At 64.3% G+C, this 57,671-nt stretch carries 45 protein-coding genes (1 of these 45 running past the window's edge); 13 read left to right on the top strand and 32 right to left on the bottom strand.

Annotated features, from left to right (window positions below):
- The 4 genes from nrfB to C4Q27_RS27700 form a co-directional block, all read left to right on the top strand.
- Positions 1–1,852, top strand: the 3' portion of a protein-coding gene (gene nrfB, locus C4Q27_RS27685; RefSeq protein ID WP_104887715.1) for a cyclic di-3',5'-guanylate-activated glycosyltransferase NrfB. The gene continues 323 nt to the left of window position 1, outside the view; 1,852 of the gene's 2,175 nt are visible here — the last part of the coding sequence; its start codon lies off the left edge, out of view; its stop codon occupies positions 1,850–1,852.
- Positions 1,849–4,854 (top strand): phage receptor, encoded by a 3,006-nt coding sequence (locus tag C4Q27_RS27690; protein WP_064493269.1) that lies wholly within the window; start codon positions 1,849–1,851, stop codon positions 4,852–4,854. The genes nrfB and C4Q27_RS27690 overlap by 4 nt, the downstream gene beginning before the upstream one ends.
- A complete protein-coding gene (locus C4Q27_RS27695; RefSeq protein ID WP_104887716.1) occupies positions 4,854–5,693 on the top strand; it encodes a DUF4434 family protein in 840 nt (279 codons plus the stop codon). The genes C4Q27_RS27690 and C4Q27_RS27695 overlap by 1 nt, the downstream gene beginning before the upstream one ends.
- Before the next feature lie 124 nt (positions 5,694–5,817).
- On the top strand, positions 5,818–6,909 hold the full coding sequence (locus C4Q27_RS27700; protein ID WP_020193450.1) for a diguanylate cyclase: 1,092 nt from the start codon (positions 5,818–5,820) through the stop codon (positions 6,907–6,909).
- A gap of 30 nt (positions 6,910–6,939) precedes the next feature.
- On the opposite strand, the gene C4Q27_RS27705 is transcribed toward C4Q27_RS27700, so the two are convergent.
- Positions 6,940–8,241 carry an ATP-binding protein gene (locus tag C4Q27_RS27705; protein WP_104887717.1) on the bottom strand — a complete coding sequence of 434 codons (1,302 nt, stop codon included), beginning with the start codon at positions 8,239–8,241 and terminating at the stop codon, positions 6,940–6,942.
- A gap of 6 nt (positions 8,242–8,247) precedes the next feature.
- A complete protein-coding gene (locus C4Q27_RS27710) occupies positions 8,248–8,949 on the bottom strand; it encodes a response regulator transcription factor (RefSeq protein WP_019437505.1) in 702 nt (233 codons plus the stop codon).
- A 245-nt stretch (positions 8,950–9,194) separates the two neighbouring features.
- Here C4Q27_RS27710 and C4Q27_RS27715 point away from each other — a divergent pair, with 245 nt between their 5' ends.
- The 3 genes from C4Q27_RS27715 to mobA all read left to right on the top strand — a co-directional run bounded on the left by C4Q27_RS27715 (position 9,195) and on the right by mobA (position 14,147).
- Positions 9,195–10,370, top strand: a complete 1,176-nt coding sequence (locus tag C4Q27_RS27715) for an efflux RND transporter periplasmic adaptor subunit (protein WP_064493265.1) — start codon at positions 9,195–9,197, stop codon at positions 10,368–10,370.
- 11 nt (positions 10,371–10,381) lie between these two features.
- Positions 10,382–13,510, top strand: coding sequence for an efflux RND transporter permease subunit (locus C4Q27_RS27720; RefSeq protein ID WP_104887718.1), 3,129 nt, complete (start codon positions 10,382–10,384; stop codon positions 13,508–13,510).
- Between the two features lie 61 nt (positions 13,511–13,571).
- Positions 13,572–14,147, top strand: coding sequence for a molybdenum cofactor guanylyltransferase MobA (mobA, locus tag C4Q27_RS27725; RefSeq protein ID WP_104887719.1), 576 nt, complete (start codon positions 13,572–13,574; stop codon positions 14,145–14,147).
- An 830-nt stretch (positions 14,148–14,977) separates the two neighbouring features.
- On the opposite strand, the gene C4Q27_RS27740 is transcribed toward mobA, so the two are convergent.
- The 5 genes from C4Q27_RS27740 to peaA form a co-directional block, all read right to left on the bottom strand.
- Complete coding sequence (locus C4Q27_RS27740; RefSeq protein WP_104887720.1) at positions 14,978–16,651, bottom strand: fatty acid CoA ligase family protein; 1,674 nt, start codon at positions 16,649–16,651, stop codon at positions 14,978–14,980.
- A gap of 140 nt (positions 16,652–16,791) precedes the next feature.
- Positions 16,792–17,913, bottom strand: coding sequence for a quinohemoprotein amine dehydrogenase subunit beta (gene peaD / locus C4Q27_RS27745; protein ID WP_014859935.1), 1,122 nt, complete (start codon positions 17,911–17,913; stop codon positions 16,792–16,794).
- A gap of 31 nt (positions 17,914–17,944) precedes the next feature.
- Positions 17,945–18,268 (bottom strand): quinohemoprotein amine dehydrogenase subunit gamma, encoded by a 324-nt coding sequence (gene qhpC, locus C4Q27_RS27750; RefSeq protein WP_004375838.1) that lies wholly within the window; start codon positions 18,266–18,268, stop codon positions 17,945–17,947.
- A 1-nt stretch (position 18,269) separates the two neighbouring features.
- A complete protein-coding gene (peaB, locus tag C4Q27_RS27755) occupies positions 18,270–19,700 on the bottom strand; it encodes a quinohemoprotein amine dehydrogenase maturation protein (protein WP_064492342.1) in 1,431 nt (476 codons plus the stop codon).
- A 48-nt stretch (positions 19,701–19,748) separates the two neighbouring features.
- Complete coding sequence (peaA, locus tag C4Q27_RS27760; protein ID WP_104887721.1) at positions 19,749–21,314, bottom strand: quinohemoprotein amine dehydrogenase subunit alpha; 1,566 nt, start codon at positions 21,312–21,314, stop codon at positions 19,749–19,751.
- A 403-nt stretch (positions 21,315–21,717) separates the two neighbouring features.
- Here peaA and C4Q27_RS27765 point away from each other — a divergent pair, with 403 nt between their 5' ends.
- From C4Q27_RS27765 to C4Q27_RS27775, 3 genes are all read left to right on the top strand, one after another.
- The gene (locus tag C4Q27_RS27765) at positions 21,718–23,211 is read left to right on the top strand and encodes an aldehyde dehydrogenase (RefSeq protein WP_020192690.1); all 1,494 of its coding nucleotides are present in this window, start codon (positions 21,718–21,720) and stop codon (positions 23,209–23,211) included.
- 139 nt (positions 23,212–23,350) lie between these two features.
- The gene (locus tag C4Q27_RS27770) at positions 23,351–24,664 is read left to right on the top strand and encodes a hypothetical protein (RefSeq protein ID WP_104887722.1); all 1,314 of its coding nucleotides are present in this window, start codon (positions 23,351–23,353) and stop codon (positions 24,662–24,664) included.
- 389 nt (positions 24,665–25,053) lie between these two features.
- A complete protein-coding gene (locus C4Q27_RS27775; RefSeq protein WP_054888986.1) occupies positions 25,054–26,010 on the top strand; it encodes an RHS repeat-associated core domain-containing protein in 957 nt (318 codons plus the stop codon).
- A 58-nt stretch (positions 26,011–26,068) separates the two neighbouring features.
- Here the strand turns inward: C4Q27_RS27775 and C4Q27_RS27780 are convergent, their stop codons facing one another.
- The 24 genes from C4Q27_RS27780 to mnxG all read right to left on the bottom strand — a co-directional run bounded on the left by C4Q27_RS27780 (position 26,069) and on the right by mnxG (position 53,667).
- Positions 26,069–27,382, bottom strand: coding sequence for an NAD(P)/FAD-dependent oxidoreductase (locus tag C4Q27_RS27780; RefSeq protein WP_104887723.1), 1,314 nt, complete (start codon positions 27,380–27,382; stop codon positions 26,069–26,071).
- Positions 27,375–28,052 (bottom strand): S8 family serine peptidase, encoded by a 678-nt coding sequence (locus C4Q27_RS27785; protein ID WP_064493399.1) that lies wholly within the window; start codon positions 28,050–28,052, stop codon positions 27,375–27,377. The genes C4Q27_RS27780 and C4Q27_RS27785 overlap by 8 nt, the downstream gene beginning before the upstream one ends.
- A complete protein-coding gene (locus C4Q27_RS27790) occupies positions 28,042–29,775 on the bottom strand; it encodes an ABC transporter ATP-binding protein (RefSeq protein WP_104887724.1) in 1,734 nt (577 codons plus the stop codon). The genes C4Q27_RS27785 and C4Q27_RS27790 overlap by 11 nt, the downstream gene beginning before the upstream one ends.
- A 1-nt stretch (position 29,776) precedes the next feature.
- A complete protein-coding gene (locus C4Q27_RS27795) occupies positions 29,777–31,687 on the bottom strand; it encodes a sigma-54-dependent Fis family transcriptional regulator (protein WP_104887725.1) in 1,911 nt (636 codons plus the stop codon).
- A gap of 277 nt (positions 31,688–31,964) precedes the next feature.
- A complete protein-coding gene (locus tag C4Q27_RS27800; RefSeq protein ID WP_104887726.1) occupies positions 31,965–32,201 on the bottom strand; it encodes a hypothetical protein in 237 nt (78 codons plus the stop codon).
- Positions 32,202–32,269: 68 nt separating this feature from the next.
- Entirely contained in the window at positions 32,270–33,118 is an 849-nt protein-coding gene (locus C4Q27_RS27805; protein ID WP_104887727.1) for a CsgG/HfaB family protein, read from the bottom strand.
- Positions 33,119–33,152: 34 nt separating this feature from the next.
- Positions 33,153–33,566, bottom strand: coding sequence for a curli assembly protein CsgF (locus C4Q27_RS27810; RefSeq protein WP_003247970.1), 414 nt, complete (start codon positions 33,564–33,566; stop codon positions 33,153–33,155).
- Entirely contained in the window at positions 33,563–33,964 is a 402-nt protein-coding gene (gene csgE, locus C4Q27_RS27815; protein WP_010954337.1) for a curli production assembly/transport protein CsgE, read from the bottom strand. Before csgE ends, C4Q27_RS27810 begins: the two co-directional genes overlap by 4 nt.
- The gene (locus tag C4Q27_RS27820; protein WP_064493394.1) at positions 33,961–34,488 is read right to left on the bottom strand and encodes a type II secretion system protein; all 528 of its coding nucleotides are present in this window, start codon (positions 34,486–34,488) and stop codon (positions 33,961–33,963) included. Before C4Q27_RS27820 ends, csgE begins: the two co-directional genes overlap by 4 nt.
- Positions 34,463–34,837 carry a type II secretion system protein gene (locus C4Q27_RS27825; RefSeq protein ID WP_003247965.1) on the bottom strand — a complete coding sequence of 125 codons (375 nt, stop codon included), beginning with the start codon at positions 34,835–34,837 and terminating at the stop codon, positions 34,463–34,465. Before C4Q27_RS27825 ends, C4Q27_RS27820 begins: the two co-directional genes overlap by 26 nt.
- 5 nt (positions 34,838–34,842) lie before the next feature.
- Positions 34,843–35,322 carry a type II secretion system protein gene (locus C4Q27_RS27830; RefSeq protein ID WP_014590786.1) on the bottom strand — a complete coding sequence of 160 codons (480 nt, stop codon included), beginning with the start codon at positions 35,320–35,322 and terminating at the stop codon, positions 34,843–34,845.
- Positions 35,319–37,184, bottom strand: a complete 1,866-nt coding sequence (locus tag C4Q27_RS27835) for a secretin N-terminal domain-containing protein (protein ID WP_010954341.1) — start codon at positions 37,182–37,184, stop codon at positions 35,319–35,321. The genes C4Q27_RS27830 and C4Q27_RS27835 overlap by 4 nt, the downstream gene beginning before the upstream one ends.
- The gene (locus C4Q27_RS27840) at positions 37,181–37,687 is read right to left on the bottom strand and encodes a hypothetical protein (protein ID WP_049587706.1); all 507 of its coding nucleotides are present in this window, start codon (positions 37,685–37,687) and stop codon (positions 37,181–37,183) included. The genes C4Q27_RS27835 and C4Q27_RS27840 overlap by 4 nt, the downstream gene beginning before the upstream one ends.
- Positions 37,687–38,250: a type 4a pilus biogenesis protein PilO gene (pilO, locus tag C4Q27_RS27845; protein WP_104887728.1), complete on the bottom strand. Its 564-nt coding sequence runs from the start codon at positions 38,248–38,250 to the stop codon at positions 37,687–37,689. Before pilO ends, C4Q27_RS27840 begins: the two co-directional genes overlap by 1 nt.
- Positions 38,237–38,779 carry a pilus assembly protein gene (locus C4Q27_RS27850; protein ID WP_104887729.1) on the bottom strand — a complete coding sequence of 181 codons (543 nt, stop codon included), beginning with the start codon at positions 38,777–38,779 and terminating at the stop codon, positions 38,237–38,239. Before C4Q27_RS27850 ends, pilO begins: the two co-directional genes overlap by 14 nt.
- A 1-nt stretch (position 38,780) precedes the next feature.
- Complete coding sequence (locus C4Q27_RS27855; protein ID WP_020190865.1) at positions 38,781–39,560, bottom strand: hypothetical protein; 780 nt, start codon at positions 39,558–39,560, stop codon at positions 38,781–38,783.
- Positions 39,544–41,217 (bottom strand): GspE/PulE family protein, encoded by a 1,674-nt coding sequence (locus tag C4Q27_RS27860; protein ID WP_104887730.1) that lies wholly within the window; start codon positions 41,215–41,217, stop codon positions 39,544–39,546. The genes C4Q27_RS27855 and C4Q27_RS27860 overlap by 17 nt, the downstream gene beginning before the upstream one ends.
- Before the next feature lie 183 nt (positions 41,218–41,400).
- Entirely contained in the window at positions 41,401–41,934 is a 534-nt protein-coding gene (locus C4Q27_RS27865) for a response regulator (RefSeq protein WP_019437656.1), read from the bottom strand.
- Positions 41,935–42,183: 249 nt separating this feature from the next.
- Positions 42,184–42,825: a SurA N-terminal domain-containing protein gene (locus C4Q27_RS27870; protein WP_104887731.1), complete on the bottom strand. Its 642-nt coding sequence runs from the start codon at positions 42,823–42,825 to the stop codon at positions 42,184–42,186.
- Positions 42,826–42,837: 12 nt separating this feature from the next.
- Positions 42,838–44,328, bottom strand: coding sequence for an ABC transporter substrate-binding protein (locus tag C4Q27_RS27875; RefSeq protein WP_198748244.1), 1,491 nt, complete (start codon positions 44,326–44,328; stop codon positions 42,838–42,840).
- 185 nt (positions 44,329–44,513) lie between these two features.
- Positions 44,514–45,179 carry an SCO family protein gene (locus C4Q27_RS27880; protein WP_012052145.1) on the bottom strand — a complete coding sequence of 222 codons (666 nt, stop codon included), beginning with the start codon at positions 45,177–45,179 and terminating at the stop codon, positions 44,514–44,516.
- A complete protein-coding gene (locus C4Q27_RS27885; protein ID WP_004577519.1) occupies positions 45,176–45,832 on the bottom strand; it encodes an SCO family protein in 657 nt (218 codons plus the stop codon). Before C4Q27_RS27885 ends, C4Q27_RS27880 begins: the two co-directional genes overlap by 4 nt.
- Positions 45,829–47,805, bottom strand: a complete 1,977-nt coding sequence (locus tag C4Q27_RS27890) for a cytochrome D1 domain-containing protein (RefSeq protein WP_104887733.1) — start codon at positions 47,803–47,805, stop codon at positions 45,829–45,831. Before C4Q27_RS27890 ends, C4Q27_RS27885 begins: the two co-directional genes overlap by 4 nt.
- An 18-nt stretch (positions 47,806–47,823) precedes the next feature.
- Positions 47,824–53,667 (bottom strand): manganese-oxidizing multicopper oxidase MnxG, encoded by a 5,844-nt coding sequence (gene mnxG / locus C4Q27_RS27895; RefSeq protein WP_104887734.1) that lies wholly within the window; start codon positions 53,665–53,667, stop codon positions 47,824–47,826.
- A gap of 328 nt (positions 53,668–53,995) precedes the next feature.
- Here mnxG and C4Q27_RS27900 point away from each other — a divergent pair, with 328 nt between their 5' ends.
- Together C4Q27_RS27900 and C4Q27_RS27905 are read left to right on the top strand one after the other, a co-directional pair.
- On the top strand, positions 53,996–55,069 hold the full coding sequence (locus tag C4Q27_RS27900) for an enoyl-CoA hydratase/isomerase family protein (protein WP_012052142.1): 1,074 nt from the start codon (positions 53,996–53,998) through the stop codon (positions 55,067–55,069).
- A 16-nt stretch (positions 55,070–55,085) separates the two neighbouring features.
- Positions 55,086–56,237 (top strand): acyl-CoA dehydrogenase family protein, encoded by a 1,152-nt coding sequence (locus tag C4Q27_RS27905; RefSeq protein ID WP_003247935.1) that lies wholly within the window; start codon positions 55,086–55,088, stop codon positions 56,235–56,237.
- Between the two features lie 116 nt (positions 56,238–56,353).
- Here C4Q27_RS27905 and C4Q27_RS27910 read toward each other — a convergent pair whose 3' ends face one another.
- The gene (locus tag C4Q27_RS27910; RefSeq protein WP_014590770.1) at positions 56,354–57,286 is read right to left on the bottom strand and encodes a LysR family transcriptional regulator; all 933 of its coding nucleotides are present in this window, start codon (positions 57,284–57,286) and stop codon (positions 56,354–56,356) included.
- 124 nt (positions 57,287–57,410) lie between these two features.
- Here C4Q27_RS27910 and C4Q27_RS27915 point away from each other — a divergent pair, with 124 nt between their 5' ends.
- Positions 57,411–57,671, top strand: coding sequence for a DUF2790 domain-containing protein (locus C4Q27_RS27915; RefSeq protein WP_003247932.1), 261 nt, complete (start codon positions 57,411–57,413; stop codon positions 57,669–57,671).

Genomic DNA, 57,671 nt, shown 5'->3' on the forward strand with positions numbered 1-57,671 from the left:
CCCCAACGACCCGCAAACCCAGGCTGACGTGGACGCGGTGTGCCTGCACTTCCCCAACGTGCACAAAGTGGTCTGCGCCCGCCCCGGTCCCACCAGCAAGGCCGACTGCCTGAACAACATCATCGACGCGCTGCTGCGCTTTCAGCAGGACGCCGGCATCGAGTTCGCCGGTTTCATCCTGCATGACGCCGAAGACGTGATCTCGCCGATGGAGCTGCGCCTGTTCAACTACCTGCTGCCGAGCAAGGACATGATCCAGATCCCGGTGTATCCCTACGCACCGGAGTGGAAGGGCTTCACGGCCGGCCACTATGTCGACGAGTTTGCCGAAAACCACGGCAAGGACGTGATCGTGCGCGAAGCGCTGACCGGCCAGGTGCCCAGTGCCGGCGTCGGCACCTGCTTCAGCCGCCGCGCCATCAGCGCACTGCTCGAGGACGGTGACGGCATTGCCTTTGACGTACAGAGCTTGACCGAAGACTACGACATCGGCTTTCGCCTGAAGCAAAAAGGCATGAAGTGCATTTTCGCCCGCTACTCCATCACCGACCCGGCACTGACCCTGAAGCAGGAATGGCGCCCAGGCATGAGCCGGGAATTCTCCCAGGTGATCTGCGTGCGCGAGCACTTCCCGCGTGACTGGCAGCATGCCATCCGGCAGAAGTCGCGCTGGATCGTCGGCATCGTGTTCCAGGGCACCAGCAACCTCGGCTGGAGCCGCAAGGGCGCGCTCAACTATTTCCTCTGGCGTGACCGCCGCGGGCTGTTCGCCTACCTGCTGAGCTTCCTGGTCAACCTGTTACTGCTGGTGTTGCTGGCCATGTGGCTAGTCACGGTGATTGCGCCGGAGTCGTGGCGCTTCATGTCGATCCTCAGCGACAGCTGGTTGCTGTCGACCCTACTGTGGCTGAACGGCCTGATGCTGCTCAACCGGCTGTTCCAGCGCGCCTGGTTCGTCACCCGCTTCTATGGCATCGGCGAGGGCCTGCTGTCGGCACCGCGGATGATGTGGAGCAACTTCGTCAACTTTTTCGCCAACCTGCGTGCACTGCGCCAGGTAATGGAAATGGGCGATTCGCGGCGCGTGGCCTGGGACAAGACCACCCACGAGTTCCCCGCCATCGCCACCCCGGCTCGCACACCACTGGGCCAGCGCCTGGTGGCCAAGGGCCTGATCACCGACGAACAGTTGCAGCAGGCCATCACCAGCCCGGTTCGTCGGCGCCTGGGCCGCGAGTTGCTGCTGCGTGGCTGGCTGAACAGTGAGCAGTTGGTGGCCACCCTGGCCGAACAACTGGACCTGCCCTGGGCACCGCTGAACCCGTTCAAGCTCAGCCCGCAACTGATCGCCAAACTACCGCGCAAGCTGGCCACCCATTACGGCGTACTGCCCGTGGACGAAGACGGCGACACCCTGATCCTGGCCAGTGAAAGCCCGGTCAGCCAGGTGTCGCTGGGTGTGATCAGCCGCCAGCTGAAACGCCCGGTCAAGGCACGCCTGGTCCCCCAGGGCCGGGTCACGCTGGGCCTTCGCTACCACTACCCAAGCCCCTGGCAGCATCAAGAAACCCGAGACATGCTGGCCGTGCTTGAACGCCACCAGGACGACGAAGCGCTGCTGGAGCGGGTCAGCCATCACCAAGTCATGCTAGGCGCGCTGCTGCAGGTGCGCGGCATGGTCCCTGTCACCCTGTTCAACCAGGCGTTGATCGACTTCGACCCCGAACACCAAAGCCTCGGCGAGCACCTGATTGCCCGCGGCATCATCACCAGGCAGGTGCTGGAACAGGCCCTGATCGAACAGGCCAGTGAACAGCAAGTGGCGATTGATCTGACCCGGGAGGTGGCATGAAGCCGCGTTTTTCCCTTGCTTTCACTGGCCTGCTGCTGTGCTCCGCCGCCCTGCCCGTTGCCGCTTCGGCGCCGATGACCGACTTCCAGCGGTTCACCAGCTTTCCGTTCATGGACCGCAGCTATCGCGAGGCCAGGAAAGACAACTGGGCTGAAGTCGAGCGCCTGACCCGCCATGTGCTGGGCCGGGTACCGAACAACGACGAAGCCCGCGCCCTGCTGGTCGAAGCCCTGGCCCACCAGCGCCGTTACAAGGAGGCCCAAGCGCTGGCTGAACAGCTAGGCGACAGCCCCGAATATGCCGACGCGCTGCTGGAGCTGCGCCTGACCTGGATCGAGCAGGACCCGCCACCGGCCAGCCAGGTGGACCAATGGCTGGCCGCCAGCGACGGCAACCACCGGGTACAGCTGTGGCAGGCCTACAGCCTGAGCCTGGCCAAGTTTGGTGGCGCTGCCAAAGCGCTGGACTGGCTCAACCAACTGCCGCCCGGTGGGGACGGCCAGGTCCTGCGCCTGGCCCGGGCCACCTTCGCCGAACAGCTGCGCAACTGGAAAGAAACCATCGAGCAACTGCAGCCGCTGGCCGACACAGGCCAGTTGCCTGCCCAGGACTGGCAACGCCTGGCCAATGCCTATATCCAGCAAGTCGACGAAAAGGGCCTGACTGCGCTGCTGACCCAAGCCCCCTCCCCCGCAGCAGCCAACCAGACGCGGCTGGCCATGGCCAACCGCGCCATTGCCGTCGGCCACCACCAGCAGGCCCAACGCTGGCTGCAGTCGCTACCGCCTGATCAACTGCAGCAACCCGAGCAGCGCCAGCAACTTTGGCAACTGGCCCGCGAAGGCGACGATGCAGCGCTGGTGCGGCGCCTGAGCAACGACCTGCAGCGCCCCTGCCTTGAAACGGTCGACTGGCTGTCACATCAAGACCCGGACCTGGCCCGGGAACAGTTCAAGGCCTGCTCCGCCAGCGCCGACCCTCGGGCCTATGCCGTGCTCAAGCAGCGCCTGTATGGCGCCCCGTCGCCGCCCCCGCAGCCGCGCACCGCCGCAGAATGGGAACAACGCTATCGGCAGACCGGCGACCTCGCCGCCCTGGAACAAACCACCTTCCTGTTGACCGAACAGGGCGACGGCGATCACGCACGGCACTTGCTGGAGCAAGCCTACGACCGCCGCCAGGGCCGCCTCGGCCCATCGCTGCTACAGCGTCTGGCCAACCTGTATGCCCGTGACGACGGGCCCCTGGACAGCCGACGCATGCTCGGCCTGATACCCCGGGTCAACGCCAACACCCGCGCCCAGTTGCTCGGGCGGCTGGCCGAGGCCGGCCAGTGCGATGCCGTGCGCCAGGCAGTGCCGGCCACCCCGAGCGAACCGGGCCAGTACCGCGCCCTCGGCCGTTGCGCCATGCCCGACCAACCGGGTGCGGCGGTGGTCTACTACCAGGCTGCCGAGCGTTTGGGCGACCCTGGCAACCGTCTACCGCTGGCCTACGCACTCGAAGCGGCCGGCGACTCCGAAACCGCCCAGCCGATCTGGCGCAGCCTGCCAGACAGCGCCTTTACCGATAATGCCCGCCTCACCGCTGCCCGCGGCGCGCTGAATGCAGGCGACGCCGATGCAGCACGCCGCTACTGGGACGCTGCCGCGCACCAGAGCGCTGATGACTGGGCGCTGGGCGCCGCCATCGCCCAGCGCCAAGGTGACCCGCAGGCCGCGCTGGGCTTCCAGCGCCAGGCTCTGGCGCACAGCCCGCGCCCCGACCACTACTACGCCGCATCCAGCACCGCACAACTGGCCGGCGACAGTGCGCAGAGCACCGCCTGGCTGGCCGAAGCCGTGCGCCTGGCCCCCGACCAGCCGCGCTATCGCGCCGATTACGGCATGCGCCTGGCTGGCTCGACGGACAAGGCTCAGCGCATGCAATCGATTCCCTACCTTGAACGCGCCACTCACGACTTCCCCGAGGACTACCGCCTTGGCGAAACACTCGCCTTGCGCTATGACGAACATGCCGACAGCGCTGCGGCACGCCGCGAACTGCGCCGCATTCTCGACGTAGAGCAGAACCTGGTCGACGGTGATGACGAATACGGCAGCCTGGAGGCCCGCAAGTACCGCCAGCGCCGCGCCCACGAGAGCCTGTCACGGCGCGACACCATTACCCTGGCCAGCACCTGGTCGCCGGCCGGCACCTCGACCAACGACAAGTTTCTCGACAATGGCCAGCGCAGCGGCAGCTCGCGCCGGGCGCAATCGCAGAACGTGCAGCTGGCCATGTGGGACCATGCCCTGGGCGAGGAGCCCAGCCGCAATGGCAGCACCCTGTCAGTGTATGGCCGGGTACTGTTCGGTGGCCAAAGCCGCACCGACTATGCCCAGAGCATGGGAACCGGTGTCGGCCTGCGCTACAAGCCGCTCGGCCAGTCCAACCTCAACCTGTATGCCGAGCTTTACCACCAGCGGCAGATCGACGAAGCACACTATCGCGGTCTCAGCCTTGGCCAGTTACTGAGCCCGGCCAAGGTCGGCGGCAACTGGGGCGATTTGCGCCACCACGCCGAATCGAGCAATGACCTGCTGCTGCGCGCCACCGCCTCGTTCCTCGACCAGGGAGGCTGGCGCAACGATTGGCGCATCGATGAGGACGACTGGAACGAACGATTCCTCTACCTCGATGCTGCCTGGTGGACCCGAGCCGGCGACCATGCCTGGCTGTCGCGCTACCAGCAGGGCCACGCCTGGAAGCTGCCGGGCAGCTCGCCGCAAACGCTCATGCCCTACGGCTTTGTCGAGTTCTCCAGCCAGGACCCCAGCAACGACTGGCGCCAGGACGCCCGCGCCGGGGTTGGCGTGCGCTGGCAATGGTGGTTCGACGACGACCGCTACAACGCCTACCGCGGCTCGCTGAAAGTGCGTGCCGAGTACCAGCAATCGCTGGGCGGTAACCTCTACGAGCGCGCCAACGGTGTGCTGGTCGGTGCGGAGATGACCTTCTGATGCGTACGCTCATCGCCTTCTGCCTGCTGGCCCTGTGCCTACCGGCCACCGCTGACCAGCGCCTGTTCTACCAACCCCTTAACCGCGATGCCAGCGTCACACCCGCCCAGTGGCAGCAACTGTGGCAAGCCACCGTGGCCAAGGGTGGCAAAACCCTGATCGTGCAATGGAGTGCCTATGGCGACAGCGATTTCGGCGGTGCCCAGGGCTGGCTGGCCAACAGCCTGCGCACCGCGCGTGCCGAGGGCTTGCAGCTGGTGCTTGGGCTGTACATGGACCCGGCCTACTACCAGCGACTCGACGAGCTGGATGGCGAGGGCCTGAACAGCTACTGGAAAGCGCAGCTGGGGCGCTCGCTCAGCCAGTACCAGCAACTGCGCCAGGCCTGGCAGTTGCCAGTGGACGGCTGGTACCTGCCCATGGAGCTGGACGACCAGCATCTACGCGTGACCGAACGGCGCGATGCGCTGTACAGCCAGTTGCAGGCCTTCAACCGCCAGTTGGACAAGCCGTTGCATATCAGCGCCTTCAGCACAGGCAAGCTGTCGCCGCGGGTCAATGCCCTCTGGCTGGATCAACTGGCCGGCTTGGGCTTGACTGTGTGGTGGCAGGATGGCGCCGGCACCGGGCGTTTGCCGGCGTTGGTGCGTCAGGGCTATGAGCAGGCCCTGCCGTGCCGGGTGGGTGTGGTGCGCGAGGCGTTCCGCCAGGTGAGCGCGCCGGAGCAGGCGTTTCGGGCGGAGCCCGCCGAGCCCCGGCTGGGTAGCGGGTGCCATGCCGAGGCAGTGTTTGCCTTGCGCTACCGGCCCTGGGCCCGAGGTATCTTGCCACAGCAATGAATTACCAGGGCCGGCCTCTTCGCGGATAAACCCACAGGGCCCCCACACCGTACGGTCCCTGTAGGAGCGGGTTTACCCGCGAAAGGTCCAGGCCTGAAAAAGTAGTAGCCTCAGGAGCCCACCGATGTTCAAGACCATCGAAGCCCACGTACGCCAGCAGGTCGCGCCCGCCGCCCTGCGCGCCGAGTTCCGCCAGCACGAATTCGAGTCCATGCGCTCGTTCTGCCTGCTGGTATTCTCGATCAGCGTCCTGATCTGGCTGGTCTTCGACCTGATCGTCAGCTTCCTCGGCGACCAAGGCTTCACCTGGCTGTCCTTCCTGTTCATCGCCCTGCTCGGCAGCCTGATCGTAGTGCTGCATTTCACCCGCCGCAGCCATCACTTCGACGTGCTCAACCTGCTGTTCATTACCGTCATCACCCTGGGCATGCGCCTGGTGATCGAAGGCATCCCGATAGCCCTGCGCCCGGTGTGGTTGGTGCTCGGGGTGTCCACCGTGCTGTATGCCATGTCGGTGCTACCGGTGCGGCGCTGGTCATTCTTCTGCGCCATGGTCATCACCTGGGTGATGCTTAATCCGTTCTACCACACCCGCATCGAGCCCCATGCGCTCGAAGGCGCCATGCTGATCAGCTATGCCGTGTTTCTAAGCGGCCTGGTCAGCTACAGCTACCTGCAGATCCGCAAGGCCAAGCTGCATAATTTCTACCTGTCCAAGGTGTTGCTGGAGCAGGCCTACGTCGATGCCCTGACCGACATTCCCAACCGCCGCTCGTTCATGGCCCAGGCCGACCGCCAGCTGCGGATGGCGACGTCCGGGCAGTACCTGGCCATGATCGATATCGACAATTTCAAGCGGGTCAATGACCGTTTCGGCCATGACGTGGGCGATGAAGTGCTCAAGCGCGTGGCCCTGCATATCAAGACAAGCATGGCCGATCAGGCGTTTGCCCGGCTGGGAGGTGAAGAGTTTGCGATCTTCTTTGAAGGGCTGGATCAGCAAGGGGCCGAGCAGCGAGTGGCCGCGCTGTGCCAGCGCGTGCGCGAGGACGCTGGCGAGCACCCGGTCACCATCAGCATTGGCCTGGCCAAGGTCGACCGGGGAGAGAGCCTGACCACCGCGCTGGTCCGCGCCGATCAGGCATTGTATGAAGCCAAGCACACTGGCAAGGACCGCTTTGTGTCGTGGTCCAGCGAGCTGGCAGAGCAGGATTAGCAGGCCCGTCTCTTCGCGGTTGCGGCGTCCCTATCCGCCGGCGGGTAAACGAATCCTGAACTGCGCCCCACCCAGCGCCGACTGCGCCAGGGTCAAGGTGCCACCCTGCCCCTCGATCGCCCGACGGCTGATGGCCAACCCCAGGCCAAAACCACCGGTGTTGCGATCGCGACTGCGGTCCAGACGGTAGAACGGCTGGAACACCCGCTCGCGCTCCTCCACAGGGACGCCAATCCCGTCATCCTCCACCGTCAGCAGGCAGGCGCCATCGGCTTCCAGGCGCAAGCGCAGCAACAGGCTTTCATCGCAATAGCGCATGGCATTGCGCACCAGGTTCTGCACCGCGCGCGCCGTCAGTCGCGGGTCCAGTACAAAGCGCGGCAACTCACCCTCGGCGCGCACTTCCCACTGGATACCCCGGCCATCGAGTTCCTCGGCAAAGCCCCCAAGCACACTGTCGACCAGCTCCAGCAGCGATACCTCCACCCGCTCCCGCGCCTGGTCGGCGTTGTACAACCGGCTATAGGACAGCAGCTCCAGCACCAGTTCATCCAGCTCGCGCACATGCCCGACCAGCTCCAGCAGGCGCTTGCGGCTGGCTGGCGGCACTTCGTCGAACAGCAGCACCAGGCCGAAGTCCAGCCGGGTCAGTGGCGTGCGTAACTCGTGCGATACCGCATTGAGCAGTTCACGCTGCTGGTTGACATGGCGTTCCAGGTCACTGGCCATGGTGTCGAATACCCCGGCCAGTTCACCAATGTTGGAGTGAGGCGAAATGTGCGTACGCTCGGCCATCTGCCCCTGGCCCAGGCGCCGAGCGGTCTCCTTGAGGCGCTCCAGATCACGCCAGTGCGGCCAGACCCACAGCAGCAGGCAACCCAGCATGGCTGCACCAATCAACACGGTCACGCCCCACGACAGCACGTTGATGTCCAGCGGGTCTGGCGGGGAATGCAGGCGTACCAGCCACTCCTTGTCCAGCGGCGCCAGCACCGTCTCGTAATAGCCCCACTCGGCAATGCGCACTGCGTACAGGCCATGCTCCAGGCGCGCCTGCTCCTCATCGCTCAAACCGGCCTGATCCCTGCGCAGCAGCTGCAGTTCCAGTGGCGCGAAATCACTGGCCAGTTCCTGCTCCACCGCTGGCCACTGCTCGCGCGGGGCCTGGCGGAACTGGCGCACGATCAACGCTTGTACACCCTTGGCCTGGTCCAGGTTGTAGGCCATGAACCGGTCGCGGAACAGGCCGACGATGGTGTCAGGGATGAACAGCAATGCACCGGCGTAGGCGACGATGATCACCAGGTACAACCGCACCAGGATCTTGAGCATGGCCGATCAGCACTCCCACTCGACACGGCTGAACAGGTAGCCCTTGCCCCACACGGTCTTGATCTTGCGCGCTTCGCCGGCGTTGTCGTCGAACTTGCGCCGCAGTTTGGAAATGGCCACGTCAACGGAGCGATCAGTGCCATTGAACTCGATGCCACGCAGCTGTTGCAGGATACGGTCGCGGTTCATCACCTCACCGGCATTGCGCGCCAGCACCACCAGCAGGTTGTACTCGCCGCTGGACAGCTCCACCTCCTCGCCGCGCCAACTCACCGTGCGCTCGGCCAGGTCGATACGCAGGCCACCAATCAGGATCAGGTCGTTGTCCAGGCGCGGTTCGTTGACACTGCTGCGGCGCAGCAGCGTGCGCACCCGGGCCAGCAGCACGCGTGGCTCACAGGGTTTGGTCACGTAGTCGTCGGCCCCCATTTCCAGGCCTAGCACCTGGTCATGGCTATCGTCGCGGGCCGTCAGCATGAGGATTGGCAGGGTCTGCGACTCCTGGCGCAGCAGCCGGCACAGCTGCAGGCCATCGATGCCCGGCAGCATCAGGTCAAGGATGACCAGGTCAGGCCTTTGCCGACGGTACTCGTCCAGCACATGATCGCCCCGGGCGATCACCTGGACATGGAAGTCGTTGCGTTGCAGGTAGCTGGCGATCAGCTCGGACAGGGCGCTGTCGTCTTCGACCAGGAAAATGTTCGGCATAGGTGCTTGGGCGTCTGGGTTGAAGTAAGCCTGTGGCGAGCGCTTCGCGGGTAAACCCGCTGCTGCAGGTCCCCGTAGGAGCGGGTTCACCCGCGAAAGGGCCAGCACAGGCGCATCCAGAATATAGAACCCAACCACTCGACAGGATCATTCTTCACACTTTTTCACACTCGCCCTACAGGTATTAACAGCCGCCCAGGCAGCGTCTGCCTTAGCATATACACGGTCATCATCGGAAGATCCGCATGCCTACTACCCTCTCCCCGTGCCTGCGCCCGTTGGCGCTCATGGCATTCCTGAGCCTGTCCCTGGCCGGTTGCAGCGACAGCGCCGAGCCAGACGAACAGGCCCCCACTGCGCAAGTGCGCGTGGAAACCCTGCAACTGCAGCCACTGGCCATCAGCAGTGAACTCAGCGGCCGTATCCTCGCGCCACGCACCGCCGAAGTGCGTGCGCGGGTCGCAGGTGTGGTGCTCAAGCGGGTGTACCGCGAAGGCAGCGACGTCAAGCGGGGTGATGTACTGTTCCTGATCGACCCGGCGCCGTTCAAGGCCGACCACGACAGCGCCCGCGCCACGCTGGCCAAGGCCGAGGCCACCCGGTACCAGGCGCGCCTGCAAGAGCAGCGCTACCGCGAGCTGGTCGACGACAAAGCCGTCAGCCGCCAGGAATACGACAACGCCAAGGCCAGTTTCCTGCAGGCCGATGCCGAAGTGGCCGAAGCCAGGGCGGCGCTGGAGCGCGCCCGGCTGAACCTCGGCTATGCCACCGTGACCGCGCCGATCTCCGGCCGTATCGGCCGCGCCCAGGTCACCGAAGGCGCGCTGGTCGGGCAAAACGAAACCACCCCGCTGGCGACCATCCAGCAGTTGGACCCGATCCATGCCGATGTCACCCAGTCTACCCGCGAGCTCAACGCCCTGCGCCGCGCCCTGCGCGCCGGCGAATTGCAGCAGGTGGGCGACGGCCAGGCACGCGCCACGCTGATTCAGGATGACGGCAGCGCCTACCCGCTGCCGGGCAAGCTGCTGTTCTCCGACATCAGCGTCGACCCCAGCACCAACCAGATCACCCTGCGCAGCGAGTTCCCCAACCCGGACCTCGACCTGCTGCCAGGCAGCTACGTGCGGGTACGCCTGGAGCAAGCGGTGCAACCCAAGGGCCTGAGCGTGCCGCAACGCGCCATCCTGCGCGACAGCGCCGGTGTGCCCAAGGTGCTGGTGGTGGACCAGCACGCCCGGGTCAGCGACCGCCAGGTTGTACTGGGCAGCGCCCAGGGTGACCGCTGGATCGTCAGCGAAGGCCTGGCGGCCGGTGAGCGGGTGGTGGTCGAGGGCCTGCAGCACGTCAAGGCCGGTGACCAGGTGCAGGTCGACAACACGCCCGCTGCCCCACCCATCGCACAGCATACCGGCCAGTGAGGGCCTGATTCATGCCGCAATTCTTCATCGATCGCCCGGTATTCGCCTGGGTGGTCGCACTGTTCATCCTGCTGGCCGGCGCGCTGGCCATCCCGCAACTGCCGGTGGCCCAGTACCCCAACGTGGCACCGCCGCAGGTGGAAATCTACGCCGTGTACCCGGGCGCCTCGGCGGCGACCATGGACGAAAGCGTGGTCAGCCTGATCGAACAGGAGCTCAACGGCGCCGACAACCTGCTGTACTTCGAGTCGCAGAGCAGCCTGGGCAGCGCCACCATCACCGCCACCTTCGCCCCGGGTACCCACCCGGACCTGGCCCAGGTCGACGTGCAGAACCGCCTGAAGGTGGTCGAGTCGCGCCTGCCGCGCCCGGTCACCCAGCAGGGCCTGCAGGTGGAGAAAGTGTCCACCGGCTTCCTGCTGTTGGCGACCCTCACCTCCGAAGACGGCAAGCTCGATGAAACAGCGCTGTCGGACATCCTTGCACGTAACGTGATGGACGAGATCCGTCGCCTCAAGGGCGTCGGCAAGGCCCAGTTGTATGGCTCCGAACGGGCCATGCGCATCTGGATCGACCCGCGCAAGCTGATCGGTTTCAACCTCACGCCCAACGATGTAGCCGAAGCCATCGCTGCGCAGAACGCCCAGGTCGCCCCTGGCAGCATCGGCGATCTGCCCAGCCGCAGCACTCAGGAGATCACCGCCAACGTGGTGGTCAAAGGCCAGTTGAGCAGCCCCGAAGAGTTTGCTGCCATTGTCCTGCGCGCCAACCCGGACGGCTCCACGGTCACCATCGGGGATGTCGCCCGGGTTGAAATCGGTGCCCAGGAATACCAGTACGGCACGCGCCTGAACGGCAAACCGGCCACGGCCTTCAGCGTGCAGTTGTCGCCCGGCGCCAACGCCATGGAAACCGCTACCCTGGTACGGGCGAAGATGCAGGACCTGGCGCGCTACTTCCCGGAAGGCGTCAAGTACGACATCCCCTACGACACCTCGCCGTTCGTCAAGGTGTCGATCGAGCAGGTCATCAACACCCTGTTCGAGGCCATGCTGCTGGTGTTCGCAGTCATGTTCCTGTTCCTGCAGAACCTGCGCTACACGCTGATCCCGACCCTGGTCGTGCCAGTGGCATTGATGGGCACCTTCGCCGTGATGCTGGCCATGGGCTTCTCGGCCAATGTGCTGACACTGTTCGGCATGGTGCTGGCCATCGGTATTCTGGTCGACGATGCCATTGTGGTGGTGGAGAACGTCGAGCGCATCATGGCCGAAAAAGGCTTGCCGCCCAAGCAAGCCACGCGCAAGGCCATGGGCCAGATCAGCGGTGCAATCGTCGGCATCACGCTGGTGCTGGTGGCGGTATTCCTGCCCATGGCCTTCATGCAAGGCTCGGTGGGGGTGATCTACCAGCAGTTCTCGCTGTCGATGGCGGTGTCGATCCTGTTCTCGGCGTTTCTCGCCCTCAGCCTGACCCCAGCATTGTGCGCCACCCTGCTCAAGCCCGTGGCTAAGGGCGAGCACCATGAACGCAAAGGCTTCTTCGGCTGGTTCAATCGCCGCTTCGAAAGCATGAGCAACGGCTACCAGCGCTGGGTGGTGCAGGCGCTCAAGCGCAGTGGCCGCTACCTACTGGTGTACGCGGTGCTGCTGGCGGTGCTGGGCTACGGTTTCAGCCAGCTGCCTACGGCGTTCCTGCCCACCGAAGACCAGGGCTACACCATCACCGACATTCAGCTACCGCCGGGCGCCAGCCGCATGCGCACCGAACAGGTAGCCGCGCAGATCGAGGCGCACAACGCCGAAGAACCGGGTGTGGGCAACACCACCTTGATCCTCGGCTTCAGCTTCTCCGGTAGCGGGCAGAACGCGGCGCTGGCCTTCACCACCCTCAAGGACTGGTCCGAGCGCGGCGCCGACGACAGCGCCCAGTCGATCGCTGACCGCGCGACCATGGCCTTCACCCAGCTCAAGGACGCGATTGCCTATTCGGTACTGCCGCCCCCCATTGACGGCCTCGGTGAGTCGACCGGTTTCGAATTTCGTCTTCAGGACCGTGGCGGCATGGGCCACGCCGAGCTGATGGCAGCCCGTGACCAGTTGCTCGAAAGCGCCAGCAAAAGCAAGGTGCTGACCAACGTGCGCGAAGCCTCGCTGGCGGAAAGCCCGCAGGTGCAGCTGGAAATCGACCGCCGCCAGGCTAATGCACTGGGTGTGTCGTTTGCCGATATCGGCACGGTGCTGGACGTGGCCGTGGGCTCCAGCTACGTCAACGATTTCCCCAACCAGGGCCGCATGCAGCGGGTGGTGGTGCAGGCCGAAGGTGACCAGCGCAGCCAGGTCGAAGACTTGCTGAACATTCACGTGCGCAACGACAGCGGCAAGATGGTGCCACTGGGTGCGTTCGTGCAGGCCAGGTGGGTCAGCGGCCCGGTGCAACTGACCCGCTACAACGGTTACCCGGCGGTGTCGATCTCAGGCGAGCCAGCCGCCGGCTACAGCTCGGGCGAGGCCATGGCCGAAGTCGAGCGGCTGGTGGCGCAGCTACCGCCCGGTACCGGCCTGGAATGGACCGGCCTGTCACTGCAGGAGCGGCTGTCCGGTAGCCAGGCCCCCCTGCTGATGGCGCTGTCGCTGCTGGTGGTGTTCCTGTGCCTGGCTGCGCTGTACGAAAGCTGGTCGATCCCGACTGCGGTGCTGCTGGTCGTTCCGCTCGGTGTGCTCGGTGCGGTGCTGGCGGTGACCTTGCGCGGCATGCCCAACGACGTGTTCTTCAAGGTTGGCCTGATTACCCTGATCGGCCTGTCGGCGAAGAACGCCATCCTGATCATCGAGTTCGCCAAGCATCTGGTTGACCAGGGCGTGGACGCCGCCGACGCCGCCGTGCAAGCGGCCCGCCTGCGCCTGCGGCCGATAGTGATGACGTCGCTGGCGTTCATCCTCGGCGTGGTGCCCCTGGCCATCGCCAGCGGCGCAAGCTCTGCCAGCCAGCAGGCGATTGGCACCGGGGTGATCGGCGGCATGCTCAGCGCCACCCTGGCGGTGGTGTTCGTGCCGGTGTTCTTCGTGGTGGTGATGCGCCTGTCCGGGCGACGCCAGGCGCATGACAGCGACGGGCAACCCGTACCCCGCGAAAGCTGACTGGACAAGCCCCGCGTGAAATGGGAGGGTTCCCGGCAATGACTGCCCGGAACCCTTTTTCATGCCTGACGCACTCCCCCCCTGCTCCATCCTCATTCTCGCCGGTGGCCGCGGCCAGCGCATGGGCGGCCGTGACAAGGGCCTGGTGGACTGGCAAGGCGAGCCGTTGATTGCACATGTTCATCGAGCGGTGCGGCCACTGAGCGACGACCTGGTGATTTCCTGCAATCGCAACCAGGCGGCATACCAGGCATACGCCGACCGGTTGGTGGGCGATGCAGAAGCCGACTTCCCCGGGCCGCTGGCGGGGGTGATTGCCGGGCTCAGGGTGGCACGTCATGCGTGGGTGGTGGTGCTGGCTTGCGATGCGCCGCTGGTTGATCGCGAATTGATCGAGGGCCTGCTGCGGTTGGCAGTGGCCGGAAACGGGGCGGCAATGGTGCGTCAGGGTGGTTTCTGGCAGCCGATGTTCAGCGTACTGCCCAAGCGGGTGTTGCCGGTGTTGGAGCAGGCCTGGGCAGCGGGTGAGCGGAGTTTGCAAAAGGCCTTGCTGCGCGAGGCGGTGCAAGGGCTGGAGTGCGCCGAGAGTGATCGCCGGCTAAGCAACTTCAACAGCCCGGAACGGCTGCAGGACTGAGGGCATGACACCGCCCTCACAGGTAATCCACAACACCTCAGGACTGTGGTGATCTTGTGGGAGCGGGCATGCCCGCGAAGAAATCACCGCGGTGGATGGCACCGGCTCTGCCGGTGTTCGCGGGTAAACCCGCTCCTACGACGGCCTGTGGTGATCTTGTGTGGGCATGCCCGCGAAGAAACCACCGCGGTGGATGGCACCGGCTCTGCCGGTGTTCGCGGGTAAACCCGCTCCTACGACGGACTGTGGTGATCTTGTGGGAGCGGGCATGCCCGCGAAGAAACCACCGCGGTGGATGGCACCGGCTCTGCCGGTGTTCGCGGGTAAACCCGCTCCTACGACGGCCTGTGGTGATCTTGTGGGAGCGGGCATGCCCGCGAAGAAACCACCGCGGTGGATGGCACCGGCTCTGCCGGTGTTCGCGGGTAAATCCGCTCCTACGACGGCCTGTGGTGATCTTGTGGGCCCGCGAAGAAACCACCGCGGTATGGCACCGGCTCTGCCGGTGTTCGCGGGTAAACCCGCTCCTACGACGGCCTGTGGTGATCTTGTGGGAGCGGGCATGCCCGCGAAGAAACCACCGCGGTGGATGGCACCGGCTCTGCCGGTGTTCGCGGGTAAACCCGCTCCTACGACGGCCTGTGTCCAACCACCGACCTGTGTCCACCCCGATCCAGCGTAGGAGCGGGTTTACCCGCGAATACGGTAGCGGCGGCAACAGTGAACGGCGGGTGGGGATTGGCCAGCAGGGCCGGCCCTTTCGCGAGTAAACCCGCTCCTACAGGCTACCGCGCACAAGGCTGTTGCTTTCACCTTGCGCGCGTAAAAGGTCATCTGGCAGACAGCTCTTCGACACTGATCTCGCGCATCCGGAATTTCTGCACCTTGCCCGTCACCGTCATCGGGAACTCGTCGACAAAACGGAAATACCGGGGCACCTTGAAGTGCGCAATCCGTGCCCTCGCCCACTCACGCAACTCTACCTCACTGACAGCATGCCCCGGGTGCAGCCGCACCCAGGCCACGATCTCTTCACCGTACTTGCTGCAGGGCACGCCAATCACCTGCACATCGGCCACCGCCGGGTGGGTGAAGAAGAACTCCTCCAGCTCGCGCGGGTAAATGTTCTCGCCGCCGCGAATGATCATGTCCTTGCTGCGCCCGACAATACGCACATAGCCCTGCTCGTCCATCACCGCCAGGTCGCCGGTGTGCATCCAGCCCTCTGCGTCGATGCTCTCGGCGGTGGCTTTGGGGTTGTTCCAGTAACCCAGCATCACGCTGTAGCCGCGGGTGCACAGTTCGCCGATCTCACCACGCGGGACAGTGTTGCCTTCAGCGTCCACCACCTTGCTCTCCAGCCGGGGCTGGGTGCGACCGACGCTGGTCACGCGACGCTCCAGGTCGTCAGCGGCACCGGTCTGCAAGGACACCGGGCTGGTCTCGGTCATGCCATAGGCAATCTGCACTTCGGCCATGTGCATCTCGCCAATCACCCGGCGCATCACCTCGATCGGGCAGGTCGCGCCGGCCATGATCCCGGTGCGCAGGCTCGACAGGTCGAATTCACCACGCTGCGGATGGTCCAGTTCGGCAATGAACATGGTCGGTACGCCATACAGCGCAGTGGCTTTTTCCTGCGCCACTGCGCGCAGCGTGGCCAGCGGGTCGAAGGCATCGCTGGGGTAAATCAGTGCGCTGCCGTGGGTCATGCAGCCAAGGTTGGCCATGACCATGCCAAAGCAGTGGTAAAGCGGCACCGGCACCACCAGCCGATCTTGCTCGGTAAGGCCCAGGCTTTCACCGACCATGTACCCGTTGTTGAGGATATTGCTGTGGCTAAGGGTGGCCCCCTTGGGGAAACCGGTGGTGCCTGAGGTGTACTGGATGTTGATCGGGTCGTCGCAACGCAATTGTGCCTGGCGTGCGGCCAGGGCCTCGCCGCTGACGGCCTCGGCACGGGCCTGCAATGCGTGCCAGGCCAGAACCCCCCGCGGTGGCGACAGCGCCAGGCTGACCACGCCACGCAGTTCGGGGAACCGCTCGCAGATCAGCGCACCCGGTTGGCTGCTGGCCAGGCCCGGGAGCAGGCCCTGCAGCATGGCGTGGTAATCGGAGGTCTTGAATGCGTCGGCACAGATCACCCAGCGGCAGCCGGACTGGCCAAGGGCATAGTCCAGTTCGCTGGAGCGGTAGGCCGGGTTGATGTTGACCAGGATCGCGCCGACCTTGGCGCTGGCGAACTGGGTAATGCACCACTCGGCGCAGTTGGGTGCCCAGATGCCAAGACGGTCACCGGGCTGCACGCCCAGGGCCATCAGCGCGCGGGCGTGCTGGTCGACGGCGTCGGCCAGTTGCCGCCACGTGTAGCGCAGGGCCTGATGGTGAACCACCAGCGCCTCACGGTCGGGGAAGCGGGCCACGGTGGCGTCGAAGGCGTCGCCGATGCATTGGGTCAGCAGGGGCTTGTCCTGGTTGCCCTGGGTGTAGCTTGGCTGGGGCATGGGCGTTCTCTTGTTGTTCTTGTGTTTTCTGTGCTGGCCTCTTCGCGGGTGAACCCGCTCCTACACAGGACGGCGCCACATTTGGGGCCTGTGGAGGTTTTCGTAGGCGCGGGTTTACCCGCGAAGAAGCACACACCGGTTTAGCGAACGAACACCTGCGGCGTCGTGGTAGACATGTCACCACCCGGCAACTTGATGTTCTTTACCTTTTCCAGCGTATCCGGGTTGAACACCGCCAGGTCATTGAAGGTGCCGCCCAGGTAAAGCTTGTCGCCCTTCTTGTCGAACGTCACGCAGTAGTAGGTGTGCTCCAGATTAGCCGCCTTGATCAGCTTGCGCTGTTTGATGTCGTACTTGGCCAGGCGGTTGAGCACGCCGTAGATCTGGTTCGGGTCCTTGGGCGAGCGCAGGCCGGTGAAGTACAGCTCGGTCAGGTCGGCGAACTCCTGGGTGTGGGTCTTACCGGTCTTCAGGTCGATGCTCAGGTAGCCATACAGCGGTTCGGCGGTGGCCGGGTCCTGCTTGTCATCCTTGAACCTGGCAATGGTGTACAGCATGGTGAACTCATGGCGCGGGCTCTGGTGCGGCCAGAAGTACAGCACGTCCGGGGCGCTGTAGCCTTTTCGGTTCCAGTTGCGCAGCGGCAGGGCTACCGAGTACTTGCCGGTCTTCACGTCCATCTTGTAAATGTCCGGCCCGGCAACGTACAGGCTGCCATCGTCGGAGGCGCGCATCAGGTACACCTGGCGCGGCATCGGGAAGGTGCGTACGGGCTTGGCCTGAAGGCCATCAGCGGTGCTGAACACCTCCAGCCGCGGTGGTTTGACCACGTAATGGTCGTTCAGCCTCTGGGTCGGGTTGACCGTGGCATACACCTCTTTGCCGTCTGGGCTGATGGCGAACGAATAGATCGACCGGCCGACTTCACCGGCTACGCTGGACAGGTTGGCGTGGAAGGTGTTCTTGCAAGTGTCCAGGTCGATGCCGTAGATGTCGCCGTAATGGTTGTTGAGTACGTAGGCGGTGCGGTTGTCCGGCGCCATCATTGCGGTGCCAGGGCCGAACTTGTCGGGCATCCGGCAGCTCTTGTAGACCGTGTCACTGGCCACATCGACCACATGCAGGTTGTTCGGGTAGTTGGTCACGATCATGTATTCGTGGCCAGCCTTGAGTGCCGGGCCAGTGTCGTCGGCCTGTGCCTGCCCGGCGCAAGCCATGGCGGCGATGGTGAGCGCCAATGGCGCGCAGCGTCCAGCTTTCATGCGGTTTCCCCTTGTCATTCTTGTTGGGCCGTCACTTGTCTTTCGGGAACACGGTGCCGAGGTTGCGCCAGTCCTCTGCCGAGTTGGACGCCTGGGCGTTCCAGTCCTGGTAGGTGCTCATCATGTCCGGCACCTGGGCCGGCCACCAGCAAGGGTCGGAACAACCATAAAGGTCAGCTTCCATCGGCTGGCACAGCGAGCTCACGCCGCCAAAGGCGTCCACCTCCCAGCCCGGGTCGGTAGTGGCCGTGCAGCCTGCCACCGCGCTCATTGCCATCACTTCTTCGACACGGTCTTCGGCGGCGGCCTGCTCCAGGATGCGCGCCTTGTTGTTCAGGGGCTTCAAGTGCTTCATGTCAATGCGCCTTCCGCGGGGTGATGTAGCGATCGATGAAGGCCGGGTTGGCGGCCATGATGCGGCTGTAGACTTCAATACCGAAGTCCACCCAGTCGCGCATCAGTTCGCAGTAGTGATAGGTCGGGTGCTGCGGGTCGCCGTAGCGCGCATAGCTTTCGTGATAGCAGCCGCCGGAGCACAGGTTGCGGATGCGACAGCTTTCACAGCCGGTGTTGCTGCGGTCCAGGCGCTGCGACAGGAAGTCGTTGAGCTGCGCCTGCTTCACGCCCTGGTGCACGTTACCGAAGGTGGGCAGGCTGGAGCCGGTGAAGCGGTGGCACAGGTTCAGCTCACCTTCGTGGTCCACTGCCAGCATCTTCAACCCGGCGCCACACGGCAGGGCCTTCTTGTGGCCTTCGTGGATGTCGGTGATCAACTGATGCAAGTTGGAGAACCCGATGTTGCGGTGCTCGAGTGCCGCCTCCAGGTAGCGCCGGCCGAGGGCCTTCATGTTGGCGAAGACCTGCACCAGCTCTTCGCCAGTAAGGTTGAAGTCGGCCATGTCGCCAGAGGTAACCGGGGCAAAGCCGACCTCGGCGAAACCCATTTCGTTGAACAGGTGGTTCCAGATGGTTTCAACGTCGGTAATGCCACGGGTCAGCGTGACCCGCGCGCCCACCGGCCGGCTGGTGTAGCGTGACAGCAGCAGGTCGGCCTTGCGCCGCACCACGTCATAGGTGCCCTGCCCGCCCACGGTGATACGGTTGCGGTCGTGCACGGTCTTGGGGCCATCGATGCTGATCGACAGGCCAAAGCGGTGGGCGTTGAGCCAATCGATGATTTCTTCGGTCAGCAAGGTAGCGTTGGTGGTCATGATGAACTCCACCTGCTTACCCGCCTCGGCGAACCGCCGCTCGCAGTAAGCCACCATGTGCTCGATCAACGGCCGGTTGGACAGCGGTTCGCCACCGAAGAACACCACGCTATAGCGCTGCTCGTTGGGTGACTCCTTGAGCAGCATCTCCACCGAGGCTTCGGCGGTGGCGGTACTCATCTTCTTGCCGGCGGAAGGCTTGTCCAGGTCTTCCTTGTAGCAATAGGTGCAGCTGAGGTTGCAACCGGTGTTGACGTTGAGCACCACGGTGTTGAGCGCGGTGCGCTCGACTTGCCTGAGGGCGATTTCCGGGGTCAGCGGCGAGCCGTCGCTGACCAGCTCCAGCGCGATCAGCTCGCGCAGGGTGTCCTGGATATCCTCGCCGGCAAACTGCTGGCCAAGGCGCTGCATCAGCTCCTCGGCCGAGCAGCCTTGCTGGCGCAAGGTGTCGATGATGCCGCCGGTCACCGCGTCAGCGGTGAACAGCGAACTGCTGGGGATATGGAACAGCATGCGGTCGGCATCAACCTGTACTTCGTGCAGGTTGCGTTCGACCAGGTTCAGTAGTACGCCCATGGCGACCTCCCGATAATCGATCCGTTGGAAAACCGTTGCAGCCTGCCGTTACGGCAGCGGCGGGTTATTCCAGCGCTGTACGGTGACGATCATGTGCCCTTCGCCGGTCTGGCCACCGTCGGCCAGTGTGGCGATGACCTTCAGGTTACCGGCGTTGTTGGTCATCATCTTGCGCTCAGGGTTGGGCCCGGCACCGCCTGGCACGAACACACCGTCAGCCTGCATCTGCCCGGCGAACTTGACGTCTTCATCCTCGACAGCACGCTCGTTGAACGGCTCGACCTTCCAGCTGGCCGGCAGGTAGCCGATACGCAGCGGCTGGCCATTGGCATCCTTGCCCCAGGCTTCGGCCTCGAAACGCCCCTGCACTTTCGGCACGGAGGCACCGTTCTCGCCAATGCGCGCGATGGAGAACGCCGGCACGACCTTCACTTCGTCGACCTTGTCGTAAACCGCCAGGTTCACGCCCTTGAGCGCACCTACCGCCACCTCGCGCAGCCCTGGCCTGGCATCGGCCGCGGCGCGGGCCTTGACCCTTACCAGGGTCGGGGTCTGCTCCAGCACTTCGGTCACTTCCACCCCGGCGCCCAGGTCCGGCTTGCCAGTCAGGCCGCTGCCAACCAGGGTGATTTCGCTTTCGCCTCCGGCTTTGATGAACGCCGGTTGTACCGCCAGCAACTGCGCCTTGCCTTCTTTTACGGCGCTGAAGTCCAGGCCGCGCTCATCGTGATCGGCTTCGAACATACGGCCTTTCATTTCGCCATCCAGCGCGGCGAACACCTGGCGCAGGTTGGCATCGCCAACCTTCACATTGCCCCGCCATTCATAACCGTTGTACAGGATGGCCGAGCCGCTGCCGTTGAACGGTGTACCGTCGGCGTAAGCGCCCTTGACCTCGACCTTGAAGGTATCGCCCTCTCCGGCCGTGACGCTCATCACCCCACGTACATCGCCCTTGGCCAGCATATGACCGCTGAATGCCCACTGCCCCTGCAGTACGTCCGCCTTGGGTTTGGCCTTCTGCCATTCGGCCCAGGCCGCGCTGTCCATCGGGAAGCGCTTGGCAAGGTCCGGCACCACTTGCTGCAGGGCGATCGGCAGCCAGTCGCGGTCACGCGCCTGGGCCTGGTATTCAAGGGACGGCCATTGGCCAAGGTGGAAGTGGACCAAGTGTTCCCACTCCTTGGCCGGGCGCCGTTGCAAGGCGACACGGGCACCCGAGTGGCAACGGCCACAGGTCTCGCTGAGCTGGGTGTCGAAGTGCTCGACGGTATTGAGCCGACGCTCCATGGCGTAACGCACGCCATCGGTTTCGCTGGGCGCCAGGCCCTGTTTGTCGGCCAGGTATTTGACCAGCGTGCGACGATCGTCATCGCTGATCTGAAGGCCATGCATCACCTGCATGCGGGCGATGCTCATCAGCCAGCCTTCCGGTGTCTTGCGCTGGTGGCTGATGCGGCTATAGGCGTCGTTGCCTTCGGGGATATGGCACCCCATGCACTTGTTCTGCAACAGGCTCGGGCCCTGCTCGGCCGCCATGGCCTGGGTGCTCAGCAGCGCGGCGGCGACCAGCGCCAGTTTGCCCGCATGCCGCCGGAGTCGAGTCGTCTTCAAGGTCAGACCTCCACGGTTGTTGTTCTTATCGTTTTCGCACGCTTTGGTACAGCAGGTGTGCATGTGACGGTTGTGATACAGGAACTGTGCCAGTTAGGGTAAAAGCGTTTCCTTTCAACCCTTTAAGCGGTTTTCGTGGCTTGGCCAGGAGCCGGGATGGCCATTTGCAGCGTGCCATTTCGCGACAGGGTGTTTCATGTTGAGACAGGGCCCGCGAAGAGGCCGAACAGCCACTGTTTCACCACCGTCTCACACCGTCTCAATGTGCAACAGCGCAACCTGGCAATCGCAGCCTTGCGCTCAGGCAAAAACCAACGCCCACAATGCTTTGCGGCCATCTGCCCAGGTTGGCACGGCCATTGCGCCAGTGCCCGTCACATCCAATGACAAGAGGCACAGCCCCATGCTTTCCGAACTGCCCATCCTGCCCGCCACCCGCGCCTTTCTCGAACGCAAGCTGAAGATGCGCATCGGTGCCGACTGGCAGGACGCCGCCAGCGGTCGCACCCTGTCGTTCCGCAACCCGGCCACCGGCGAAGTGCTGGGTGAAGTGCCGGCCGCCGAGGCCGAAGATGTCGACCGCGCCGTGCGCGCTGCACGCCAGGCCTTCGACGACTCGCCCTGGAGCCGCATGCGCCCACGCGAGCGGCAGAACCTGCTGTGGCGCCTGGCCGACCTGATGGAGCGCGATGCGCGTCAGCTGGCCGAACTGGAATGCCTGAACAATGGCAAGAGCGCCGCCGTGGCCCAGGTGATGGACGTGCAACTGGCCATCGACTTCCTGCGCTATATGGCGGGCTGGGCCACCAAGATCGAGGGTAGCACCGTCGAAGCGTCCATGCCGTTGATGCCCAACGACCAGTTCCACGGCTTCGTACGCCGCGAGGCAGTGGGCGTGGTTGGCGCCATCGTCGCCTGGAACTTCCCACTGCTGCTGGCCTGCTGGAAGCTCGGCCCGGCACTGGCCACCGGCTGCACCGTGGTGCTCAAGCCTGCCGATGAAACCCCACTGAGCGTGCTCAAGCTGGCCGAGCTGGTCGACGAGGCCGGCTACCCGGCCGGCGTGTTCAACGTGGTTACCGGTACCGGCCTGAACGCCGGCGCCGCGCTCAGCCGCCACCCCGGCGTAGACAAACTGACCTTCACCGGCTCCACCGAGGTCGGCAAGCTGATCGGCAAGGCGGCCATGGACAACATGACCCGCGTCACCCTGGAACTGGGCGGCAAGTCGCCGACCATCGTCATGCCCGACGCCAACCTGCAGGAAGCCGCAGCCGGTGCGGCCACGGCGATCTTCTTCAACCAGGGCCAGGTGTGCTGCGCAGGCTCGCGGCTGTATGTGCACCGCAAGCACTTCGACAATGTGGTGGCCGACATCGCCGGAATTGCCAATGCCATGAAGCTGGGCAACGGGCTGGACCCGGCGGTGCAGATGGGCCCGCTGATTTCAGCCAAGCAGCAGGACCGCGTCACCGGCTACATCGAGCTCGGCCGCGAATTGGGCGCCACCATCGCCTGCGGGGGGGAAGGTTTCGGGCCTGGTTACTTCGTCAAGCCGACGGTGATTGTCGATGTGGACCAGCGTCACCGTCTGGTACAGGAAGAAATATTCGGGCCGGTGCTGGTGGCGATGCCATTCGATGACATCGACGAAGTGATCGGCATGGCCAACGACAATCCCTACGGCCTGGGTGCAAGTATCTGGTCCAACGACCTGGCCGCTGTGCACCGCATGATCCCGCGCATCAAGTCCGGCTCGGTGTGGGTCAACTGCCACAGCGCGCTGGACCCGGCGCTGCCGTTTGGTGGCTACAAGATGTCTGGCGTTGGTCGTGAGATGGGTTCAGCGGCCATCGAGCATTACACAGAGCTGAAATCGGTGTTGATCAAGCTCTGATCCTTTTTCCTGTACCGGCCTCTTCGCGGGTAAACCCGCTCCTACACCAGGTACCACATACCCTGTAGGAGCGGGTTCACCCGCGAAGAGGCCGGCACAGGCAACAAAAAAACAACAATAAAAACCATGGAGCAACCCCATGAGGCACACACTCGCCTGCACATTGGCCCTGCTGTTAACCGCCCCCGCCAGCCAAGCCTACGAGCTGTACAACCACGATGGCACCACCCTCAACGCCAACCTCGAAGCCCTGTTCGGCGTCTTCCACAGCGACGAAAGCTTCAACCAGGCCGGCAACCGCCAACCCGGCAGCACCGCCTGGCAGGAAGGCTACGTAAAATACGGCCTCAGCGGCAGCCAGACCCTGGCCGATAGCGGCACCCTCTACGGCGCCTTCAGCCTGCTCAGTTCCGCCACCTGGGGCGATGGCGACGCCGCCGGCCTGACCCTGGGTGACGAACGTCGCACCGCCATCGAAGACCTGTATTTGGGCTGGCGCTCGGCCAACCTGTTTCCGGCGCTGGGCGAAGATGGCGTCGACATTTCCGGTGGCCGCCAGGTCGTCACCCTGGGTGATGGTTTCCTGATCCAGGGTGACCCGGTCAACCTGGGCAAGGTCGACCTGGGGGCCAACTTCGACCGCGGCGGTGCCTACTACCTGGCCGCACGCAAGGCCTTCGACCGCACCGCCGTGCTGCGCATGGGCGGCAACCAGGGCTGGCGCAGCGACCTGATGTGGTTGAAGTCCGACAACCATTACCAGGCCGACACTTCCCTGGCGGTAGCCAACCTGGAGCACGTCGCCGATACCGGTACCGTCGGCCTGAGCTGGATCCGCGGCCTCGACGTGGACCAGCGCTACGCGCAGATCATGGGCCTGGAGCACCGCGACGGCATGGACACCGCCAGCCTGCGCGGGCGCGGCAACCTGGGCGTGAAAGACCTGGAGCTGGCCGCCGAGTACGTGACTCAGGACAAGACCGGCGGGCGCGAGAATGCCTGGTACCTGGAGGGCAACTGGACCTTCTCCCAACTGCCCTGGTCACCCACCGCCACCTACCGCTACAGCCGCTTCTCCGAAGGCTTCGACCCGCTGTTCTATGGCCTGAGCCGGGGCTACGGCACCTGGTTCCAGGGTGAAGTGGCAGCCAACTATGCCGGGCCGTTCAACAAGAACAGCCAAGTGCACCATGTAGCGCTGAAGGGCAAGCCACGGGACAACCTGACCGTCGGCGCACTGTACTTCGACTTCGACACGCTGGACACCGACCAGGGCAACCTTGGCGGGCGCGAGCTGGACCTGTATGTGGAATGGATGGTCAACGACCACCTGCTGATCAGCCCGGTGGTTGGTTTCTACAAGCCGGAGCGCAGTGCGGCCAATGGCGGTACGCAGTTGGGCGGGCGGGATACCGGGACTTACCTGCAATTGATTGTCGGGACCTTTTTCTGATTAGAAATCCCGGGCCGCTTTGCGGCCCATCAGCACATCTGCCAAACCAGGCGCTCAAGCGTAATGGCTCGCCAATTTTTTGCTCATACTTTTCATCTTGCAGTACCTGACCGGCACACCGCGAGGAAGCCCCCCATATATTGGGTAATACGCTCGTGGTCCGCCTTGTCGCGCCCAGACTTTAATATCTTCGGGCAATGTAGGTAGCAATTTAACACTCGACAATCAACCGGGGTGAATGTATTGATCGAGCCACGAACGAGTGGGGTCTGAGCTTCAGCAAGCAATGCCTCCATAGACCCTGTCAATTTTGCCAGTAGCTTCTTGTCTCTCAAGCTGCACATCATTCATCTCCCATGGATGATTTTCTGAGAGAACCGGAGATTGACATGAGATTTTTTTATCAAGGCGCACATCAACATAGCTGCATCGAGAAAACCACTGCCCGTACAGCTTTTCGCCAGGGCGAGCAACTGCTCGCACTGCAGCAATCAGGTTTGCTGCCGCGTACATCGTTAATGCCAACAGACGTGGCCAACTCCGTTTTTGAACATGAACGCAGAGCTATCGCCTATTCCCCTTATGGCCATGACGGACTGAAAAACCCCATCCATTTCGGATTCAAAGGAGAATACCGCGATACACTCACGGGAAATTATCTTCTGGGCAACGGCTACAGGCTATACAATCCGGTTATTATGCGATTCCAAAGTCCCGATCATGATGCTCCATTCGATCGGGGTGGAATTAATGCCTATACCTACGTGTTGGGCGACCCCATAAACTTACGAGACCCTTCTGGGCATCAACCCATCGGTATCGGAAAAATAGCCTTTAGCTATGAAGGCTGGGCTGCGAGGTTGGATGATCTTGCAGTTTTCTGGACCTCGGACCTGTCAAGTCCCACCGGGCTCGTCTTGAACATCTACGGGCATGGAGCACCAGGAAAAATTCAGATGAGTCGGGGTAACCTGATATCGGGTACCAAGATGCTAGCGGCCCTCAACGATGAGCTGGGCATCGATGCTTCCCAACAACCCATCCATCTAATCTCCTGTTACTCTGCAAACCGTCCTCATGGCGGTGGACTTTCGATGATGGAACAACTCATGAACAAGACTCAATCATCTGTGACGGGATATCAGGGCCCCGTACACGTCCGTGAGGTGTATACCCCTGACCGCTATGAAATCGAAATTGTCGAGTCCAACACTTTCAAGCCAGGCTCAGAAAACCATAAGAAATTTCTCTACCATCCGGTGACAATTTCTCCAGGCAATACGGAGGCCTTAGCTCTTCATCCCAGGGATAATTACTCATTAAGCAATAACATCAGACGGCTGTAAGAGTGAACGTGCCCCCCCCATGACCCAAACCTCAAGTGCGGTGTCCAGTAGGGCTGATTTACCGCCTCCTGGTCTCAAACCAAGCCAACCCCTGCTCCCTTAGCCACCGCCGCACGCTCCTCTGCTGTTCACCCGCAAGCCCCGACAATACCGCCTCAACAGGCCGCCCACTGCGTATTTGTCGCACCACCGGCGCCAGTTCCACCCCCTGCAAATGCCACACCCCCAACGGCTGATCCGCTGTCACCACCACCTCGGCCGCATCCACCAGCCCATCACGCAGCACCGGCCGCCGCTCAACCCGCACCGCTTGCCAATCAGCCGCCTGATGCAGGGGTTGCGCATCCGGCCAACCCTGGCGCCGGGCCCAGAACGGTTGCCCCACCCGGCTTTGTTCCTGGGCATAGAAGTCCCGGCCAATGCGGGCAAAACGCAAGAACAGCTGCTCGACCCGCTGCTGGTGAAACTGCCGCGCCAATTCGGCCCGCTCAGGCCTGCGCAGCAACGTATTGATCACCACCGGCGCCTGCAATGCCGAAGAGAGCGACTGAAAAATCCCGTTGCCCGACAGCGGGTCAACGGCCATGGCAGCATCCCCCACCCGGATCCAGTCCTGCCCGACACATTCACCCGCCAGAATGGCGGTACTGCTACGTGCATGCACCTGTGCCGGTATCAATGCCTGACCGTCGAACAGCTCGGCTACCAACGCGCTGCGGCCCCGCAACGCCACGCAGTAAGCTGCCAACCCAGCTTTCCCCGGCAGCCCGGCAGCCTCCTGGGTGACTTGCCAGTAACAGCGGCCATCTTCCAGCCGTGCCATCCACGCCCAGCCATCCTCCAGGCTCTCCACCGCCGACGCAGGCGCACCGGGGCTACCCTGCCAGACATTGAGCAGGCTGACCGTTTCCGGCCCACGCAGGCGGTCTGCGGCCAGGGGCGCCTGGCGGCCTCGGGCCTCAACCAGGAAATCAGCGGTCAGCACCTGCCCATCGTCCAGGCGCACATGATGACCGCCCCCCTGCACGACCTCACGCACCCGCCCCTCGACCACACTCACGCCTGCGCGCTGAAGGTCTTCGCGCAGCGCCTGGTCAAAACGTTGCCGGTCGAGCAAAAACTCCTGGTTCATCTGCAGATGCTGGCCGTTCCAGTGCACCTGGCGGGTGGTCGGCATGGCCGCCTGGCTCAAGGCCCCGCCAAGGCCTGCGTACCGCAAGCCCTCCAGCACCCGCTGCGAAACACCTTCAACTGCCGCGAAACGGCGCCACTCCGACACCACCGTCACGGTGTAACCCAGCCGCCGCAAGCCAATGGCCGTGGCGGCACCCGCAGGGCCGGCGCCCAGCACCACAATGCGCGGCTCAACCATGGCTGGGACCCCGTCGCTCGGGCCCGTTGAAGGCCGCATGCTCACGCAACCAGTCATGCACCTGCTGGCGGTCCATCCCCTGGGCATCACGCAGCAAGGCGGCAATCTTGCCGCTCAACGCCGCACAACCCAGGCTCGCACCCGCCCGCTCACCCGCGCCCACGTAAGCGCCAAAATCCGCCTGTCGCGTACCCAGCCACGACCATTGGCCCGGTGCACAGCGGGCATCGCCAGTGACCCGAATGACGCCTGGGTAGCTCGCCGGGAACACCGGCCCACCCTGTGCCGGGCTGGATGCACACAACAGCACACCTGCGGCCAAAGCCTCGGCACAGGCCTGGTGCAATACAGGCCGGTCCTGCTGCAAGCCCAGGCTGAGGTTGACCAGCGAGGCCCCCGACTCCACCAGCCACAGCAATGCGGCAGCCACCTGCAACGCACTGGTGCTGGCCTGGGCACTGAACACCTGGGCCACCAACACAGACACAGGACCAGCCTGGTGTTGCAAGCTGGCGTACACCGCACTGCCGTGCCCAAGTTGGTCGGGGAGCATTTCACCTTCGCGCAACTGGCCGTCTTCCAGCCAGAAACGGCGGGCGTCCAGCAAGCCGTTGGCCTGCTCCGGCGAGCAACCGCTGTCGATGATGCCAACGCGCACGTCAGTGCCCATGTTTGATCACCTCCTGCGCCAGTACCTGCAACTGGCCGTCATGCAGTTGCAGATGCAGGTCGGCATCGGCCAGGGTCGAAGCCCGGTGGCTGATCAGGATGCGCGTGCGGCCGGCGAACAGCTGGTCGATGGCCGCGATCACTTCACGTTCGGTGGCCTCATCCACCGCCGAAGTGGCCTCGTCCAGCACCAGAATCGCCGGGGCCTGCAACACTGCACGAGCAATGGCGATGCGTTGTTTCTGGCCCCCGGACAACTGCTGGCCGCGCTCGCCCAGCAAGCCATCCAGGCCCAGCGGCAGGCTGTCGACCAGGCTGTCCAGCCGCGCCAGGCGCACCACCCGTTCCAGTTCATCACGGCTGGCCTCGGGCACGCCATAAGCCAGGTTCTGCGCCAGGGTGCCACGGAACAGCACGATGTCCTGGCTGACCACGGCGATTCGCCTGCGCAGCGCAGCCAGGTCAAGGTCGCGCAGGTCGACACCGTCCAGCAGGATGCGCCCGGCGTCCGGGTCGTAGAAGCGCTGCAGCAGGTCGATCAGGGTTGACTTGCCCACCCCGGAGGCACCGCTGATGGCGACTTTCAGGCCACCCGGGATGCTCACCTGCACGTTGTTCAGTACCGCACCCTGACGCCCCTCATGGGCAAAGCTCAGCGCCTCTAGGCGCAACTCGCCGGGGCCATTGGGGATGGGCTGCGGGTTGGCGGTCTGATGTACCGCTACCGCTTCCTGCTTCAATTCCATCACCCTTCCCAGGCTGACAGCCATGCGCTGCACCGCCACGTACAAGCCCAACAGGCTCTGCACCGGCCCAACCGCCATGCCCATGTAAGTAGAAAAAGCGATCAACGCGCCCAGTTGCCAGGTGCCCTGGATCACCCACCAGCCTCCGACCAGGAACGCACAGGCGCGGCACCACGAGGTGAGCGTGCCGGGGATGGCCTGGGTGAAGAATTCGGTCACCTGCACCTTCAGCAGCTGACGCATGTAACCTTGCCCAAGCTGGTCCAGGCGCCCTGCTTCCCGGCCTTGCTGGCCGGCCGCCTGAATGAACTTCATCGCCGGCAGGGTCTCGACCAGGAAAGACGACACATCCGCCGAGCGCTCACGCAAGTTGCGCACTTCGCGCTCCACCTTGCGCCGCATCCAGCGCAGCCACAGCACCTCGATCGGCACCAGCAGCACCAGCAACAGGGACAACTGCCACGACAGCATCAGCATCAACGTCACCGCGCCCACCAGGCCGATCACTGCCGACACCGCCGAGAACAGCGAGTCCACGGCAAAGCGCTGGATCTCTGCCACATCGCCATCCAGCCGCGAAAGAATGTCGCCGATACGCCGCCGCCCGTAAAAGGTCGGCGACAACTGCTGCAGATGGCGGTAAAGGTCGTCGCGCAAGGCGAACAGGATGCGCCCCGACAGGCGCGTATGCAGGTAGCGGTTGACGCCAGCCAGCACCGTGCCCAGCAGGCCCGCGCCGATCATGATTGCCGCCATGTGCCAAAGCGTTTGGTAATCCTTGGCCAGCAGCCCCTCATCGATCAGGGTCTTGACCAGCCAGGGTTGCGCCAGCGCCAGCAGCGATGCACCTAGCGACAAGCTGAGCAACAGGCCGATGGCATGCCGATGGGGGCGCACGAAACCATACAGCCAGGCCAACGCCTGGCGCATGAGTACGGGGTCGCTGGAATCCACCAGCCTTGCGAACAGGCCGCCCACGTCAGCCGCGCAACTGCTTGAGCTTGCGGTACAGCGTCGCCCGGCTGATACCCAGTGCCGCGGCGGCGGCCGAGACGTTGCCCTGGTGGCGCGCCAGAGCACCGCGAATCTGTTCCAGTTCACTGTCCTTGAGGCTGCCGGAGGGCGCTGTGCTGCTGGCCAGTTCGTCCAGCAGGCAGTCGGTAAGGTGATCGAGGGTCAGCACCTGCTCGCCATCCTCGCGCATGGCCAGCGCGGTGCGCACCACCATTTCCAGCTGACGGATGTTGCCGGGCCAGTCGAAGCCTTCGAGCAACGCGGTCAACGCCGGGTCGAGGGTTACGCCACGCGCATCGGCCTTGTCCAGCAGGCCCTGGATGATCGCCGCCAGGTCGTCGCGTTCGCGCAGGGCCGGCAGGCGCAGCGACACGCCGTTGACCCGGTAGAACAGGTCTTCACGGAAGTGTTGTTCCTGGACCAGGCGCTTGAGGTCGCGGTGGGTGGCGCAGATCAGCGCCACGTCGATGTCCTGCTCGTCACCCGCCCCCAAGGGTGCTACGCGGCGCTCCTGCAGTACCCGCAGCAGGCGTGCTTGCAGGGCGAGCGGCATGTCGCCGATTTCGTCGAGGAACAGCGTGCCACCATGGGCCTGCATCAGCCGCCCGACCATGCCACCACGACGCGAACCGGTGAAGGCGCCCTCACGGTAGCCGAACAGCTCGGACTCGATCAGCCCTTCGGGAATGGCCGCGCAGTTGACCGCCACGAACGGTTTGTCGGCACGCGGGCTGGCCTGGTGCAAGGCCCGAGCGACCACTTCCTTGCCGGTACCGGTTTCGCCCAGCAGCAGCACTGGCAAGCCATTGCCAAGCCCCTGGCGAGCCATGCGCAGGTTGCGCGCCAGGCGTTGATCACCACCGGCCAGAGCATCGAGTGCAGGCGACTGTTTGCTCAAGGCCAGCTTGCTGGATGGTGTGCTGGGGCTGACCCGGCCATGGCGCGGCAGCTGTAGGGCACGGAAATAGAACTCGCCCTTGGCGGTCTGCACGCTGCTGACCCCGCCCTGCCACAGGCGAGCGATAAAGGCCGGGGAACGTTCGCCCAGCAGGTCGGTGCTGCGCCGCCCAATCAGTTCGTGACGCGGCACCTGCAACAGCTGGCAGGCACTGTCGTTGGCAGCCAGCACTTCGCCGTCCAGGCTCAGGGCCAACAGGCCGTGCCAGGCACTGTTGAGGTACTGCGGGCGGCTGTGGAAGGCCAGCACCAACTGGTCCGGGTGGCACAGGCCAAACAGGCGGCTTTCAATGTTGCCGGCTGCCAGCATCAGGGTCGACAGGCTGTCCTGCGGTTGCGCCATCACCCCTTCGCGGGTGATGTCGAGCACACCGATCACCTCGCCGCGCGGGTCGCGCAGTGGCACGGAAGTACAGGAGAACGGGCTCAGGCGGTCAAGGTAATGTTCGCCGCAGTTGATCAGCGTCGGCCGGCCTTCGACCACAGCGGTGCCGATGGCATTGGTGCCGCGCAGCGATTCGCTCCAGCAACTGCCCGGGTGCAGATCGCGCAGGCCTTCGCGTTGCAGCACGTGCTTCTGGCCTTCGATGGCCAGCACGTTGGCCTGGGCATCGCCGAGGATGACGATGCCAGCCTTGCCCTGGCGCGCGACCAGGTAGTCGAGTTCGGGGGTAACGGCATCGATCAGCAGGCGGTTGCGCTCCAGCAGCAGGCGCAGGTCATGGCCCTGTTCCAGGCCCAGGCCAACCTGTTCGCCCTGCAGGCAGTCCAGGCCGTGGCCCAGGCTGCGGCGCCAGGAGGCGTCGATCTCGTCGCGCAGCATGCCCAGCGGTAGTTCGCCTTCGCTGGCCAGCTTCAGGCGGGCCTCGCGGGATTCGTGCAGCGGGTCGTGGGCGTTTGTTATAAGTTGTCGCGCCATTTTCTACTCCGGCTGTGCCCCGCAATGTGACGGGGTACGGGCTTGGGAATTTTCCGCAGTGTGCGGGAGAAATGGCTGGGCGTCATCTGGTAGTGGATGGATTGGGGTGTAGCTGGCCAGGTTACTTGAAGCTGGCGCAATCCCTGTGGAAGCTGGCTTGCCAGGGTTCGCACCAACCCTGAGGACTGCGCTGTACCTGTGGGAGCGGGCGAGCCCGCGAAGAGGCCCTCGAGGTCAATCAGGGATATCGATCGCTATCACCAATACCCAAGCCCCGTCAGGTACTCGACGCCGCCTTCCGCCCAGCCAGCTGCTGCCTCTCAACCCCATCCAGCAACGCCTCCACCACCGCCTTGGCCGAATCCAACCCATGGTCATTGCTCAACAACAGATCACGGCAGGTGCCCTTGGCCAGTTCCAGCGCCTTGAGGTTGGTCGCAAACGCCCCTTTCAGCAGCGTGGACAGGTGCACCAGCGCATCTTCGTAATCCACGCCCGAACGAACGGCGAACAACGGTGGATGGCTGCATTATCGCGACACAAAGCCCACACATCGACCTCGCAGGTGCCGTTGAATCTGCTTCAAGGCTGCAGATTCTGGCTCAAGAACTTGTCCACCGTGGCCTTGCCATCAGCTGGATCCCCCGCCACCTGCCACAGCCGCCGCTCGATCCCCTGCGCCAGCAAATGCCCCACCGCCGCTTCGATCGCCGACAGCACGCACAACTGCGCCGGTTCATTGGTGGTATACCCCACCTCGGCTTCCAGCAGTTTCTTGAACTCGATGAACTTGAACACCCCGGCACTGCGCCCTACCGAGTAGATGGTCTTGCTGGTCATCACGTTGGCCAGCACCTGCCCGGTGCGCACGTCCACGGCGCGCAGGTTGACGGTGACCTGGTCCACACGGTACTCGCGAGAGATGTCGATCCCCAGGTAGCGGGCGCCCTCGCCGCCGCTGCGCACGTTGGTGTCGTAGGCGATGATGCCGCCTTCGAGCATCAGGTTGGCGGCCTGCAACGGTGGTAGCTCGCCCATGATGTTTTCCGCCACATCAGGCTTTTTCTGCGATGCACGGATTATCTTGCGTTCGGTCAACAGGTTCTGCAGCCCTTCACGCTCCAGCACCACGAACCAGCCGCTGGCACTCAGGGCGTCCATCAACATGCTGGCCGCGCCTTGGGTGACGCTGGTGGAGAACGAGCTGGCCGGGGTGGGCTTGTACTGCCCGGTCTGGTCGCGGAAGCCGTACACCACGGCCATCAGCCGGCCTTTGGGGCGTGGCATGTTGATCAGGTCGTAGTAGGTCGAGGCCCTTGGGGTCAGGGTCGGGGTTTCCGAGTCCTGTTCAGCGGGCATCGGTTCGCGCAGGCCACAACCTTGCAGGCCCAGGGCGGTGATGATCAGCAGCGTGCTCAGCAGACGTTTCATGGTGTTCTCTCCCCAACATAAAAGCCCTTCCCTCTCAGGGGTTCAGGCCGCTGACCTCAATGATCGAAATTTCTCCTGTGGCACGATCGGTGACCTTGATGCTCAAGGCCCCGGAATCGTCGATGACGTCGATGAGAAACGCATCGGTCGCCATGCTGCCGGTGTTGCCGTTACTGATGTTGTCCAGCAACTGCGACAACATCCGCGACTCCAGCTGGTTGCTGAAGCGCTCAAGGGCCGTGGTGCCGGTAAAGGCCGAGGCGCGGTCCTTGAGGTCCGGGTCGTCGTAGTCGTTCTGCGCCTGGGCGTTGTTCAGCAGCCAGGTGCCGTTCAACGGGTTGCCGCCAAAGGCCGGGTTGACCGGGGTGTACACCAGCTCGGTGGCCTGGGCAGCACAGGCGCTGGCCAGCAGGCAGGCGGCAATGCAACGTGGAATGCGGTGGTTCATAGCTCGTCCCTCTCCAAGTCGGTGGTGTCCTGTAGCAGGCGTTGCAGCTTGCGTTGAATGATCTGCTGCTTGACCAGGTCGGCGGCGGCGACGGCCTCGTCTTTGAGCTCGGTGGTGTTCGGTGGCAGGAAGCGGCGGTACACCACTTCACGCTCGAACTCCACCGTCACCAGGCTGCCCCAGCGGGCATCGGGGCGTTCGCGTACCACCAGGTTGAAGTCCAGACGGCTGGTGGCACGCAGGCGGTCGGCGAAGTAGTAGTAAAAGTCGTGGCCGATGTGCGAGATGGTGTTGTCGACAATAAAGCCCTGCATCTCGTCTTCAGCACCCGCCCTGGCGCAGGTGGTCACCCCTGCCATCAGCAGCAGGCCCAGGCACAGCGCAGCCAGGCGCTTCATGGCGTGTCTCCCGGGCCTGCATTCGTCTGCACACCGCGTGCACTTTCGGTAAAGGCCTGCTCGGCGACGAACTGCCAGTCGCTGTAGTGCTCCATCCCCTCGAACCCGCTCCATTCGGCGCTGAAGCCACTGCGCTTAAAGGGGGTGGCGTCTGAACGGCTGTACACCCCGGTGATACGGCCGTCGATCGAGCGCAGCAGGCCCCATTCGTCGCTGTTGCTGATCGGGTCAGGGTAAAGCCTGCGAATGTGCCGTTTGGCCTGCGGGTAGCGGTTGTCCTGCAGCAGGTCGGCCAGATCCTGGGGGTACTGGGCCAGCCCTGGCGAGGCGCGGTAGTAGCTGCGCAAGGCCTGGGCATACTGGCTACCGACCCACAGCAACTGGCGTTCGCGGTCGCGCTGGGCGGCGCTCGCCCAGATCGTGCCGGTGGCCGCCAAGGCCACGCTGCTGACCGCAATCAGCAGCAGCACACCCAGGTAGGTAAAGCCGCCGTTGGCCTTACCACTCAGCGAAGAGGCTGCCATCACGCGCCCTCCCTGTGGCACCGCTCTTGATGTCGGCCACGCCGCCAGCCACACCCTCGGGCGGCGGCACCAGCTGCCAGGCATCGCTGCGCTCGGTGATCGGGTCGACCGGTGTGTTGCGCAGGTAACGTTGTTCCACCAGTTGTTCCAGCGAATCGGGGTAGTGGCCGGTATCACCGTAGTAGTGGTCCAGCGCCTCGCGCAGCACTGCCAGGCTCTGACGCAGGGTGGCCTCGCGCGAGCTTTCCAGGCTGTTGAAGTAGCGCGGCATGGCGATGGTCATCAGCGTGGCGATGATCGCCATCACCACCAGCAGTTCGATCAGGGTGAAGCCTTTGCTGCGTTTCATGGCTGTCACCATTGCCCGTAAGGGATATTGTTCAGGCCTTTGCCGCGGGCCCTGGAATACACGTCGAACACGTCTTCGCCCTCGCGCGGGTTGTCGGGGCTGCTGTCGTAGGCGCGCAGGCCCCAGCCGCCTTCGTCTTCATCCTTTGCCGCCACCAGCGGGTCGTGCGGGATGCGCCGCAGGAAGTAGAACTTGGCGCCCTTGGCACTGCGCACATCGCGCACGCCCTCTACCAGCACCTGCAGGTTCGGCGGGTAGCCACTGCTATCCACGCGTTTCTCGATGTAGCCGGCGTCGAAGGCCCGCTTGTAGGCATCGATGGCGTCGCGAATCTGGTACAGCGCCTCGCGCAGTTGCTGCTCCTTGCCGCGGCGTACCACCGTTTCGGTCAGCGGCGCGGCCATGCTGGCGAGCAAGCCGAGCAGTGCCAGGGTCAGCACCACCTCGATCAGGCTGAAGCCGTGCATGCGACGCCGGGCGTTCATGGCCGGGGGCTCCCGTTGACCGGGGCGACCGCCATCTGGCTGTCCACAACCGGTTCTTCAGTGGTCGGCGCATTACCAGGTACGTCCATCGGCGGCAGTGGCGCCATCTGGCGCACCTGCATGGCCGACTCGGTGCCCGTGGAAAACTCCATGTCCGACGGGCTCTGGTACGGCAGGTTACGCACGATGCGCGGGGTGATCGCCAGCACCAGCTCACTCTTGCTCATGTCGTCCTTGTTGCTGCCGAACAGCCGGCCCAGGCCCGGGATGTCGCCAAGGCCGGGAATCTTGTTGCCACTGGCGTTGTGGTCGTTGCGCACCAGGCCGGCCAGCACCTGGGTTTCGCCGTCGTGCAGGCGCAGGCTGGTCTGCGCGTTGCGGGTGTCGACCTGGACCGGGATGGTGCCCTGGCGGGTGGCCTCCAGCGGGGTGGCATTACTCACCTCCAGCGCCACCTTGATCGCCACTTCGTTGTTCAGGTGCACGGTGGGCTGCACTTCTAGCTTCAGGCCGACGTCCAGGTAGGTGACGCTCTCGGTAATGACCGGCCCTTGGGTCGACGGCACCGAGGTGGCGCTGATGATCGGTACCCGCTGGCCGATGTGGATGCGCGCCTGCTCGCGGTTGCTGACGCGGATCACCGGGCTGGCCAGGGTGTTGATGTCCTTGTCCTGGGCGTTGATCTTGGCCTGCGGCGCCGGCGCAATGCTGATGCGGCTGGAATTGATGCCCTTGAGCTGGTCGAGCACGCTGACCGGGTTGCCATCGTCGCTCAGCACGCCGAAGGTGTTCGGCCATTGCAGGCCAAGGTCGAGGATGCGCGAGGTGGCCACCTCCATCACCTCCACTTCCAGCACCACCTCGGGGTTGGACTGGTCCTGCGACTGCAGCAGCTTCTCGGCCATGCGCACCGCGTCCGAAGTGTCGCGCATGGTCAGGGTGTTGAGGCGCTCGTCAACGAACACGTCGCGGGTCTTGAGCATGGTCTTGACCATGTTCAACGCGGTGTTGGCGTCGATGCTGGTCAGGTAGAACGTGCGCATGACCAGTTCCTGGTAGTCCTTGGTCTTCTGCGGCGAATCGGGGTAGACCATGACGGTGTTGTCGTTGACGATCTTCTGGCGCAGCTGGTTTTGTTCCAGCAGCAGCGCTATCGCGTCCTCGATGCGCACCTCGCGCACGAAGATGGTGGCTTTCATGTCCGGGCGCAGGTCCTTGTCGAAGATGAAGTTGATGCCGGCCACCTGCGACAGCACTTCGAAGATGGTCTTCAGGTTGGCATCGCGAAACTCCAGGGTGACCGGCCGCTCGAGCTTGCTGCGCAATTGCGGGTACGGCTGCGCGGTGCGTGCCTGCACGTTTTCGATGTCGCTGCGCAGGGTCATGCCCTTCTGGTTCTGCGGGTCCAGACGCAAGACTTCGCGCATGTAGCGTTCGGCCCCGAACAGGTCGCCCTGGCGCAGCGCCGCCTGGCCAAGCGCTATGCGTTCGTCCAGGGTGCGGATCAGCTCCAGCTGGCGAATGCCTTCCTGGGCGCGGCGGTTGTTCGGCTCCAGGGTGAGCACCCGGCCATAGCCCATCCGGGCATTGGCGAAGTCATGACGGACGCGGTCGCTGTCGGCCTGGCCAATCAGGGCCTCGACCGCCGCCTGGCGGCTGTGGGCCAGGGCGATATTCAGCTCCGTATCACGCGGGTCGTCGCGCAGGGCCTCTTCCAGGCGAGCGATGCCGGCCTCGTACTGGCCCTCTTTCATCAACTGGTCGCTGTCCTGGCGAACCGCACTGGAGCCGCAACCGGCAATGGCCACGCACAGCGCCACGAGCAGAAACGGAGCAGGCTTGCACAGCTTTGACGACTTCATGGTGCGCTCCCGACAGACAAGGTCTGCGACTGGTGCAAAGGCAGGTAGACCAGGTTCAGCTCGTTGGCCGATACCCGATCGAGGCGATAGGTGTCTTCGATCACGTCGCCTTGGCGCACGACGTAGAGTTTTTCGCCGCTCTGCAGGAAGACCTGCAGGTCGTCGCGGTCACCCATGCGGCCGATGAACTGGAAAGGCAGTTCCGGGGCCGTCGGGGCCGCGGCGACGACAGGTGCGGTCATCACGGGTTGTTCGGTGACCGTGGCCAGGGTTTTGGGTTGGGTCCATTGCTGGGTTGGGAACAGGTCGCGGGAGGCCTGTTCCGGCCCTTTCGCGGGCAAGCTCGCGCCTACAATGGACGCAGCGCTTTCTGTTGTAGGAGCGGGTTTACCCGCGAAGGCCGCGACGCCATCGTCCTGGCCAAACCAATGGTCCGGTGCCCAGGCCAGCGCCGCGCTCACGCCGAGGAAGCCGGCCCAGATGACTGCACGTTGTGTGTTCATCACGACCTCGACAGATAAAGGGTCATGCGCAGGCGGGCATTGAGCTCGCTGTCGCCGATGCGCTTGCGTTGCAGCTCAAGGTCTTCCAGCACCAGCGTCGGCAGTTGCTTGAGCAGGCCCTTGATAAAGCCGCGAATCTGCGGGTAGCTGCCGCGCACTGGCAGCACGATCTGGTAGCGGGCCAGCTGGGTCTTGGGGTCGATACCCAACGCGTATTCACCGCGGGCCAAGCTGATGCGCTCGGCGCTGGCCAGACGGTACAGACGCTCGATCAACTCGCTGGCCTGGGGCTGACCGGGCAGTTGCTGGCGCAGGCTGTCGAGGGCCTGCTGCTCGGGCTGGACCGCAATCTTCAGCTCACCCCGCTTGACACGCCCTACCTGTTCGCTGGCCTGCGCTTCGGTGGCACGCAGTTCGCGTACGCTTTGCCATTGCGGCAGCACGCCGGCACACCCCACGCCAATGGCGAGCAGGCCTACGGCTATGGCAGCCAGGCCTACCGGGCCGACAACGCGCAGGCGCTCCTGGAGGATCAGGCTGCTGAACGATTCAAGGGCGCGCATGGCCGGTCTCCCAGGTGGCGGTGAGGGTGAAGCGCACCGGGTGCTCGGGCCGCGCAGCGAGCACCTCGTGGTTGAGCAGCGACACGTCGCTGAGCTCGTCGCTGGCTTCCAGGCGCTGGTGGTACTGCAGCATCGCTTCGAGGTTGCGCGCCTCGGCGGCAATGCGCACCTGGCCCTTGCGCGCATCCGGCGTCAGGCCGAGCAGCGCGACGTCGTCCTGCGGCATGGCTTCAAGCATGGCGAACAGTTGCTGCCAAGGGCGTTGCAGTTGCTGCGACACACTGCGCATTTGCGCCAGGCGCTCAGCCTGCTCCCGGCTGGCAGCGCTGTTCTTGGGTTGTGCGATGGCCGGGCGCCGGCCCAGTTGCAGTTCCAGGCTATGGACGCTGGCTTCCAGCGCCACGTGCTCGGTCTGCAAGCGTTGCTGCAGCAGCACCAGGCCGGCGACCATGGCGCTGGCAAGGACGAGCAGCGACCAAACCAACGGGCCGCTGCGCCGTGGCTGGAATTCCAGGTCGAGGCGGCGCATGTCAGGCCACCGCCCGCCACATGGCGCACAGCGGGTCGGCTTCGCTGGCTGGCTGGCACAATTGCACCGCCGCCAGTTGCGGCACGTCGCAGCGGCCCGGGGCATGCAGGTACACCCGCGGCAGGTGCTCGCCGTACAGCTCACAGGTCCGCTCGATCAGCGCTTGCAGGGCCTGGTCGCTGTCAGCGCAGCCTTGCGCCAGCACTTGCTGCCAGGCACCGCCGGCGGCCAGCAGCAATACACTGCGGCGCGGCTCGGCCAGCACGAACAGGAAGTCACCCTGCTCCAGCTGTGACCAGCAACGGTTGTAGGCAGCCATCAGGTATGGCTGCACCGAGCGCAGGCTCAGGCGGCTTTCCCGGCCCAGTGCCTGCAGCCGCTGCAGCAAGGCTTCGGGCAGCGCCGTGGCGATGCGGGCGGCACCGGCAGGCTCCGGTGACAGCACGATGCGCCAGTCGTCCAACGGCTGCCCGTAGAGGTTTTCGAAGCAAGCGCGGGCATAGGCGTCCAACTCGCGAGGGTGGCCGATGGCGTCACTCCAGGGCACCAGGCAGAAGCGGCTGTAGCGGGCCGACAGCAGCACCCGCAACTGGGCGCCACGTACCGCATGCTCGGCCAGCAGTGCGGCCAGCCCGTCAACAGCAGCATCCCAGGTCGGTTGGGTGGCGTCGCTGCTGAATGCGCGGCTGCCCAGCCATTGGTGGTGGTTCTTGTGCCAGCGACCCAGGCCGACACCCTCGGCGCCCAATACGGCGCAGTAACGGTCAGATGAATGTGACACGGTTGATCTCCTCAAGGGTGGTACGGCCATCGCGGACCAGGTCCAGGGCCGAGGCCCGCAGCAGGCGCAGGCCGCGCTGGCAGGCAAGCGTCTTGATCTGCGCCAGCGGGCGGCGCTCCACGATCATTTGCCGCAGGTCATCATCCAGGTGCAGCAGTTCGGCAATGGCACTGCGGCCGCGGTAACCACTGCCACGGCAGTGGCCGCAGCCCTTGACGCGGACGAACGTCCAGCCGGCCACCCCCTCGCGGGTCAGGCCTGAGCCATACAGGGTGTCGTCATCGTGTTCGCAGGGCGTGGCGCAGTGCGGGCAGGCCAGCCGAATCAGGCGCTGGGCCAGTACCGCATTGAGCGCGGAAACGAAGCTGTAGGGGTCGACCTGCATCTGGCTGAAGCGGCCAATCACGTCGAACACGTTGTTGGCGTGGATGGTGGTGAACACCAGGTGACCGGTGAGTGCCGATTGCACGGCAATCTGGGCCGTGTCGGGGTCACGGATTTCGCCGACCAGGATCTTGTCCGGGTCGTGACGCAGGATCGAGCGCAGGCCGCGGGCGAAGGTCAGGCCCTTCTTCTCGTTGACCGGGATCTGCAGCACGCCGGGCAATTGATACTCGACCGGGTCCTCGATGGTGATGATCTTGTCCACGCCATGGTTGATCTCGCTGATCATGGCGTACAGGGTGGTGGTCTTGCCGCTGCCTGTAGGGCCGGTGACCAGGATCATGCCGTAGGGTTCTGCAGCCAATCGACGCAGGGCGCGCAAGGTCTCGTCGGCAAAGCCCAAGGCTTGCAGCTGCACGCCGCTGACCCGGTCGGACAAGTCCTGCTTGTCGAGCACCCGCAGCACGGCATCTTCACCGAAGATGCTCGGCATGATCGACACCCGGAAGTCGATTTGCCGGTCGCCCACGGCCACCTTGAAGCGGCCGTCCTGGGGCACGCGTTTTTCGCCGATGTCCAGCTCGGCCATGACCTTGATGCGCGAGATCACCTGGTCGGCGAAGGCGCTGCCACTGGCCTTGCCGGCACCGTTGAGCACGCCGTCGATGCGGTACTTGATGGTCAGGCCCTGGCCGGTCATGCCCAGGTGGATGTCGCTGGCGTGCAGCTTGAGGGCGTCGTACAGGGTGGAGTTGACCAGTTTGACCACGCGGCTCTGGTCTTCGCTGATACTGGCCAGCGACAGGCGTTGCAGCGGGTCTCCCTCGCTGCTGGCTTCGGCGTCGTGGTCAAGGGCATCGACTGCGTGGAAGCTTTCTTCATGACGGGCCAGGAAAGTGGCCAGGTCGGCGGCGTGGGCCAGGTAAAGCGGCGCGCCTTGCAGTACGTCGTCGATCCAGGCCAGGCGAGCGGGGTCGAAGGGGTCGGCGAACACGCCCAGCAGTTGGCCGCCTTGCTCGATCAGCACACATTCGCGCTTGATGCACTGGGCCAAGGCCAGCTTGTCGAAGCGTGGGGTGCTGGCCAGCAGGCTGTGGCTGTCGAGTACCGGGTAATGCAGGGTCAGGCCCAGGCGCTGGGTGAAGGTGTCGGGGGTGTCGCAGGCCAGGCGTTCCAGGCAGTCGAGCAGGCGCTCGTCAGTGGCTTGCAGACGGGCCTGGGCCAGCAGTTCGCGGGGGTAGGCGGAAATTTTTGCTGGGTTCTTCACGGGCATGCCCGCTCCCACAGGTACATCACAGGTCTGTGGGCTGCATACATCCTGTGGGAGCGGGCATGCCCGCGAAGACGTCGGTGCAGGCTTTGCAGATTCCGGGGTTGCATCGAATGCTTCTGGCATGGCCTGCGACTCCGCTCAGGGGCGCGTCGCAGGCTGGCTCGGCCAGGGGTGCGGGCGCCGCTATTCCCCTGTGAGCAGTTGATCGTCGTCGGGCCCTGGTGGCTTGGCGCCGTTACGGCGGCGGTCGGCCAACACCCAGCTTCCATCGTACAACTGCAGGGGGAACGATTCGTTCCTGTTCTGGCGTCGTTCGACGAACCCTTCGGCCGGGTTGTCCGTGGCCCTGCGCCGGCGCTCGATGCCCAGCAGGTCGAAGATCGCACGCGCCAGCTCCATCAGTGGGAACGGCTTGAACAGGACGTGACTCACTCCGAGTTCGGCGGCCCGCTCACGCACCTCGACGGTGGGGTGGGCGGTGATCAGCACGAAGTGGCATTGCCTGTTCTTGCGTACAGCCTCCAGAACCTGAAAACCTTCCATGTCGGGCAAGCGGTAATCCAGCACAACTACTTGCGGTGCCAGGCTTTCAGCCTGTTCGATACCACTGGCACCGTCGTGGGCAACATGAACTTCCAGGCCTTGCGCCTGCAGATACGCTTGCAGGTTCTGCGCAAGAGTCTGTTCGTCATCGACTACCAATACTCTGTTCACCAAGGTCGACTCCCAAGTACTGCCCGGTTCCCCGGTCTGCGAAGTACGCCCTTGTAGAGACTTGAGCAGGCTTCGTGCCAGGCGTGAATAGTCATGTTGCACCACTGTAAGCCACTGATTTTACTAAGGTGCCGGCCAGCAACCGACAGACGCTGAACAGGCACACCCAACCCGTTCCCCACAACCGGGGAAAATGATGGCACATTGCCAAACCTTAATTCCCCAGCATTGGGGGAAGCGCCCTCAACGGACTCAGTCGGCGATTTCCACTTTAGCGGACTCGCGCAAACGTTGGCGCACGGATTGGCGCGCCTGCGCCTCCCGCTGGCCGATGAGCGTTGCCCGAGCCAAGGCCAGGCCGTGTTCGCGTATGACCAATGGATTATCACTTTGGTTCTGCGCTCCTTGCAGTCTCTTCTGGTTGGCATCATAAAATGCCTCCACTTCGCCCTGGCTCGGCGCGTCGACTGCGCTGAGCAGGGCGTACACTTGCTGGGCCGCCATCTCATGCCGGGTGTATTCAGTGTACTGCGCCCTGTCGAAGCCCGCCTCTGCCAGTCGCCTTTCGAATAACGCCGGGCTGCCAAATGCCGCTTCGATCTCGCCAACCTGCGCCGACACTTGTTCATTGCTGACAGCAATACCTTGGCGTTGCGCTTCCTGCCACAACAGCTCCTTGTCGATCAGCTCGTCCAACGCCTGGTCGCGCAGGCGTTTATACAGGCCTGGATTGCGGATGCTGGTCACCGCCCTACCCTGGGCGTCCAGGTACTCGCTGAAGTAGCGTTCCAGGCGCATCAACCCGATCTCGACACCATTGACCCGCGCCGCCGGCACATCGGCCCAGCTCGCCCTGGTCAGCACCAGCAACAGGCAAAACCACACGATCCGCATGACAACCTCCGCTCAAGGGCTGGCCGGCACTGGCCGGTAGGGGGTGACCGAAGTAAAGCGTGGCCCGGGCAGGGCCACCGCCACCACATGGGCACCTGCCATGCCCTGGCGGCGACCAGGGCCAAAGCCCAGTGCCGGGGTCAGGCCGGTGGGCACATCGTGCAGGCCTTCGAGCGCAGCGATCAGTTGCTCGCGGCTGGCATCCCGACCAATCTGCTTCAGCGCTTCGCTCAGCAGGCGCAACGCGCACAGCGTATTGACCTGCAATGATGCCTGGCGCGGGTCCAGGCCTTGGCGCTGCTGCAGCCCGGCGAGCGTAGCCAGGCCTTGCTCGGTCCAGTCCTCAGGCACGTAGGGGTAGGCCAGAAACAGCCGCTGCGACCACTGCGCCGGCAAGCGCGCCACAGCGCCGGCTACCTGACTGGAAGCAGCGAACAGGTAGGGCTCGCGGCCGGCCACCTGCAACGCCGCCGCCAACTCGGCAAAGGCCTGGGCGCGGCCAAGGAAGACGATGCCCTGCCCGTCCACCGCCTGGCCGTCGAACGCCTGGATAGCGGGTGGCGCCCAGCCCTGCTGTCGTAAAAGCTCGCGCACCTGCTCGGCCAACGCGGCGTGTTCGTTACCGGCATACACCACATGTAATTCATCCGGGGCTATGCCCAGCGCCACACGGGCGTGCTCTGCCAGGCTCAGCAATTGCTCGGGCAAGCCGGGTAGCGGGTCGAAGACCTGTGCGCTGCCGCCGCTGCGCGGGGTGCTGCCAACCATCGGCACGTTCTGTGGCGCCAGCAAGGTCGTCAGGCGCTGGTCGAGCATGGGCGCCAATGGCGCGATCAGGGCGAATACCCGCTTTTGCTCGAGCAACTGTTGCAAGGCGCGTTCGGCACTGACCGGGTCGGAACCTGGGTCTAGTACGACCAGTTCCAGGCGCCGCCCGTGAATGCCGCCTTGCTGATTGAGTTGACCCACGCCGTCTTCCAGCACGGCGCGCACCACCTGCCCGGCTTCAGCCAGCGGACCGCTCGCGGGCAGCAGGGTCCCAAGGCGCAGCACGCCCTCTTCCACACCAGGGTCACGTTCTTCGGCCAAGCGTTTGAGATAGGCGGTGAGGTTGCGCTGGTCGGCCAAGGTCAACTCGAAGCGTGGCATAGCCGGGTCGAGGCGATTGCCAGCCGGGTCGATACCCTGCTGGATGGCCCGCGCCAGGCTGCTGTCGGTGTAGGCCGGGTAGCGGCGGCCGTTGGCCTCGCGCGGGCCCTGGCCGAGTGCCAGGCGTTGCCAGTCGAGGCCGGGGGGGCGAACACCGCCTTCGGCACGGCCACGGCCGTCGCTGCCATGGCAACTGGCGCAGGGCAGCACGCTGGCGGGGACTGTGATGTCGCTGGCGCCTACCCGGGCTTGCAATTGAGCGTCGCTACTGGAAACGCCCTCGCGGTAGAGGCGTTTGCCGGCTTGTTCGTGGTCGGTCAGGTCCAGGGCCAAGGCTGAGGTCGAAGTTGCCATGCCAAGCACGCAGGTGAGCCATATCGCAAGCCCTGTGGGAGCGGCCTTGCGTCGCGAAAGGCGCTCGCCTCTTTCTGCGCTTGAGCTGCCACTGCCGGGGCTGCTGCGCAGCCCTTTCGCGACGCAAGGCCGCTCCCACAACAGGTGATGCCACAGAGGCCAGTTTCCCAGGCGGCCCATGAAACTTACCGACCTGCCAGCGGCTGGGTCAACAGCTGCATGCGCTGGGCAATCGCCGCTGGCGGTGCATCCGGGCGAATCTTGCTCCAGCGTTTACCTGCAACATCACCGGCAATCAGCTGCGTCGAGTGCTGCTCGGGACTCGGCAGGAACTGCCCTATACGGCCAAGCACCAGGTCGACATTGGCCTTGTCACCGGTCAGGAACAACCAGTTCGGCCCATCCACCCCTTGCTTGGCGGCGAACGCCTTCAGCGCCTCGGGGGTGTCGTTCAGCGGGTCACTGCTGATCGACACGAAGGTCACCTGGGCGGCCAGGGCTGGCCCCATGGCCTCGCGCACCTCGCGCAGCTTGCGGGTGATCAACGGGCAGGCATCGGTGCAATGGGTGAAGATCACGTTGAGCATCACCACCTTGTCCTTGAGCACGTCACTGTAAAAGCGCAGCTCGCGGCCATTCTGGTCCTTCAGCACGGTGTCGGTGAACCAGGTCTTGGCGTCGCGTGTACCGCCACCACTGGCCATCGCCTGCGGTGCTGGCTGCGGCTCGGGGGGTTGCGGCGCATGGCCTTCGTGGGCGAACGCCACCGACGTGAGGATCCACAGGCAGCCACCCAGTACCAGCCAGTCGAATGCGCGCATGCCAGCGCGGTGGGAGGTTGCAGTGCTCATGGTTGCACCTCGTGATGGTCGGCAATGGCGGTGCTCTTGGCATGGACCCGGCGCGCACTGAGGCGGTTGATTTCTTCGATCAATACGCCCGGGTCGGTGAAGCCGTAGTAACGCGTCCAGTGCCCGCTACGCCCGTCACCCACCAGTATCAGCGGCGGGTGCTGGCTGAGGTCGGCGTTGAAGCTGCCCAGCCCCTTCAGGGTTTCGGTGATGGCGTACGGGGTACCGGTCAGCCAGCTCCAGCCCGGCCCTTTCTGGAATGCCTTGGCATAGTTTTGCAGGCGCTTGGCGTCGTCACGCTGAGGGTCGACACTGATCGACACCAGGCGAACCTCCTCGCCTACCCGGCCGCCCAGCTGCTGCTGGACCTTGCCCATGATTGACGACACCACCGGGCATACCGTGGTGCAGCTGGTGTAAATGAAGCCCATGACCACCAGATGGTCACCCACCAGGTCTTTCTCCAGACGTACCGGCATGCCTTCCTGGTTCAGCAGCGACACATCGGCAAAACGCACACTGGCCTTTTCCTGATGCGCCGCCGGGGGCTGCCCGGCATGGCCGTCATGCGCGTGACCGGCGTGGGCCATGGCCAGGTGGCTGGCGAATGCCAGGCTCAGGGCCAACAGTGTGCAAGCAGGCTTGGCGTTCATCGCACATTCCTCACGTCAGTCTGGGAGGCGTTGGTTGCAGCAGCCGGCAAGACGCGCAGGCTGGTGTAGTTTTCTTCGGCAAACTTGCGCCCCAACGAGGGCGACTGCACATGCAGGTACCAGGCACCGGCTTCAGGCAAGTTCAGCGCCGCCTGGTAGACCCCCTCGCCCACCTCTTGCAACTGCAGGTTGCGCGGCATCGACGATGGCGCCAGGAAGTAGCGCAGGCTCAGGTCGTTCAGGCCCAGGCGTGGCTGCCCGTCGTCACCGACAATACGCACCCGCGCGGTGAAGTCGCTGTGCTGCGGCAGCGGCTGGTCGAGGCCGATGAACTCGGCACGCGCGCCTTTGCGTTTGCTGGCATCGCTCCCTGCGGCCACCTCGGTGCTGAAGCAATGAATGATTTGCGGCTGGTTGAGCAGGAAGGCAACGTCGAACTTGCCGGCGGCGGGCAGCTTCACCGTCGAGCCATACACCCCGGGGGCCACTTCGCGCAGGCTGCGGTCAACGACGATGGCGGCGCGGGCCTGGTGGCCGCGGTTGTTGTAGCCGGACATCGGGGCATTCATGCCTTCGGCATAGAAGTAGGTGGTGTTGTCCACCGGGTTGACCACGAACACCGAATTGTCATCACGCGATACCGACAGCCCCTGGGCCAGTGGCAGGTCGCCGGCCTGGCGCGGCGCTGCGGGGCCAGCCTCGAAGCCTTGTACGATGGGCGCACGCCCCTCGCCCAGGCTGGCCAGATTGATCATGCTCACTTTCGACGAGGCCAGGCCACGCACATAGGCATAGCCTTTGGTGAACGTCAGCTGGTACGGTTCGGCCGCCACCGGGATGTGGTGAATAAGCTTGTCGGTACTGGCGTCGATGACCAGTGCCTGGTTCTCAAGGGTATTGAGCACGATGCCGTAGCGGCCATCATGGCTGAAGCGCATCGGCCCCAGGCCCTGTTCAGCCTGGACCGTGTGGCGCAACTGATGGCTGCGGGCATCGAACACCCGTACGCTGCCCTCCTCGCCATCGACCACGTACACGGCCTGGGACAGCGCCGAATAGCTGACCGACAGCGGGTGCGGGCCCACCTTGATGGTCTTGGCCAGGCGCATTTCCGGGATGTCGATGACGCTCAGGGTGCCGCTGTCGCGATTGCTGACATAGGCATAGCGCGAGTCGGCGCTGAAGGCGATTTCGTGGTGCCCGGTACCGGTGTTGAAGTGCTTCATGGCGCTGCGCCCCGGCACGTCGATCACTGTTACCCCGCCTTTGCCCGGGTCGCTGCTGTTGTTGCCAACCCACAGCCGATGCTGGTCCGGCTGCAGGGCCACGCGCAGCGGCTGATCGCCGGCGTCCAGGTCGGCCACGCGGGTAAAGGTTTCGGTATCGATCACCGAGACCTTGCCCCGCTCGGGTATCGACACGAAAACCTGCTTGTCGTCGCTGGTGGCCGCCCAGTCCATGGGCCGCCCTGGTAGCTCGATGCGGGCCATGGTGCTGGTCACGCCCCCCACCGACACCGTCGGGTCGATCACTGTCAGGCTGGCGTCATTGTTCAGCATCAGCAAGAAGTAGCTGTTCAGGTCGAGCAGCGGCCGGGCCCCGATGCTGCTCTTGAGAAACAGCGCGACCCGCGCCTTGCAGCTCTGCTCGCGGTCCCCGGCCGGGGCCGACTGCGCCGGGTCGATCCACGCCCCCGGGGCCATGCCCGACAGCGGTTGGCCACTGGTCTGGTCGCTGAGCTTGAAGCGGATGTTGGCGAAGCCGCCCTCCTTCAGTTCGCCGCCGGCCAATGGCCGGGCCTCGAACTCCACGTTCACGCCGTCCCGGCTGAGCCGGTGCAAGGCCTGCGAGCCGCCCCGTTCCTGCAACAGCTCGCGCGGGTCGCACCATAGCTTTTCGTACGCCACGCCCAGGCCGATCAGCGCTACCCCCAGCACTACCCCCAGGTAAGCAGGGCGAGTCTTTTTATTCATGCTCGCGTTCCCCTTCCGTCACTGCGCCGGGGCCGTTGCCGGCGGCGCTTCGTTAGTCACCCGTAAGATCCCCCACAGCCCCGAAAGGTTGCCGTAGGCAGCGTAGTCGCGGAACAGGTAGTCACCCGCCACCGCGTTTGCACCGCCGGCACTCGGCAGCATGAAGCTGAAGTGCGCCGCTGGCAGTACGCTTTCCTGCGCGCCGATGTACATGGCCATCGGGTTGTAGCCAAAGCGCACCGAACCGATACCAGGCAGGCTAATCGGGTAACCATCCGCATCGCTCTTCTCGGCCTGGTAGTTGTGCAGTGGCCATACGTGCCCGTCCAGCTGGTAGACCATGCCGCGGCTGCCACCACTGGGCATCACGATATGGTTGCGCACCGGTTGGCCAGGCTTGGCGTACAGCACCGGGGTTTGCGGGTCTCCACCGACCAGGGCGTTGGCGTAGGCCATGTGGGCGTTGGGTACATCACCAAAGCCCAGGCCATTGGCGCGGCCGAATGGCGAGTCGGGCGCCATGCCGAAGCGCAGCCACAACGGTTCGGTCTTGTAGTTGACCGCCATGTTGCCGTTGTCTTGCGGATCACCGGCAGCGCCGTTGCCTTCGGTATTGATGCCTTCTACCGGACGACCATCGGCCCAGCGCATGTTCAGTGCGCGCTGCCACACCGTGACGAAGTCGCGGTAGTCCGGCTGGCCGCTGACCTTCACCGTGGCCTGGGTACGGGTAGCAGTATCCTCGGTCCAGGTGGCGGTTTGCGGCAGGATGCTCATGGCGCCCACCAGGCCTTTTTGCGGCTGCTTGATGAAGTCTGACGGGGTCAGGTTGAGGCCGCCGAACTCGATAGGCGTGGTGTTTATGTTGTCCACCGTGCGGCCCAGCTGCGACACCGGTTTGCCTTCACGCTCCAGGTGGCCGGCGTAGTACTGGTACTCCTTGGTCGGGTAGGCGCCGCTGGTGCCAGCACGTGGTGGCACGGTCTGCAGCGGGTTCAGGCCAACGTTGGCACCGTCCGACTTGGTGATGTCGTAGGCCAGCAGTTGCGCATGCAGGCCCACGTGGCTGGACGGCCGCATCAGGTTGTTGGCAAAGGCGGTGGAGCCTTCGCTGTCGAAGCGGTCACGCTTGACCACGTTGTGCATCACTGCAGTGCTCGGCAGGTCTGGCATCACCAGTGGCAAGCGGTTCTCCAGGGTGATGCTGATGCAGTCGCCGGCATTGGCGCGCAGTACCAGGGGCTCTACCGGGACACCCGCCTTGAGCTTGCCGGTGGTGGCATCGAGGTCAGCCTTGCGCACGTACAGGATCGCGGTCGGGTCATGCAGCGGCGCACTGTGGCCACCGATGGTGAAAGGCTCCCCATCTTCGGGGTCTACCCCGCTCACCAGCGGGATGGCGGTTCTACGGCTGTTGAACACCAGGGTGCCGCCGTTGGCCTTGAGCGCGCCACCGACATGCTGGCCGACGCCCGCCGGGTCATTGATGCTGACGCCGTTACGGTTTTCGAGGATGTCGTTGGCCAGCGCTGCGACGATCTCGTAGCTGCGCTTGACCGTGGTGCGGGTACCGATGCCGTTCGGGTTGGCCGTGGTTTTCGGGCAGATGCCGTTGAAGTTCACGGTGTTGCGCATGGCCACCGGCTGCGGGTTGTTGGGCAGCGGGAACAGGTCGGCACGCTGCGCGGTGTAGTTGCGCATGATGCCCCAGATACCGTTCCAATAGCCCTCCAAGGCCGCGTCCAGCGAGTACAGGTAGTCGCCGTTGGTGGCTGCCGAACTGGAGATCATCGACACCGGCGCCATGAAGCCCAACTGCTCGGAGATGCCGATCATTTGCGACGACTTCCAGCCCGAGTTGGAGCTGTTGCCGAAGCCAGAACCGTTCTGCAGCCATTTCACGCCGTGCAGGGTGACGTTGTGCTCCTCTTCATGGCCACCGGCGTGCATGCGCAGGCGCACGTTGTCGCCGGAATAGGTGCGCAGCAACGGGGTGAACGGGTCGCCCGGCTCGGCGCCAGCCGTGTTGATATGCGGCGGGAACAGCGTAGTGCCGCCGGTAGGGCCGACTGCCGAGGTAATCGCCGATGGCGACAGGTTCATCGCCGGGATGGCGCGGTCGGTACGGGTTTGCAGGGCATAGCTGAGGTCGCCGGCCAGGCCGTCGGCCTGCATGCCACGCTTGCCGTCCGGGCCGACCTTGTTCGGGTCATACACGCGCAGGGCCAGCGGCTCGTTGCGGTAGTTGACGACGAACATGCCCGGGTCATCCACCGAGATCGCCTGCGGACATGGCCGGCTGGGGCAACCTGGGTTGAGACCGCCGCGCTTCTCGACGATGGCTTCGAGCAGGTTCGACGCCTTGCCACGCACGGGCGGATTGATAGCGTAGCGGAAGCTGTCGGCAGTGGCCGGGTACGACTGGGCATTGGGGATGCCGTCCGGCCCTGCGCCTACGTACACCCCGGCTTCATAGGCATGCTGGAAGTCGCTGTACTCAAGGAAGAACTCGCGGTAGCTGTCGTTCTTGCCGTCGCCATCGTGGTCGCCGGTCTTGATCACCGCCTGCCACGAGGTCGGGCCGCCGTCCTGGCGCGTGGCCGGGTTGTACAGTTGCTCGCCGGTTTCGGCGTGGTACCAGGTGGAGCCGGCCGGTTCGGCCAGCACGGTGGCATACAGGCCCAGTTGCTGGTGGGTCGATGGGCCAAGGTGGTCATGGGTGAAGATGGTACCCAGGCCACGGTCGACGTTATGCACGTTCACCAGCGGGTCAGCGAACCAGCGCTGCATGGCTGTACGCGCGCCCAGCCAGTCGGCGCGACCAAAGCGGCCGAAGTACGGGTGCTGTCTGGCTTTCGGGCAGGCAGCGGTGCCATCGCGGCTATCCCCATCAGTGCAACCGTTGTAAGTACGAATGGCATGCACGCGCTCGACCACGCTACCGGGCGAAAGTATGCCGTCTTCGTAGTTCCAGCCGTTGGCCGAGCCGTCGGCAGCGGTCAGGTCCCACTTGGGCAGGTGGATGTGCTGGCCGATCACGTCGGTCGGGGTGCGCACCTGGTAATCGTCCATCTCATAGATGTTCGGGATCAGGTTGGTGTGCTGGTACATCGCGCAGTCGAAGGTGTTCATGCGCATCACCAGCGGCTCTGGCGGGCGCTGCTTGGTAATGACCGGCCAGGCGTCTTCCCACAGGGCAATGATGCGTGCCTGCGGGAAGTGGTAGCCCACTTTGTTGTACACCGCGTCGAACTGGATGTTGGCCCCTTTGTAGATGCGTGGGCGGTCGGCAGTGAAGGCCGAGGCGCCACGGAAGTTCACGCCCGTCAGGCTCTCTCCACTGTTGAACTCCCCTACCCCGGAAGACTGGGTCAGGCGTTTTCCACGGTCATCCATGCACGGCTCGTAGAACGGCGCACCCGCAGTCGGCAACGCGCCGTTGGTGCGGAACGCACTGGCCACTGGCTGGCTGCCGGGGATCAATGCATAGCTGGGGTGTTCAGCCATGGCGTGGAACTGCATGGCGGCCTGCTCGACATCGGTGCCCTCTTCCGGCAGGTAGATGGGCTTGGCCTTGTGCACGACCTTGGTGAAGTCCAGTTTGGTGGTGGTGGTCTCCGCCACGCCACCGGCGGACACACCGTCCAGTGCATGGCGGCCAAGGCCGCCGTCCCAGCCATCGACCTGGTTCGCATCCAGGTTGGCCCACAGGGCTTTACCACTGTCTTTCAGTTGCCGGGCCAGGGCCGGGTCGAGCATGTCCAGGGGCGGGGTTGGCGGGCGGTTGCCCACGCTGCTTTCCATGCCGCCGATCCAGAACGGGTAGCCTGGGTTTTTCAGCGTGCCGTCGGAATTGCGGTTGGCCTCGGTGCGGTCGACCAGCGCCAGCGAGCCCACGGCCTTGCGCACGGGCGCCTCACTGGCGTGGTCGTCATCATCCTCGTCTTCGTGGTCATCATCGTTGGCGGCAACCAACGCTTCGGAGAGCTTGGGCACGACCACGACTTTGCCGGGCATGGGCGCCATGGCCTTGCCGGGCAACGGCACGATGGCCGGAATCGGCGTACCGGCAACGATCTCGCCATCGGGCAGGGCCCGGGCGCCAGCGGCCGGCTTACCGCTACGCAGGGCGAACGGGGTACTGTGGAAGCCATTCTCGCCCTGCCCGCTCACCTCCAGCCGCGTGCCTTCCTCGAACACGTCATGTACCCGCCACATGGCCCACATGCCCTGGGCGAAGTGCGGGTAGAAGTGACAGTGGTAAATGGCATCGCCGGCAACGCGGTTGCGGTTGCCCGAACCACCGTTGGCGATTTCGTAGGTGTAGCCGACACCGGCGCCGATGCCTTGGGCATCGATGTAGTCGGAGTTGTCGTCATTGGGGTTGAACAGCCACTGATGGCCGTGCAAGTGGAAGATGTGCTGCTCGTGCCCGTTGTGGGTGTTGCGGAACTTGGTGAAGTCACCGATATAGCTGTGGTGCACGTTGGCAGGCTCTGAGGGGTAAAGGGCCATGCTGGCCTTGACCCCGACGGCGCTGGCCGGCGGCACCTCGCCCGGGCGGATGTGTTCCAGGCCGACGTTGGCCGGTACATCCACCAGGGTGCCTATATCGCCGACCGTGTGGGCGCTCAGGAAGAACTCCTCATAGGCACACGACAGGCAGTCGTGCATCGGCCCCACCCCCAAGCGGTTGGCCACCACTTCGGCCCCCATCCCACCAGAGCCGTAATTGATCATGAACGAATCGCGCGCCGGCTCCAGCACGTGGCCCATCACCGGGTCGGCCCAGTAGCCAGGGAAGGCCTGGGTACCGGCAACCTCGTCGGCGAACTGCGAGGCGAAATCACGGAATGCTTCCAGTCGGTTGGGCAGCGCCGGGTTGCGTTTGCCCACGCTTTCCAGCGGGTAAGTGGAACTGGGGAAGCTACCGTCAGGGTTGGGCCCCATGACGATGGCATCGGTTTCGCTGCTGATGATCTCGTTGCCGTTGACCATGGCAATGATCGGTTTGCCGGCCTTGCCTTCGGCGATCCACGGTTCGACCTGCGGATAACGGGCTTCGTAGTCGATCACGGGCTGGCCGGTGGCGGTTCGACCCGTGGTGGCCAGGCGCATTTCTTCTTCAGTGAGGGTGTTGCGGTAGGTACGGCCCAGTTTGGGCACGACCACCACCTGGCCGAACAGGCCGTTGGAGACGTTGCCCGCCGTGCCCTCGCCGCCGAACGTAGCGGCTTTGCTGGTGGCGGCGAAGGCGCCTTCGCGCTCGGCATACAGGGTGTAGCTGCGGGTGCTGCCGGGGCTGACGAAGAAGTTGCCGTTACGCCCGGTATAGGCGGAAATATCGGCAATGCTGTTCACCGCCTGCATCCCGTTGACCTGGAAGCCGACCATGCGCTCGGCCACCTGTTCGTCGGCGACAAAGCCTTCGCCGCCTTCGTTTTCAACCTCCGGCCCCTCTGCCTCACCCTCGGGCTCTTCAGCCTCGATACCGTGCTTGTTGGGGTTCGCCTTGTAATCCAGCAGGTTGGTCAGGTTGACCGTCAGGCAGTCACCGGCCGCCACGCGCAGCACGATAGGCCGCGGGCGCTTGTCCGGGCGCAGGGTGACCTTGCCCGGTACCGCGGCCCCGCCCTTGCTGAGGGGGACCTGCTTGTCGTCCACCACGTCCTCACGAAGGGCAAACATCATGCCGTTGGCGTTTTGCGCGCCAAGGCGGTTGAACATCAGTGGCTGGTCCAGTGCCACCACGTTGGCGACCAGGGTGCGCTGGCACTGCACAGCCGCCTCGCTGGTTGCTTCCCAGCCAAGCAAGGCCAGTACAAGTGATGACAGGATGGGGCCTTTGAGCGGCGTCGACATGCTGCACCTCCGGGACACAGGATCTCTGCCGGGAGCTGGAGCAAGGTGTGTGCCAGAAGAAAAATCCAATATTAATCAATAACTTGTACGATCAACCGCAACGGATTGGGGAGGATCCCCCAGCAGGTTCCCCCGAATCGGGGGACGAAATCCCGTGGGGGCAAAGGCTGCTCCACAGGCGCGCGCTAACCTCACACAAGGTAAAAACGCACGGTACCCTTGCACAATTGTCGATTGTGCAAGGCAAATTCGCATGCCAGGATCCTGCGATCCTCCAGCGAACTCCAGACTTCACTTGGAAAATCAATAACAAAGCAGGGAGAACGCAATGACTGCACACGCTCATACCCCGGCAGCAACCGACCATGTATTGGCCGAGGTCCGCAACCAGATCGGCCACCTGACCCTGAACCGCCCAGCCGGTCTCAATGCCCTGACCCTGGACATGGTGCGCAGCCTGCGTCAGCACCTGGACCAGTGGGCCGACAACCCGCAGGTACGCGCCGTGGTCCTGCGCGGCGAAGGCCCCAAGGGGTTCTGTGCCGGTGGCGATATCCGCTCGCTGTACGACAGCTTCAAGGCCGGCGACACGCTGCATGAAACCTTTTTCGTCGAAGAGTACGCCCTCGACCTGGTCATCCACCGCTACCGCAAGCCAATACTGGTGGTGATGGACGGCTTCACCCTCGGGGGCGGCATGGGCCTGGCCCAGGGCTGCGACCTGCGCGTGGTCACCGAGCGCAGCCGGCTGGGCATGCCCGAGGTCGGCATCGGCTACTTCCCGGACGTGGGCGGCAGCTACTTCCTCTCGCGCATCCCTGGCGAGCTGGGCATCTACCTGGGTGTCAGCGGTGCCCAGATCCAGGCGGCCGACGCCTTGTATTGCGGCCTGGCCGACTGGTACCTGGCCAGCGATCAGCTCGCTGCCCTCGACCGGGGCCTCGACCAGCTCGACTTCAGCGACCACCCGCTCAAGGACCTGCAAAACCTGCTGGCCAGGCTCGGCACCCAGACACTGGATGATGCGCCACTGGAAAAGCTGCGCCCGGCCATCGACCACTTCTTCGCCCTGCCCGACCTGCCAGCCATCGTCGAGCAACTGCGTGCGGTGAGCCTCGGCGACAGCCACGCCTGGGCGGTGGCCACCGCCGATCAGCTGGAAACCCGCTCGCCTCTGGCCATGGCGGTTACGCTGGAGATGCTGCGCCGGGGGCGCGAGCTGGGCATTGACGACTGCTTTGCCATGGAACTGCACCTGGACCGCCAGTGGTTCCAGCACGGCGACATCATCGAAGGCGTGCGTGCCCTGATCATCGACAAGGACAAGCAGCCCCGCTGGAACCCGCCGACCCTGGCCGCGCTGCAAGGCCAGCGGGTCGAACAATTCTTCGAAGGCCTGTGAGCCCGGGAGTACACAGATGCAAGACCTCGAACTGAGCGAAGAACAGATCATGATCCGCGACATGGCCCGGGACTTTGCCCGTGGCGAAATCGCACCCCATGCCCAGGCTTGGGAAAAGGCCGGCTGGATCGATGATGGCGTGGTGCGCAAGATGGGCGAACTGGGCCTGTTGGGCATGGTGGTGCCCGAGGACTTCGGCGGCAGCTACACCGACTATGTCGCCTATGCCCTAGCCGTGGAAGAGATCGCCGCCGGCTGCGGCGCCACCGGGGCGATGATGAGCATCCACAACTCGGTAGGTTGCGGCCCGCTGCTGGCCTACGGCACCGCCGACCAGCAACAGCAGTGGCTGCCACGCCTGGCCAGCGGCGAGGTAATTGGCTGCTTCTGCCTGACCGAGCCACAGGCCGGCTCCGAGGCGCACAACCTGCGCACCCGCGCCGAGCTGGTGGATGGCCAGTGGGTCATCAACGGTGCCAAGCAGTTCGTCAGCAATGCCCGCCGTGCCGGCCTGGCGATCGTCTTCGCAGTGACCGACCCGGAGCTGGGCAAGAAAGGCCTGTCGGCGTTCCTGGTGCCCACCGACAACCCTGGGTTCAAGGTTGATCGCAGTGAGCACAAGATGGGCATTCGCGCCTCCGATACCTGCGCAGTGACTTTCGACAACTGCCGCATTCCTGCCGCCAATATCCTCGGTGAGCGTGGCAAGGGCCTGGCCATTGCCCTGTCCAACCTCGAAGGCGGCCGTATCGGCATTGCCGCCCAGGCCTTGGGCATCGCCCGCGCCGCATTCGAAGCGGCGCTGGTCTACTCGCGTGACCGCATACAGTTTGGCAAGCCGATCAACGAACACCAGAGCATTGCCAACCTGCTGGCCGACATGCAGGTGCAGGTGAACGCCGCACGTTTGCTGATCCTGCACGCCGCCCGCCTGCGCAGCGCCGGCAAGCCGTGCCTGTCGGAAGCGTCACAGGCCAAGCTGTTCGCTTCGGAGATGGCCGAGCGGGTGTGCTCGATGGCCATCCAGGTGCATGGTGGGTACGGCTATCTGGAAGACTACCCGGTGGAGCGCTACTACCGGGATGCGCGGATTACCCAGATCTATGAAGGGTCGAGCGAGATCCAGCGCATGCTGATTGCTCGGGAATTGAAAAACTATCCGCTGTAACGCAAAGGCAACGCGGTTTTTGGGGGAGCGGGCGACGCGGTGGAGGGCACCGGCTTTGCCGGTGTTCGCGGGCGCGCCCGCTCCCACAGGAATGTCACCGCGGCAAACTTCTCGCCTCAGCGCCAATACCGCGCATCATCCACCACCCTGGCATGCCCCTCGAACAGCGCCGGCAGCTGTTCCTTGAGGTAGTCGATCCAGGTGCGCACCTTGGCATCCAGGTAATGGCGTGACGGATACATCGCATACAGCGCACTCTCCCGCAGCCGATACGGTGCCAATAACCGGCACAAGCGCCCCTGCCCGATCGCCTCGCTGGCGGTGTAGAACGGCAGCAGGCCAATGCCCATGCCCAGCTCGCTGGCCACCAGCATGGCGTCGGCGACGTTGGTAGAGAAACTGTCGTTTGGCGCGATCACGCACTGGTCAACCCCTTGCGGGAACACCCAGTCGCCTTCGTACATCGGGTAAGCCATGCGCAGGCAGCGATGGCCGTGCAAGTCTTCCGGGCGTTCCGGTACACCGTGTGTGTCCAGGTAGCCGGGGGCTGCGCAGGGGATGCTAAAAATGTTGCCCAGCGGCACAGCGATCAGCTGCGAATCCGGCAGCGCACCGTCCACGGTGATCACCACGTCGTGCCCTTCGGCCAGCGGGTCGGGGTTGCGCTGCGACAGCGTCAGCTCGATCACCACTTCCGGGTAAAGCGTGTTGTAGCCGGCCACCAGCGGCATCAGCAACAGCCCCATGCCGTGCGGGCAGTGCAAACGCAGATGGCCGCGAGGCGTAAGGTGCGCCCCTCGCGCTTCGCCCACGGCTTCTTCGGTCAGCAGCATGATCTGCCGCGCACGCTCCAGAAACCGCTCACCCGCCTCGCTCATGCGCAGGCGCCGGGTGGTGCGGTGCAGCAGGCGGGTCTGCAGCTGGTTCTCCAGCTCGGCGACAATGCGCGAAACCTGCGCTGCAGAAATATCCAGAGCATTGGCCGCCGCAGCGAAGCTGCCACATTCCACCACACGGGTGAAGGTACGCATGGCATGCAGCATGTCCATGAAGGTGTGCTCCTTTCTTTGTCTTATTCTTGCGTTAAAGGCAGGAATCTATCACGGTTTAGCCCATTTATTGTGGATGACCAATGAATAGATCATTAGCCATCCATTAAAAAAGGAGCCTGTCATGAAACGCTCGATCGCTGTCCTTGCCATTGCCGCTGCCTTCGCCTCGTTCGGTGCTTTTGCCGATGCCGGCAACAACCAGCCAGTCAGCAGCCAATATGAATACGGCATGCCGCTGGACGTGGCCAAGGTCATCTCCATCACACCGGCCAGCAACGCCGCCGACTGCCAGGTAGGCACCGCACACATGGTGTACGTCGACCATCAGGGCCAGAAGCGCGAAATCGACTACCGGGAAATGGGCAACTGCTCGCAGCAGTGA

The sequence above is a fragment of the Pseudomonas sp. SWI36 genome (assembly GCF_002948105.1).
GTDB lineage: Bacteria > Pseudomonadota > Gammaproteobacteria > Pseudomonadales > Pseudomonadaceae > Aquipseudomonas > Aquipseudomonas alloputida.

What these genes read in the sequence shown, in the direction of transcription:
- C4Q27_RS27740 (WP_104887720.1), bottom strand. Translation starts at nt 16,651, where the DNA reads ATGCCCCAGCCAAGCTACACCCAGGGCAACCAGGACAAGCCCCTGCTG.
- C4Q27_RS27875 (WP_198748244.1), bottom strand. Translation starts at nt 44,328, where the DNA reads ATGGCAACTTCGACCTCAGCCTTGGCCCTGGACCTGACCGACCACGAA.
- peaD (WP_014859935.1), bottom strand. Translation starts at nt 17,913, where the DNA reads ATGAAAGCTGGACGCTGCGCGCCATTGGCGCTCACCATCGCCGCCATG.
- C4Q27_RS27765 (WP_020192690.1), top strand. Translation starts at nt 21,718, where the DNA reads ATGCTTTCCGAACTGCCCATCCTGCCCGCCACCCGCGCCTTTCTCGAA.
- pilO (WP_104887728.1), bottom strand. Translation starts at nt 38,250, where the DNA reads ATGCGCGCCCTTGAATCGTTCAGCAGCCTGATCCTCCAGGAGCGCCTG.
- C4Q27_RS27810 (WP_003247970.1), bottom strand. Translation starts at nt 33,566, where the DNA reads ATGAACCACCGCATTCCACGTTGCATTGCCGCCTGCCTGCTGGCCAGC.
- C4Q27_RS27915 (WP_003247932.1), top strand. Translation starts at nt 57,411, where the DNA reads ATGAAACGCTCGATCGCTGTCCTTGCCATTGCCGCTGCCTTCGCCTCG.
- C4Q27_RS27695 (WP_104887716.1), top strand. Translation starts at nt 4,854, where the DNA reads ATGCGTACGCTCATCGCCTTCTGCCTGCTGGCCCTGTGCCTACCGGCC.
- C4Q27_RS27890 (WP_104887733.1), bottom strand. Translation starts at nt 47,805, where the DNA reads ATGAATAAAAAGACTCGCCCTGCTTACCTGGGGGTAGTGCTGGGGGTA.
- csgE (WP_010954337.1), bottom strand. Translation starts at nt 33,964, where the DNA reads ATGAAGCGCCTGGCTGCGCTGTGCCTGGGCCTGCTGCTGATGGCAGGG.
- C4Q27_RS27700 (WP_020193450.1), top strand. Translation starts at nt 5,818, where the DNA reads ATGTTCAAGACCATCGAAGCCCACGTACGCCAGCAGGTCGCGCCCGCC.
- C4Q27_RS27775 (WP_054888986.1), top strand. Translation starts at nt 25,054, where the DNA reads ATGAGATTTTTTTATCAAGGCGCACATCAACATAGCTGCATCGAGAAA.
- C4Q27_RS27715 (WP_064493265.1), top strand. Translation starts at nt 9,195, where the DNA reads ATGCCTACTACCCTCTCCCCGTGCCTGCGCCCGTTGGCGCTCATGGCA.
- C4Q27_RS27905 (WP_003247935.1), top strand. Translation starts at nt 55,086, where the DNA reads ATGCAAGACCTCGAACTGAGCGAAGAACAGATCATGATCCGCGACATG.
- C4Q27_RS27770 (WP_104887722.1), top strand. Translation starts at nt 23,351, where the DNA reads ATGAGGCACACACTCGCCTGCACATTGGCCCTGCTGTTAACCGCCCCC.
- C4Q27_RS27900 (WP_012052142.1), top strand. Translation starts at nt 53,996, where the DNA reads ATGACTGCACACGCTCATACCCCGGCAGCAACCGACCATGTATTGGCC.
- C4Q27_RS27820 (WP_064493394.1), bottom strand. Translation starts at nt 34,488, where the DNA reads ATGGCAGCCTCTTCGCTGAGTGGTAAGGCCAACGGCGGCTTTACCTAC.
- C4Q27_RS27710 (WP_019437505.1), bottom strand. Translation starts at nt 8,949, where the DNA reads ATGCCGAACATTTTCCTGGTCGAAGACGACAGCGCCCTGTCCGAGCTG.
- C4Q27_RS27805 (WP_104887727.1), bottom strand. Translation starts at nt 33,118, where the DNA reads ATGAAACGTCTGCTGAGCACGCTGCTGATCATCACCGCCCTGGGCCTG.
- C4Q27_RS27830 (WP_014590786.1), bottom strand. Translation starts at nt 35,322, where the DNA reads ATGAACGCCCGGCGTCGCATGCACGGCTTCAGCCTGATCGAGGTGGTG.
- C4Q27_RS27880 (WP_012052145.1), bottom strand. Translation starts at nt 45,179, where the DNA reads ATGAGCACTGCAACCTCCCACCGCGCTGGCATGCGCGCATTCGACTGG.
- C4Q27_RS27720 (WP_104887718.1), top strand. Translation starts at nt 10,382, where the DNA reads ATGCCGCAATTCTTCATCGATCGCCCGGTATTCGCCTGGGTGGTCGCA.
- C4Q27_RS27885 (WP_004577519.1), bottom strand. Translation starts at nt 45,832, where the DNA reads ATGAACGCCAAGCCTGCTTGCACACTGTTGGCCCTGAGCCTGGCATTC.
- C4Q27_RS27870 (WP_104887731.1), bottom strand. Translation starts at nt 42,825, where the DNA reads ATGCGGATCGTGTGGTTTTGCCTGTTGCTGGTGCTGACCAGGGCGAGC.
- peaB (WP_064492342.1), bottom strand. Translation starts at nt 19,700, where the DNA reads ATGGGCGTACTACTGAACCTGGTCGAACGCAACCTGCACGAAGTACAG.
- C4Q27_RS27785 (WP_064493399.1), bottom strand. Translation starts at nt 28,052, where the DNA reads ATGGGCACTGACGTGCGCGTTGGCATCATCGACAGCGGTTGCTCGCCG.
- C4Q27_RS27825 (WP_003247965.1), bottom strand. Translation starts at nt 34,837, where the DNA reads ATGAAACGCAGCAAAGGCTTCACCCTGATCGAACTGCTGGTGGTGATG.
- C4Q27_RS27850 (WP_104887729.1), bottom strand. Translation starts at nt 38,779, where the DNA reads ATGCGCCGCCTCGACCTGGAATTCCAGCCACGGCGCAGCGGCCCGTTG.
- mnxG (WP_104887734.1), bottom strand. Translation starts at nt 53,667, where the DNA reads ATGTCGACGCCGCTCAAAGGCCCCATCCTGTCATCACTTGTACTGGCC.
- C4Q27_RS27910 (WP_014590770.1), bottom strand. Translation starts at nt 57,286, where the DNA reads ATGGACATGCTGCATGCCATGCGTACCTTCACCCGTGTGGTGGAATGT.
- C4Q27_RS27795 (WP_104887725.1), bottom strand. Translation starts at nt 31,687, where the DNA reads ATGGCGCGACAACTTATAACAAACGCCCACGACCCGCTGCACGAATCC.
- C4Q27_RS27840 (WP_049587706.1), bottom strand. Translation starts at nt 37,687, where the DNA reads ATGAACACACAACGTGCAGTCATCTGGGCCGGCTTCCTCGGCGTGAGC.
- qhpC (WP_004375838.1), bottom strand. Translation starts at nt 18,268, where the DNA reads ATGAAGCACTTGAAGCCCCTGAACAACAAGGCGCGCATCCTGGAGCAG.
- C4Q27_RS27780 (WP_104887723.1), bottom strand. Translation starts at nt 27,382, where the DNA reads ATGGTTGAGCCGCGCATTGTGGTGCTGGGCGCCGGCCCTGCGGGTGCC.
- C4Q27_RS27690 (WP_064493269.1), top strand. Translation starts at nt 1,849, where the DNA reads ATGAAGCCGCGTTTTTCCCTTGCTTTCACTGGCCTGCTGCTGTGCTCC.
- C4Q27_RS27860 (WP_104887730.1), bottom strand. Translation starts at nt 41,217, where the DNA reads ATGCCCGTGAAGAACCCAGCAAAAATTTCCGCCTACCCCCGCGAACTG.
- C4Q27_RS27835 (WP_010954341.1), bottom strand. Translation starts at nt 37,184, where the DNA reads ATGAAGTCGTCAAAGCTGTGCAAGCCTGCTCCGTTTCTGCTCGTGGCG.
- C4Q27_RS27705 (WP_104887717.1), bottom strand. Translation starts at nt 8,241, where the DNA reads ATGCTCAAGATCCTGGTGCGGTTGTACCTGGTGATCATCGTCGCCTAC.
- mobA (WP_104887719.1), top strand. Translation starts at nt 13,572, where the DNA reads ATGCCTGACGCACTCCCCCCCTGCTCCATCCTCATTCTCGCCGGTGGC.